Below are 54,068 nucleotides of genomic sequence, written 5' to 3'. Positions count from 1 at the left end.
CCGATGGGCGATGACGGGCCGGCGCTCGCTCTGACGGTCGAGGATGACGGCGTCGGGATGCCCGCCGAGATCGAGGCCAAGGGCCTCGGCCAGACCGTTCTCGCCAGCCTGCTGCGCAGCATGCAGGCGACGATGGCCGCCGCGCCGCTCGCGCCCGGCGCCGCACGGCCCGGCACCCGCATCGCCCTGCATTTCCCCAAGCGCGACTGAGTCCGGGCGCAAAAAAAGGCCCGGCGCACAGGCCGGGCCTTCGTCGTCCTTGGGAAGGTCGGACGGGTCGGCCGTCAGAGCCCTTCGAACAGCGCGCTTGAGATGTAGCGCTCGGCGAAGGAGGGGATGATCACCACGATCGTCTTGCCGGCATTCTCCGGCCGCGCGCCGACTTCGAGCGCCGCCGCGATGGCGGCACCCGACGAGATGCCGCCGGGAATGCCCTCGCTCCTGGCCAGCGCCCGCGAGGTCTCGAAGGAGGTCTGGTTGCCGACGGTCACGACCTCGTCGATCACCGAGCGGTCGAGGATGCCAGGCACGAAGCCGGCGCCGATGCCCTGGATCTTGTGCGGACCGGGCGCGCCGCCCGACAGCACGGGCGAATCCTCCGGCTCGACGGCGACGATCTTCACGCCCGGGTTCTTGGCCTTCAGCACCTGGCCGACGCCGGTGATGGTGCCGCCCGTGCCGACGCCGGAGACGAAGATGTCGACCTTGCCCTGCGTGTCGTTCCAGATCTCCTCGGCCGTCGTCCTGCGGTGGATCTCCGGGTTGTGCGGGTTCTCGAACTGCTGCGGGATGATCGAGCCCGGGATCTCGGCCTTGAGCTCCTCTGCTCGCGCCACCGCGCCGCGCATGCCGCCGGGCCCCGGCGTCAGCACGAGCTCGGCGCCGAGCAGCGCCAGCATCTTGCGCCGCTCCAGCGACATCGTCTCCGGCATCACCAGGATCAGGCGATAGCCGCGCGCCGCGGCGACGAAGGCGAGCGCGATGCCGGTGTTGCCCGATGTCGGCTCGATCAGCGTGCCGCCCGGCTTCAGCGTGCCGGACGCCTCCAGAGCATCGATCATATTGACGCCGATGCGGTCCTTGACGCTCGAGATCGGGTTGAAGAATTCGAGCTTGGCCAGGATCGTCGCCTTGACCCCGCGCTCGGCCGGCAACCGGTTGAGCTTGACCAGCGGCGTGTCGCCGATCGTGTCGGTGATGGAGTTGTAGATGCGGCCGCGCCCGGGCGCCTTGCCCTGGGCGGAATTCTGTACGCGCGCTGCCTCGGTCATCGGATGCTCCTGCTGCGCCGGCTTGCAGGCCGGCGGGTTGTCGCGAGACTAGGAGATTTCACACTCGATGTCGATAAAATGGATGAATAACAAAATCAGATCGTGAAATCAGCCCTTGCTTCGGCGGTGGGCAGACTGCCCGCGACCAGCGCGCGGTGGCAGAGTTCCTCGATGGTGACGTCGTCGAGAACCGCGAGGAAGGCCTGCGAGGCCCGCTGCACCTCGGGGCCGATGACATCGTCCACCAGCCGCGAATGAGGCGCCGGTCCAAGGCCGTCATCGCCGGTCTCCTGCATCGCGGCGCGCGCGATGTCGCCGGCCGTGATCCGTCGCCGCTCGCGGGCCAGTTCGTAGCCGCCGCGCGGGCCGCGCACGCCCTTGAGGATGCCGGCACGCACGAGGGCTTGCAGCAGCGTCTCCAGATGGCGCGGCGGCAGATCGTGGCGCGCGGCCAGGAGCTTCGCCGCCACCGGGGAGGGGCGGGCATGCAGGGCTATGTCAACGACGGCGGCGATGGCGAGCTGGCTGCGCCGGGAAAGAAGCATCATGCCGGATGATCCGCTGGGGGGGAGGCGGGAAGGGGGTGGGAGCGGGAGACGCCGGTGGAGCCGAAGCCACCCGCGCCGCGTTCGGTGTCGGGCAGAACGGCCGCCTCGCGCGCGACGACCTGCGAGACCGGCGCAACGACGAGCTGCGCGATACGGTCGCCCCGCCGGATCGGGAAGGGCTCTTGTCCGTGATTGATCAGGATGACCTTGATCTCGCCGCGATAGTCGCTGTCGACCGTGCCCGGCGCGTTCAGAACCGTGACGCCATGGCGGGCGGCGAGCCCGGAGCGGGGTCGCACCTGCGCCTCGTAGCCCGCGGGAAGAAGCAGGCAGAAGCCGGTGGGGACCAGCGTGCGCGCGCCCGGCGCCAGCGTCAGGACCTCGCCCTCGGCAAGCGCCGCCGGCAGATCCATGCCCGCCGCACCGGCGCTTTCATAGGCCGGCAGCGGCAGTCCCGTCGCATGCGCCAGTCGCTGGAAGGCGACCTCGACCGGTCCGCTCATGCGCTGGGCCGGGCCGCGGCCAGCCGCGCGAGATGGCCGACGAGCCTCGTGGCGACCTCGGATTTGGCCAGCGTCGGCCAGCTCTCGATGCCGTCCCGAGTCACCAGATGCACGGTGTTGGCGTCGCCGCCCATCACGCCGGTGCCGCCGACATCGTTGGCGACGATCAGGTCGCAGCCCTTCCTGGCGAGCTTGGCCTGGGCATGGGCGACGACGTTCTCCGTCTCGGCGGCGAAGCCGACGACCAGCGCCGGCCGCCCTTCGGGTCGGTGCGCGATCGTGGCGAGAATGTCGGGGTTCTCGATCAGTGCGAGCGGCGGCAGCGCGCCGCCATCCTTCTTCATCTTCTCTGGTGCTTCCGCCGCGACCCGCCAGTCGGCGACGGCGGCCGCGAAGACCGCGATCTGCGCCGGCAGTGCGGCCTCGACCGCGGCGAGCATCTCGCGGGCCGATTCGACATGCACCGTCTCGACCCCTTCGGGATCGGGCAGGGTGACCGGTCCCGAGACGAGGGTGACGCGCGCGCCCGCTGCTGCCGCCGCCGCCGCGATGGCGTGGCCCTGCTTGCCCGAGGAACGGTTGGCGATATAGCGCACGGGGTCGATCGCCTCATGCGTCGGGCCCGATGTCACCAGCACATGCTGCCCTGCCAGCGGCCCCGGGCCCGTCGGCGGCACCGGGGAGGCGGCCGAGAAAGCCGATGGCGCGCTGGGGCTTCGCCGCATCGCCGGCCAAAGCGAGCTCGATGGCAGTGATGATTTCGGCGGGCTCCGCCATCCGGCCGACGCCGCTTTCGCCGCGCTCGGCCATGGCGCCGGAATTGGGGCCGACGACGAGCACGCCGTCCTTTTCGAGCTGCGCCATGTTCCGGCGCGTTGCCGGGTGCTGCCACATGCGCGGGTTCATGGCCGGCGCGATCAGCACGCGCTTGTCGGTCGCCAGCAGCGCCGTGGAGGCGAGGTCGTTGGCGAGCCCGTTCGCCATCTTGGCGATCAGGTCTGCGGTGGCGGGCGCAACCACCAGCAGGTCGGTCGAGCGCGACAGCGCGATATGGCCGATATCGGCCTCGTCCGTCAGGGAGAACAGATCGGTGAAGCAGCGCTCGCCGGCGAGCGAGGACACTGCCAGCGGCGTGACGAACTGCTCACCGGCCTTGGTCAGGATGCAGCGCGTGGCGATGCCGCGATCCTTGAGCCGCCGGATCAGCTCCAGGCATTTGTAGGCGGCGATGCCGCCGCCGATGATCAGCAGGATGGAGCGGGAGGCGGGCAAAGCGAGCGTTCCTGAACCGGGGCCGTCGTGTCCTAGCACCGTGCGGGGCGGGCTGTCATGCCGCGACGTCACGGTGCGAGGCGGAGAACATGCGCGCATGGAGAAAAATCTTCTCCGTTGCCGGGGCTCCGCAACACGCGGCTCTCGCCCGGCTCGTTTCTTTAAAAGAACGATAGAGTTGACAAACAGGACGTCGCGTCGCATTTTGGGGTCGTCATCGGCTTTGCCGGTGGTCGCGGGGATTTGAGCGAGCAGCTTGCGCCGCGTCACCAAACGCTAAAGCGCCACGACGCGGTCGTGGGCTCCATCGATAGGAGACGAACATGACCGAAGCGACCCTGCGTCCCGCCAGCCCCCGCACCGAATCCTGTCGCTGTCGACTCTGACCGTCGAGACGCTCGCAAGGCGAGCTTTCCGAAAGCCCAGATGTCCAGCAGCGCCGCGGATGCGGCGGGAGTCCCGTCATGAATGCCAGTCTTTACGGCGCCGGCCGGCCCGAGCAGGGCCTGCCGCCGCGCAGCCAGCAGGCCTATGTCATCGAGATCGGCGAGACCCAGGCCGGTCTCGTCAGCCGGCGTGGCGAAGAGCGCTTCTTCACCTTCATATCGGCCGCCTCCGCCTTCGACGCGCTGGAGGGCCATCGCTTTGCCACGCCCGGCGCTGCCGAGCGCGCTGCGAGGCAGCTCGCCGGCAGCCGCCGCGGGCGCGGCTGGGCCATGGCGTCCTGACACAGCCGATGAACCCGCACGAACACGCGCCCGCCCTGGTCGGGCTCTCTCCGAGGTCATGATGAACGCCCCCATCAAGCCCGACGCCTTCCGCGTCGCTTCACCGCCCGCACCGGACCCGGCCCCGCCGATCATCCGCTTCGCGCAGATCGGCAAGACCTATCCCTCTCGGGACGGGCAGGGCGCCGTCGCGGCGCTCTCCGGCATCGATCTCGACGTGCCCAAGGGCGCGGTCGTCGGCGTGATCGGCCGCTCGGGCGCCGGCAAGTCGACGCTGATCCGGCTCGTCAACGGGTTGGAGCGGGCGACCTCTGGCCGCCTGCTGATCGAGGGCGAGGACGTTACCGGCCTCACCGAGGCCGGCTGGCGCAGCCGTCGTCGCGCGACGGGCATGATCTTCCAGCACTTCAACCTGCTCTCCTCGCGCACGGTCTTCGACAATGTCGCCCTGCCGCTGGAGATCGCCGGCACGCCGAAGCCGCAGATCGAGGACAAGGTCGCGCGGCTGCTCGATCTCGTCGGCCTCGCCGACAAGCGCGGGCGCTATCCCGCCGAGCTCTCGGGCGGCCAAAAGCAGCGCGTCGGCATCGCCCGTGCGCTGGCAACGGACCCGCGGGTGCTGCTCTGCGACGAGGCCACCTCGGCCCTCGACCCCGAGACGACGAAGTCGATCCTGGCGCTGTTGCGACAGGTTAACCGCGAGCTTGGCATCACCATCCTGCTGATCACCCACGAAATCCCGGTCATCAAGGAGATCTGCGACCGGGTGGCGGTGATCGAGGACGGCTGCATCGTCGAGGAGGGCGACGTCTTCTCGGTGCTGACGCGTCCGCAGCACGAGACCACGGCCCGTTTCGTCGAGGCGGTCACCGGCGTCGAGCTGCCGGCCTATCTGGAGGGGCGCATCCGCAAGGAAGCCCAGCCGGGCGACCAGACCGTGCTGCGCATCACCTTCACGGGTGAGAACGCCACCGCGCCGGTCATCAGCCGGCTCAGTTCCACCATCGGTGTCGACGTCAACATCCTCGCCGGCCGCATCGACGCCATCGCCGGCAAGCCCTTCGGCAGCCTGCTGGTCTCGGTGCCGACCCGCGAGCCGGAGCTCGCCGCCGTGCTCGGCGCGCTCAACAGCCTCGAACTCAAGGCGGAGGTCATCGGCCATGTTTCCTGAGATCATCTCGCCCCAGATCCTGGCCCTGATCGGGCAGGCGACACTCGACACGCTGCAGATGGTGGCGATCGCGGCGGGTCTCGGCACGGTGCTCGGCCTGCCGCTCGGCGTCTTCCTCGCCACTAGCAAGCGTGGCGAACTCTTCGCTGCCCCAGTCGTCAACACGCTGCTCGGCACGCTCGTCAACGCCACGCGCTCGACGCCCTTCATCATCCTCGTCGTTGCGATCATCCCCTTCACCCGGCTGATCGCCGGCACCTCGATCGGCACCAACGCCGCGATCGTGCCGCTGACCGTGGCCGCGACGCCCTTCATCGCCCGCCTGATCGAGGGCGCGATCCGCGAGGTCGATCAGGGCCTCGTCGAGGCCGCCCGCGCCATGGGCGCGACGCCGCTGCAGATCGTCCGCAAGGTGCTGGTGCCCGAGGCACTGCCGGCCATCGCGCTCGGCCTGACGCTGGCCATCGTCAGCCTGATCGGCTTCTCGGCCATGGTCGGCGCGGTCGGTGGCGGCGGGCTGGGGGACCTCGGCATCCGCTATGGCTACCAGCGTTTTATGCCCGAGGTCATGGCCGCCGTCGTCGCCGTTCTCATCGTGCTCGTCCAGACCGTCCAGACCATCGGCGACCGTCTCGCCCGCCGGCTCAACAAGCGCCTGCGCCACGCCTGAACAGGCCTGAAGTCGTGCGCCGTCGTCCCGGGCGACCGAAGGGAGACCCGGGACCCATTCCTGACCCTGACCGACGAACGCTCCGGAATGGATCCCGGGTCTGCGCTTCGCTTCGCCCGGGATGACCCGTCATTTGAACTCGAAATCACCTTGTCGAAGAAGGAACTGACCGCATGACCGCCATCACCCGCCGCAACGCCCTGGCCGCGACCGCTCTCGCCGCGCTTACCCTCGCCGTCCCGGCCCTCGCCCAGGCCCCGCAGGTCGTCCGCATCGGCGTCTCGCCCGGCCCCCACGCCGAAATCCTGGAGAAGGTGAAGCCCCTGCTCGCGCCCAAGGGCATCGACCTCAAGATCATCGAGTTCTCCGACTATGTCGTGCCGAACCAGGCGCTCGACGCCGGCGAGCTGGAAGCCAACTCCTTCCAGAACCAGCCCTATCTCGACAATCAGGTGAAGGACCGCGGCTTCAAGCTGGTCAGCGTCGGCCTGACCGTGAACTTCCCGCTCGGCATCTACTCGTCCAAGTACAAGAGCTGGGCCGATGTGCCGGACGGATCCTCGATCGCGATCCAGAACGACCCGACCAATGGCGGCCGCTCGCTGCTGCTGCTGCAGGACAAGGGCGTGATCAAGCTGAGGGACGGTGTCGGCTTCAAGCCGGGTCCGATCGACATCGTGGCCAACCCCAAGAAGCTGAAGATCATCGAGGTCGAGGCGGCGCAGACCCCGCGCACGTTGGCCGATGTCGCCGCCGCCGCGATCAACACCAACTATGCCGTCGATGCCAAGATCGAGCCGACTTCGGCGATCCTGCGCGAGGACCCCAAGGGGCCCTATGTGAACGTCATCGCCGTGCGCTCCGCCGACAAGGACAAGCCCTGGGTCAAGACGCTGGTCGAGACCTATCAGTCGCCGGAGATCAAGGCCTTCGTCGCCGAGCGCTTCAAGGGCAACGTGCTCGCCGGCTGGTAATCCCTTCCTCCCCACCTGGCTCTGATCTTGCCAGGCGCCTGCCCCGGATGCGACGAGCATCCGGGGCTTTTTCGTAAGAGGCGACCCGGCTCAGGCGGGCGCGCCGTGCCGGACCGACCGCCCGAGACCGACGGTCTCGGCCATGGTCAGGGCGAGGACGGCACCGGCCTGGGCGAGCACGAAGGCGATGCCGAGCCCGGTCGGCGCGAACCATCCGCCCGCCAGCAGCAGCAGGCTGTCGGCAATCCACATCAGGTTGACGCCGATCACGGCGAGAACCGCCAGACGGGGCAGCTCCGGCCGGCGGGAGAGCCAGGCCAGCAGCGCCGCACAGGGCAGCAGCAGCAGGCCTGCGCCTCGCAGGAGGGGCTCGGGCAGGCCGAGCAACGGCGAGAGCGGCGCGGCTGCGAGGCTGAGCAGCCCGCCCATGCCGGCGCAGGCGGCGGCATCGAGCGCGAGCGCGCCGCGCAGCAGCGGTGAGGCTTGGATCATGGTCATCGGGGTCTCCCTGGTGAGAGGCGTCGCGGGTACGCCTCGGCTTGGATGGAGACAGGGTGACCGGCTCAGGACGGGCGGTCGATTAAGCGCGAGGTAATTGGAACCGCGCCGGAGGCTGGGTAGCGTGCCCCCATGAACAGCCACCGCAGTGCAGCCATCGGCCCCCTCATTCGCGACTGGCGTCAGCAGCGCCGTCTCAGCCAGCTCGACCTCGCGCTCGAGGCGGAGATCTCGCAGAAGCATCTCTCCTTCGTGGAGAGCGGGCGCTCGCAGCCCAGCCGCGACATGGTCCTGCTGCTGGCGGAGCATCTCGGCGTGCCACTGCGCGAGCGCAACACGCTGCTGCTCGCGGCGGGCTATGCACCGGTCTATCTGGAGCGGGCGCTGGAGGATCCGGCGCTGCAGGCCGCGAAATCCGCCGTCGATCTCATTCTGGCAGGGCATGATCCCTGCCCCGCCCTGGCGGTGGACCGGCACTGGACGCTGCTCTCGGCCAATGCCGCGGTCGGCCCGCTGCTGGCACTGGTCGTGGACGCCGAGCTGCTGCGTCCGCCGGTCAATGTGCTGCGGCTCGCGCTGCATCCGGGCGGGCTCGCCGGGGCGGTTCTCAACTGGGCCGAATGGCGCGGCCATCTGGTGGCGAGGCTGCGGCAGCAGGTGCGCGTCGGAGCCGATCCCGTCCTGGTCGAGCTGCTGGCGGAACTGCTGGGTTACCCGGCGCCGCCCACCGCGCAGCCCGATGCGGGGCCGCCGGCCGATGAGGCGGCCATCGCCGTGCCGCTGCGGCTGCGCGTCGGGGAGGAGGTGCTCTCCTTCACTTCGACCACCACCGTCTTCGGCACGCCGGTCGATATCACCCTGTCCGAGCTCGCGCTGGAAACCTTCTTCCCGGCCGACGACGCCACCGCTGCGGCCTTGCGGGCGATGGCCGAACTGCGGCGAGCGAGCGCACCCTGAAGGCTTGCGATTTTCCTCCGGAACCTTCCGCAGGGTCGCCGGTTGTTGAAACGACGCCGCGGGGGCGGCACGAATTTCAACAGAAGGATCAAGACGATGGGTAGCACCATGGACAAGGTCAAGGGCATGGCCAACGAGGCCGCCGGGAACGTCAAGCAGGCCGCCGGCAAGGCGATGGACAAGCCCGAGCTCGAGGCCGAGGGCTTCGCTCAGGAGCGCAAGGGCGAGGCCCAGCAGGCGCTCGGCAAGGGCAAGGATGCCGTCAAGAAAGTGGTCGACAAGGCCTGATTTCGATCAGAGCCTGACCAAGAACGGGCCGCCGAAAGGCGGCCCGTTTTGCTGTGCGTTCAAGCCGGCGGTACTTGCCGCCGTGATGCGACTCAAGCCGTTCCGCCGATGCCGCCGAGGAAGTCCTTGACGCGGCCGAAGAAGCCCGCCGCCTCGGGATGCGTCGCGCCCGAACTCTCGCGCTCGAACTCCTGCAGCAGTTCGCGCTGGCGCGCGGTCAGCTTCTGAGGCGTCTCGACCACGACCTGGATGTAGAGGTCGCCGACCTCGCGCGAGCGCAGCACGCTCATGCCCTTGCCCTTGAGGCGGAACTGCTTGCCGGTCTGCGTGCCCTCGGGGATCTTCACCCGGGCCTGTTCGCCGGTCAGCGTCGGCACCTCTATCTCGCCGCCCAGCGCCGCCTGCACCAGGCCGATCGGAACACGGCAGAACAGGTCGGCCCCGTCGCGCTGGAAGATCGCGTGCGGCTGGATCGACAGGAAGATGTAGAGGTCGCCAGCCGGTCCGCCGCGAAGGCCGGCCTCGCCTTCGCCGGCGAGGCGGATGCGCGTGCCGTCCTCGACACCGGCCGGAATGTTGACCGAGAGCGTGCGCTCGCGCGTGACGCGGCCGGCGCCATGGCAATTCTTGCAGGGGTCGTCGATGATCTCGCCGCGGCCCGAGCAGGTCGGGCAGGTCCGCTCGACCGAGAAGAAGCCCTGGTTGGCCCGCACCTTGCCGTGGCCGCCGCAGGTCGGGCACTGGCGCGATTTCGAGCCCGGCTTGGCGCCGCTGCCCGAGCAGACCTCGCAGGCGATCGATGTCGGCACGCGGATCGAGGCGTTCTTGCCGGCGAAGGCGTCTTCCAGGCCGATCTCGAGGTTGTAGCGCAGGTCCGCACCGCGCTCGCGTCCATTGGCGCTGCGCGGCCCGCCGCGGCGGGCATCGCCGAAGAAGGAATCGAAGATGTCCGACATGAAGTCGGAGAAGTCGGGATTGCCGCCGCCCCCGCCGCCCTGCTCGAAGGCCTGGTGGCCATAGCGATCATAGGCGCCGCGCTTCTGGCTGTCGGACAGGACCTGATAAGCCTCGTTCAGCTCCTTGAACTTGGCCTCGGCCGCCGTGTCGCCGGGGTGCCTGTCGGGGTGGCAGCCCATCGCCAGCTTGCGGAAGGCGCTCTTCAGCTCCGCTTCGCTGGCGGTCTTGGAGACGCCGAGGATTTCGTAATAGTCGCGCTTGGACATCAAACAGCGGCCCCTTCGCCCTCGCCAGCAGTGCCGCCGGCTCCTGGCCGGTGGCGCTGCGAACACGGACGAGATTGTTGCGTCACGACGCCATCCCGTAACGCGATGGCCGGGTCAAGCCCGGCCATGACGTCGTCGTCGAGGAGGAAGAGCGCTCAGGCGCTCTTCTTCTTGTCACCCTTGTCGTCGCTGACGTCCTTGAAGTCGGCGTCGATGACGTCGTCTTCCTTCTTGGCGTCGGCAGCGGCAGGCTCGCCTTCGGCCGCGCCTTCAGCCTGGCTGGCGGCGTACATCGCCTCGCCGAGCTTCATCGAGGCCTGCATGACGTCCGTGGTCCGCGCCGTGATGGTCTCGGCGTTGTCCTCGGTAAGAGCCGCCTTCAGAGCGTCGAGCGCGGTCTCGATCGCCGTCTTGTCGGCGGCGGAGACCTTGTCGCCATAGTCCTTCAGCGACTTCTCGGTCGAATGCACGAGGCTTTCGCCCTGGTTCTTCGCCTCGACGAGCTCGCGGCGCTTCTTGTCCTCGCTCGCATTCGCCTCGGCATCCTTGACCATCTTCTGGATGTCGGCCTCGGAGAGCCCGCCGGACGCCTGGATCCGGATCTGCTGCTCCTTGTTGGTGGCCTTGTCCTTAGCGGTCACCGAGACGATGCCGTTGGCGTCGATGTCGAAGGTCACCTCGATCTGCGGCATGCCGCGCGGGGAGGGCGGGATGCCCATCAGGTCGAACTGGCCGAGCATCTTGTTGTCGGCCGCCATCTCGCGCTCGCCCTGGAAGACCCGGATCGTCACCGCCTGCTGGTTGTCCTCGGCAGTGGAGAAGACCTGGCTCTTCTTGGTCGGGATCGTGGTGTTGCGGTCGATCAGGCGCGTGAACACGCCGCCCAGCGTCTCGATGCCCAGCGACAGCGGGGTCACGTCGAGCAGCAGCACGTCCTTGACGTCACCCTGCAGCACGCCGGCCTGGATCGCGGCGCCGATGGCGACGACCTCGTCCGGGTTGACGCCCTTGTGCGGCTCCTTGCCGAAGAACTGCTTCACGACCTCCTGCACCTTCGGCATGCGGGTCATGCCGCCGACGAGGACGACCTCGTCGATCTGACCAGCCGAAAGCCCGGCATCCTTGAGCGCCTTCTTGCAGGGCTCGATCGTGCGCTGGACGAGATCGTCGACCAGGCTCTCGAACTTGGCGCGCGAGAGCTTGATGGCGAGGTGCTTGGGACCCGAGGCATCGGCCGTGATGTAGGGCAGGTTGATCTCGGTCTGGGCCGTGGTCGAAAGCTCGATCTTGGCCTTCTCCGCAGCTTCCTTCAGGCGCTGGAGCGCGAGCTTGTCCTTCTTCAGGTCGATGCCCTGCTCGCGCTTGAACTCGTCCGCCAAGTACTCGACCAGGCGCATGTCGAAGTCTTCGCCGCCGAGGAAGGTGTCGCCATTGGTCGACTTCACCTCGAAGACGCCGTCGCCGATCTCGAGGATCGACACGTCGAAGGTGCCGCCGCCGAGGTCATAGACCGCGATCGTGCCGGCCTGCTTCTTGTCGAGGCCATAGGCCAGCGCGGCCGCTGTCGGCTCGTTGATGATGCGCAGCACCTCGAGGCCGGCGATGCGGCCGGCATCCTTCGTCGCCTGGCGCTGGGCGTCGTTGAAATAGGCGGGAACGGTGATGACGGCCTGGGTGACGGACGAGCCGAGATAGGCCTCCGCCGTCTCCTTCATCTTGGTTAGGGTGAAGGCCGAAATCTGGGACGGCGAATAGTCGGTGCCGTCGGCCTCGACCCAGGCGTCGCCCGAGGAGGCCTTCTTGATCTTGTAGGGAACGAGCTTCAGGTCCTTCTGCGTCATCGGGTCTTCGAAGGTACGCCCGATGAGGCGCTTGATGGCGAAGAAGGTGCGTTCCGGATTGGTGACGGCCTGGCGCTTGGCCGGCTGGCCGACGAGGCGCTCGCCATCATCCGTGATCGCGACGATCGACGGCGTGGTGCGCGCACCTTCCGAGTTCTCGATGACCTTAGGCGTCGTGCCTTCCATGACCGCGACGCAGGAATTGGTCGTGCCGAGGTCGATACCGATGACTTTACCCATGGAGGGGATCCCTTTTGAACTGAGCAGATCGCCGGCCTGCGACGATGATCGCCCCAGCCCGGCCCATGGACCGGCCCGCCCCCACCTGTCGCGGCGAACGAACCGGCATTCCACGTTCGACGGTCGTGAAACCGCCCCTTGGCGGCGTATATAGGGAGGGGGTTCCCGCCCTTGCAAGACAGGCGAGCCGATTAAGAATCGCCCCGGCGGCCGTTTTCGGCGACAGGGTTGACGGCGTTCATTGCAGCCGAGTGTTGCGCATGTGCTCTTGCGCGCGCTGACCGGGCATTTCATGCAAAATGGGCCATTCCCGTTCTCAGCCGGTTTTCCGTGATCCGATCGTTCCATCCCGTCCTGCGTGTCGCGATTCTGGCCTGGGCCGGTTGGGTCCCGGGAGCGCTCGCGCAACCGATGCAGTTGCCTGGGGCGCAGCCCTTCAATGCGCCGGGCACGCAACAGGCGGCGCCGCCCGGAAGCGGCGCGCCTGCCGCGCCGCGCCCGCCCTCGATGCCCGCCATCAAGGTGGCCGGCGAGGACGCCATCCTCGGCCGCGTGCTGCGCCACAATGGCGGACCCGGCGAAGCCGTGTTCGAGAAGACGGCGGCCGGTTATGGCCTCAAGCTGACGGCGGACGGCTTCCAGTCCAGCAATCTGGTCGAGCCCTGCGCGGTGTCCTTCGGCGAGACGCCCGTCCCGGTCACGGCGCTCGGCCGGCCCGCGGGCGTGCCGCGCTACCGGCTCGAGGCGCCGATCTGCCCGATCGTCTTCGACGTGCTGGACGGGGCCTTCCTCGTCGTCGAGCCGGCCCAGCCCTGCGTCGTCGAGGCCGCTGCCTGTCGCATCGACCCGCGCGGCCTCTGGGGGGCCGATGCCCGAACCCTCGCTGCCCGCGCCAAGGAGATCGAGGCGGCCCGCAGCACGGCCGAGCGCGCCGTGCGCGAGGGCTACCGCGTGCTCACCGCCCGGGCCGATGCGCTCGAGCAGCGCGCGATCACGCGCGAGCAGGCGAGCTTCTCCGCCGAGCGGGAGCTGGTCTGCCGCTCCTATCAGCGCGAGGGGCAATACGGCTTCTGCGGTGCGCGGCTGACCGAGGCCCGTGCCGCCTCCATCCGCGCGCGCCTGGGTCTCACGAACGAACCCGCGAAGGCCGCGCCACGTCCGGCCCGGCCGCGCCCGGCGCCACCCGCCGGCGGGTCCGGCCCGCTGCCGCTGACCCCGCAATAGGGGCTCGCGCCGGTTTGTCCCGGCCCGGGCCACGAATGGGCCGCGATCCGGCCATCGCCCGGGCGGGGATCACCCTCACTGCCTTGTCATTGGCGTTGAGGGCCGCGATCCGTCACTGATCGCGGCCAGTCGAGAGGATGATGACGCGGATCATGGCCTACCCCCTCACCCGACAGCTCTGGCGCCCGGTGGTGCTGGCCCTCGCTGTGCTGGCACCCGGGCTCGCGCAGGCAGCGGAATCATCGGCCGTGACGAGCCCGCGGGTGACCGCGACGCTGCTCTCCAGCCGCGACGCCGTGGCGCCGGGTGAGCGTTTCCAGGTCGCGCTCGTCCAGAAGATTGCGCCCGGCTGGCACACCTACTGGGCCAATCCCGGCGATTCCGGCGAGCCGACGCGGATTGCTTGGACATTGTCGCAGGGCGCGACCGCGAGCGAGATCCAGTGGCCCGCGCCGAAGGCGATCCCCGTCGAGCCGCTGGTCAATTTCGGCTTCGAGGGCACGGTCCTGCTGCCCGTGGAGATCACGGTCCCGGCCGAGGCGAAGATCGGCGAGCGCCTGACGCTGCAGGCGGCGGCGACCTGGCTCGTCTGCGAGAAGATCTGCATCCCCGAGGAAGGCACGCTGACGCTCGACCTGCCGGTTGCGTCGGCGGCGGTCGCCGATGCTGCGGCCGAGAGCCGCATCGAGGGAACGCGGGCGCGACTTCCCGCACCAGCCGGCTTCCGCGGGCGGCTCGCCGCCGAGGGTGAAGCGCTTGCCTTGATGCTGCCGGGCCTGCCGGCGGCCGCGACGGACCTGCGGTTCTTTCCGCTGTCGGACACGCTGATCGATCATGCCGCCGCGCAGGATATGCGCCGCGCGGGCGATGCCGCCGCGTTGCGGCTGGCGCGCTCCAGCGCCTTCAAGATCGCGGGCGGCGAGATCGCCGGCGTGCTGACCTATCGCGAGAGCGGCCTCTCGCGCGCGCTCAGCGTCACGGCCGATGTCGACCCTGTCCTTGTCGGGGCCGCCGCGGCCCCGGCCACGCCGCCGGCCACGGTCAGCATTCCCCTGCCGGCCGAGGGTGCCGACCTGACGCTGTGGGCGGCCCTGCTCTTCGCCTTCGCCGGCGGGCTGATCCTCAACCTGATGCCCTGCGTGCTGCCGGTGCTCTTCATCAAGGCGCTGGGCTTCGCCCAACTCGCCCAGGCCAGCCGCTCGCAGGTCCGCGAACAGGGACTGCTCTTCCTCGCGGGCGTGCTGGTGACCTTCATGGCGCTGGCGACGCTGGTGATCGCGCTCGGCGCGCTCGGCACCAGTGTCGGCTGGGGCTTCCAGCTGCAATCGCCGCCGCTGGTGATCGCGCTCGCCGTGGTGATGACGCTGATCGGCCTCAACCTGCTTGGGGCCTTCGAGATCGGCGCCTCGGCGGCCGGCGTCGGCCATGGCCTCGCCAGCCGGGGCGGGCGGCTCGGGGCCTTCATGACCGGCGCTCTGGCGGTGGTCGTCGCGACGCCCTGCACGGCGCCCTTCATGGGCGCGGCGATCGGCTATGCGGTCACGCAGCCGCCGCTGCTCGGCCTGTCCGTCTTCCTGTCGCTGGCGCTGGGTTTCGCCCTGCCGGTCGTGGCGTTGTCCTTCGCGCCGGGCCTGCTGCGCCTGCTGCCGAAGCCCGGCCGCTGGATGCTCGTGCTGAAGCAGGCCTTCGCCTTCCCGATGTTCGCCACTGCGATCTGGCTGATCTGGGTCGCCTCGGTGCAGGCCGGGCCGGGTGGCGTGCTGGCGGCACTCGTCGCCGTGCTGGCCGCGGGCTTCGTCGTCTGGCTGGTCGGTGTCACGCGCGGGAGCGGCTTCGGTCGGCTGGCCTCGTCGCTCGCAGCGGTGCTGGTGGCGTGCGGCGCCGGCTGGTTCGTGGTGCAGAGCGCCGTTCCGGAGGCGACGCAGGCGCGCGCGGGCGACACCCAGGTCTGGACGCCCGAGCGGGTCGTGGCGCTACAGGCGGAAGGGCGGCCGGTCTTCGTCAACTTCACCGCGGCCTGGTGCATCACCTGCCTGGCGAATGAGCGCGTCGCGCTCTCGCGGCAGGAGGTCAAGGACGCCTTCGCTGAGCTGAAGGTGGTGTATCTCAAGGCCGACTGGACCAACCGCAACAGCCAGATCGCCATGGCTCTGGCCGAGCAGGGCCGGGCCGGCGTTCCGCTCTATCTGTTCTATCCCGGCAGCAAGGGCGCCCAGCCCGAGATCCTGCCGCAGCTCCTGACGCCCGACATGGTCGTGACCGCCGCGCGCCGCGCCGCCGGCAAAGAAGTCAGGACCGCCGCCCGCTGACGCCGTTCATCCCACGCAGACGAAAAGGAGACAGACGTGAAGGCCCACCTGACCCGCCAGACCCTTATCGCCGGCCTCGCCCTCGCCGGGTTCTCTCTCGCGGCAGCGCCCGCTCTGGCCCAGTCCGCCGCCAAGATCGGTGCGCCGGCCCCGGCTTTCGAGGCGGTCGATTCCGACGGCAAGACCCGCAAGCTGTCGGAATTCGCCGGCAAGACGGTGATCCTCGAATGGACCAACCATGACTGCCCCTATGTCCGGAAGCACTACACCAGCGCCACCATGCAGACGCTGCAGAAGGACATGGCGAAGGAGGGCGTCGTCTGGCTCTCGGTCATCTCCTCGCCGGTCGGCGAGCAGGGCCATGTCGATGGCGCCAAGGCCAATGAGCTGACCAAGAGCCGCAACGCGGCGCCGGCCGCCGTCCTGCTCGACCCCAACAGCAAGGTCGCCCGCGCCTATGGCGCGACCACCACGCCGCACATGTACATCATCGATCCCAAGGGCACGCTCGCCTATATGGGCGCGATCGACGACAAGCCCTCCGCCGGCGCCGCCAGCCTCGAGGGCGCCAAGAGCTATGTCCGCCAGGCGGTGGCCGAGCTTAAGGCCGGCAAGCCGGTCTCGGAGGCCAGCACCAAGGCCTATGGCTGCGCGGTGAAATACGCGCCGGTCAGCTGAGGGCCGGTTCACGCGTCATGCTCGGGCTTGACCCGAGCATCTCGTCAACCAGTCCTGTCCTGAAAGAGATTCTCGGGTCTGCGCTTCGCTCAGCCCGAGAATGAGGCTTCGTCAGACCCGCCCCAGCCGCCCGCCGGTCGTGCTGTCGAAGACATGGACGCGGTCGGGGTCGACCGTGATCCAGATGCGGCCGGCCACCGCCGCCACGACGTCGGTCGCGGCCTGCATCACGAAGGGCAGGCCGGCGAGCTGGCCGTGGAAGAGCTGGGTGGCGCCCAGTTCCTCGATGAACTCGACATCGAAGGGCAGCGAGCCCGCCTGGCCTTCGGAGGCGATCTCGACATCCTCCGGCCGCAGGCCGACCTCGACAGCCGTCTGGGCCGGCAGATCCTGGCGCAGGTCGCGCGCCTCCAGGATCGCATCGCCCAGCGCCACGATGCCGGGGCCGTCGATCGTGCCGGGCAGGATGTTCATCGGCGGCGAACCGATGAAGGTTGCTACGAACTTGCTCGCGGGCTTCTTGTAGACGTCCGCCGGCAGGCCGATCTGCTCGACCTGGCCGCCATTCATCACGACCAGCTTGTCGGAGAGCGTCATCGCTTCGACCTGGTCGTGCGTGACGTAGATCGAGGTGACGCCGAGCGCGCGCTGCAGCTTCTTGATCTCGACGCGCATCTGCACGCGCAGCTTGGCGTCGAGGTTGGACAAAGGCTCGTCGAACAGGAAGACCTGCGGCTTGCGCACGATGGCGCGGCCCATCGCGACGCGCTGGCGCTGGCCGCCCGACAGCTGCTTCGGCCGGCGCTCCAGCAGCCCCTCGATGGCGAGAATGCGCGCCGCTTCCTTCACCCGCCGGTCGATCTCGTCCTTGGGCGTGCCGCGGTTGCGCAGGCCATAGGCCATGTTGTCGTAGACGCTCATATGCGGGTAGAGCGCGTAATTCTGGAACACCATCGCGATGTCGCGATCGGCCGGCCCGATCTCGTTGACGACGCGATCCCCGATCGAGACCTCGCCGGCGGAGATCGTCTCCAGCCCCGCGACCATGCGCAGCAATGTGGACTTGCCGCAGCCGGACGGGCCGACGAGAACGCAGAAGCCGCCATCGGGAATGTCGAAGGACACGCCCTTCACCGCCTCGACGCCGCCGGCGTAGATCTTCTTGACGTTGGTGAGTGTAACCTGGGCCATCGGCGACTTATTTCTCGGTTTCGACCAGGCCCTTCACGAAGAGCCTCTGCATCAGGACGACGACGAGCACCGGCGGCAGCATCGCCAGCATGGCGGTGGCCATGGCGAGTTGCCATTCGGTGAGCGCGTCGGAGGTGACGATCATCTTCTTGATGGCGATGACGATGGTCTGCATCGAGTCCTTCGTCGTCACCAGCAGCGGCCAGAGATACTGGTTCCAGCCATAGATGAACTGGATCACGAACAGCGCCGCGATCGTGGTGATCGAGAGCGGGACGACCGTGTCCTTGAAGAACTTGAATGGCCCGGCCCCGTCGATCCGCGACGCCTCGAGCAGCTCGTCGGGGATCGTCATGAAGAACTGCCGGAACAGCAGCGTGCCCGTCGCCGAGGCGATCAGCGGCACGGCCAGACCCTGATAGGTGTCCAGCATGTTGAGGTCTGAGACGACCTTGAAGGTCGGGAAAATGCGCACCTCGACGGGCAGCATCAGCGTGACGAAGATGATCCAGAACGCCGTCATCCGGAACGGGAAGCGGTAATAGACGATCGCATAGGCCGAGAGAACGGAGATGAAGATCTTCCCGATCGCGATGGCCATGGCCATGATGAAGGAGTTCAGCATCATGCCCAGCACCGGCTCGCGCGTCGTGCCAGAGGTGCCGACGAACAGGATGCGATAGTAGTTCTCGAACAGCTTGGGGCCGGGATAGAGCGGCAGCTGCCCGTTGATGATCGTCGCCGCGTCCCAGGTCGAGGCGACGAAGGTCAGCCAGACCGGGAAGGCGACGATCAGCACGCCGATCGACAGGATGATGTAGGCGATCAGGTCGCCCAGGCGGCGGTCCTCGACCATCAGTAGCTGACCCTGCGCTCGATGAACTTGAACTGCACCGCCGTCATCGCGATGACCATAACCAGCAGCACGACCGACTGCGCCGCCGAGCCGCCGAGATTGGAGCCGCCCTTGCCGTCGGAGAAGACCTTGTAGACCAGCGTCTCGGTGGCGCCCGAAGGCCCGCCTCCGGTGATCGTGTCGATGATGCCGAAGGTGTCGAAGAAGACGTAGACGATGTTGACGACGAGCAGGAAGAAGGTCGTCGGCGAGAGCAGCGGGAAGACGATGGTCCAGAAGCGCCGCATCGGCCGCGCGCCGTCGATCACGGCCGCCTCGATCACGCTCTTGGGGATCGATTGCAGCCCCGCCAGGAAGAACAGGAAATTGTAGCTGATCTGCTTCCAGGTCGCGGCCAGGATGACCAGCAGCATCGCGTCATTGCCGTTGAGGCGCGGATTCCAGGCGATGCCGAGCCGCTGCAGCCCGCGTGCCAGCATGCCGAGGGAGGGATCGAACATGAACAGCCAGAGCACGCCCGCCACCGCCGGTGCGACCGCATAGGGCCAGATCAGCAGCGTCTTGTAGATCTCGGCGCCGCGGATCGCCCGGTCGGCCATTACCGCGAAGAGCAGCGCGACCGACAGCGAGAGCACGCAGACGAAGCTGGAGAAGATCAGCGTGTTGATGAAGGCCTTGAGATAGCCCGGGTCCGAGAAGAGCGCCTGGTAGTTCTCGAACCAGACGAATTCCGTCGAGGTGCCGAAGGCGTCCTCGAGCAGGAAGGACTGCCAGAGCGCCTGGCTCGCCGGCCAGTAGAAGAACACGACCGTGATCGCCAGCTGCGGCAGCAGCAGCATCAGCGGGATCGTCAATCCATTGAAATAGGCGTTCTTCTGCATGGCTCATCCGAAAGACGCCGCCGCCCCGGTCGCCCGGGACGGCGGCGAGAGGATCATGGGACCGATCAGCGCGCGGCGGTGCGCTCGAACTGGCGCAGCATCTGGTTGCCGCGCTCCACAGCCGCGTCGAGCGCCGCCTTCGGCGTCTTCTGGCCGTTCAGCGCCGCCTCCAGCTCCTCCGACCAGATGTCGCGGATCTGGACGAGGCTGCCGAAACGCAGGCCGCGCGAATTCTCCGTCGGCTCCTTGTTGTTCAGCGAGAGGATCGGGGTCTCGAGATAGGGCTTGTCCTTGTAGAAGCCCGAAGCCTTGACCTTCTCATAGGCCGCCTTAGTGATCGGCAGATAGCCCGATTCCGTGTGCAGCTTCACCTGGCGGTCGACGTCCGACAGGAAGGTGAAGAACTTCGCGACGCCCTTGTATTCGTCCGCCTTCTTGCCGCCCATCACCCACAGCGAGGCGCCGCCGATGATCGAGTTCTGCGGCGCGCCCTGGATGTCGGGGTAGTACGGCATCGGCGCGTTGCCCCAGTCGAACTTGGCGTTCGCCTTGACGTTGCCGAAGAAGCCCGACGAGGTCAGGAAGATCGGGCATTCGCCCGAGGTGAAGCGGCCTTCGCCGTTATTGGTGCGGCCGGAATAGTCGTAGACGCCCTGCTTCTGCAGATCGACCAGGTTGGTCCAGTGCTTCAGGAAGGCGGGGCTGTTGAAGTTGAGCACCGCGTCGAAGCCGTCGAGGCCATTCGTCTTGGTCGAGAGCGAGACATTGTGCCAGGCGCCGAACTGCTCGATGTTCGCCCAGGTCGCCCAGGCGTTGGAGAAGCCGCACTTCTCGAAGCCGGAAGCCTTCAGCTTCTTGGCCGCCTCGAACACCTCGGGCCAGGTCTTCGGCGGAGCCTCGGGGTTCAGGCCGGCCTTCTTGAAGGCGTCCTTGTTGTACCACATCACCATCGAGGAGGAGTTGAACGGCATCGAGAGCATGTCGCCCTTGGCCGTCGAATAGTAGCCGGTGATGGCGGGCAGATAGGCCTTCGGATCAAAAGCCTCGCCGGCGTCCTTCATCAGCTCGTGCACGGGCTTGATCGCGCCCTTGGCCGACATCATCGTGCCGGTGCCGACCTCGAAGACCTGCAGGATGTGCGGTGCCGTCCCGGCGCGGAAGGCGGCGATGCCGGCATTCAGCGTGTCGGGATAGGACCCCTTATAGGCCGGGACGATCTTGTAGTCCTTCTGCGAGGCATTGAATTCCTCGGACAGCCTGACCACGACGTCGTTGTTCGCGCCGGTCAGCGCATGCCACCACTGGATCTCGGTCTGCGCCAGCGCAGGCGCGGCGCCACCCAGCACGAAGGCCGCGACAGACATCAGAATGCGTGATTTCACGGTCATCTCTTTCTCCCTTCCGCCCTCGGTTGGCCAAGGCGGCTGTTCTTGTTGGTGCGCAAGCTAGCATGAAGGCCGGGCGACGGTTCAATGACAAAATGATGACGGATGCAAGCGCGGGCCGCTCCCGCCGCTTTGGCGGAAGGCCTTGCGCAATGCTGCGGAAGGCGCTGTTCTCCCCAACCCTGCCAGCCCTCCACGGATGCCACCCATGCCCCGCCTGTCCCTGACGCCCGAACGGACCCTTCCCGCAGATGCGCAGGCCGCGGCCCTGCTGGGGCGCATCTGGCGCCCGGATGTCGGGGGCCCGGCGGTGGTCACGCTGCGCGACGGGATCGTGATCGACGTTACCCGCGCCTTCCCGACCAGTCGCGACCTCTGCGAGGCGGCAGACCCTGCCGCCGCGCTTCGCGCGGCCCCGGGAGAGGCCGTCGCGCCGATCGCCGAGATCCTGGCGAACACGCCGCCGGATAGCCGCGACACGTCGCGGCCCTGGCTGCTCTCCCCGCTCGACCTGCAGGTGGTGAAGGCCGCCGGCGTCACCTTCGCGGTCTCGATGCTGGAACGCGTCATCGAGGAGAAGGCCCGCGGCAACCCGGCGGCTGCCGCCACGATCCGCGAGGAGATCGGCAAGCTCATCGGCGACGATCTCTCGAAGCTGAAGCCCGGCTCGCCCGAGGCGATGCACCTCAAGGACGTGCTGATCAAGCAGGGCGCCTGGAGCCAGTATCTCGAGGTCGGCATCGGGCCAGACGCCGAGATCTTCACCAAGGCGCCGCCGATGTCCTCGGTCGGCACCGGTTTCGACGCCGGGCTGCACCCGTCCTCGACCTGGAACAACCCCGAGCCGGAGATCGTGCTCGTCGTCGCCTCGGATGGCCGTATCGTCGGCGCCACGCTCGGCAATGACGTCAATCTGCGCGATGTCGAGGGCCGCTCGGCGCTGCTGCTTGGCAAGGCGAAGGACAACAACGCCGCTGCCGCGGTCGGCCCCTTCATCCGCCTCTTCGATGCAGGCTTCACGCTCGACCATGTCCGCAACACGACCGTCACCTTGACCGTCGAGGGCGAGGATGGCTTTACGCTCGAAGGCTCGTCCTCGATCGCGAAGATCAGCCGCGATCCCGCCGACCTCGCGAGCCAGATGATCGGCCCGCATCACCAGTATCCGGACGGGGCGGCGCTTTATCTCGGCACCATGTTCGCGCCGATCAAGGATCGCGATACGCCGGGCGGCGGCTTCACCCACAAATACGGCGACATCGTCACCATCGCCGCGCCCGAGCTCGGCGCGCTGGTCAACCGCATGAAGCGCACCGACGCATGCGAGCCCTGGACCTTCGGCACCTCGCATCTGATGCGCAGCCTGGCGAAGCGCGGGCTGCTGTGAGCCCAGGCGGCATCCTCGTTGTCGGCGAGGCGATCGGCGACTTCATCCCGCGCGATGCCGAGGGACATCGCTACGAAGCGGTGCTGGGCGGCTCCGGTTTCAACGCCGCGCTGGCGCTCGCCCGCTTCGGGGCGCGGCCCGCTTATGCCGCTGTGCTCTCGACCGACGCGCTCGGCCGGCGCTTTCGCGCGGCGCTGGTGGCGGAGGGGATCGACACGGCGCTGATCCGCGACAGTGCGCGACCGACCGCGGTTGCCATCGTCTCGCCGCTGGGGCCGGACGGGGTGCCGGAATTCGCGCTCCACCTCCAGGGCACCGCCCATGACGAAGCACAGGGGACACCGCGCGCGCTGCCGCCCGGTGTGACCCATCTGCATGCGGCCTCCTTCGGCGCGACCATCGGGCCCTCCGGAGACGCGACGGGCGATCTGGCGGCGAGCGCCCGCGCCGCCGGTGCCACGATCAGCTACGACATCAACATTCGCGCCGCCGTTCTGCCGGAGCGCGACCAAGCCCGTGCGCTGATCGAGGCCCGCATCGCACAGTCCGACATCGTCAAGGCGAGCCTGGACGATCTCGCCTGGCTCGATCCCGGTGCGCCGGCCGAGGCGGTCGCACTGCGCTGGCGGGAGCTTGGCGCGCGCCTCGTTCTCATCACCCGCGGGGGCGACGGCGCAATCGGGTTCGGCGCGGGCGAAACGCTCGCGGCGACCGCCCCGCCGGTGGCCGTAGCCGATACGGTGGGCGCGGGCGACTGCTTCATCGGCGGCTTTCTTGCCGTGCTGGCCGCCCGCGGGCGGCTCGGCCAGGGCTTCCATGAGGCCAGCCGGGACGATCTCACCGCGGCACTCGCCTTCGCCTGTGCGGTCGCCGCTGACAGCTGCACCCGCCCGGGTTGCGACCCGCCGCGCCGCCTCGCGACCTGACCGGAGCCGTCGATGCATCTCGCCTATCTCGACTACCACACCTGCGGCGAGCCGGTCCGGATCGTCACCGGCGGCTACCCCATGCTGAAGGGGGCGACGGTCCTCGAGAAGCGTCGCGATGCGCGCGAGAACCATGATCATCTGCGCCGGGCGATGATGCTGGAGCCGCGCGGCCATGCCGGGATGTATGGCGTGATCCCCGTCGCCGCCGCGTATCCCGAGGCTGCCTTCGGCGTGCTCTTCACCCATAACGAGGGCTATTCGACCATGTGCGGCCACGCGACCATCGCGCTTGGCCGCTATGCCATCGAGCACGGGCTGGTGCCGGCGGTCGAACCGGTGACCCGCTTCTCGATCGAGGCGCCCTGCGGCCTGCTGCGGCTCGAATGTACCGTGCGCGACGGCCGGGTGGAGAGCGTCGTCTTCGAGAGCGTGCCCGCCTTCGTCTTCGCGCGGGACCTCGCCGTCACCCTGCCGGGCTATGGCGAGGTCGTCACCGACATCGCCTATGGCGGCGCCTTCTACTGCATCCTGCCGGCCTCGCGCTTCGGGCTCGATCTGTTCGAGACGCCCGTCACCACGCTGACCGACGCGGCGGCCGCCCTGACCGATCATCTGCGCGCGAGTCTGCCGGTGACGCATCCGACCGAGCCCGATCTCGGCTTTCTGTACGGCACGATCATCACCGACGAGGCACGGGCCGACGATGAGAGCTTCAACCTCTGCATCTTCGCCGAGCGCCAGATCGACCGTTCCCCGACCGGCTCCGGGGTCACGGCGCGCATGGCGCTGGACCATGCCAAAGGAGTGATCCAGACAGGGCGGACGCGCCGCTTCCGCAGCATCACCGGCGGCACCTTCACCGGCAGAGTGGTCGGCCCCGTTGCGGATTTCGCGGACGGGGCGGTCACGGTCGCGGTCGGCGGCACCGGCCATTTCGCCGGGCGGGGCAGCTTCACCATCGAGCCGGACGACCCGCTCGGCCATGGCTTTGCGCTCCCCGCGAGCTTTGCCGAGATCACGCGCGGTTAACCCAGACGGGAAACCAGTTTGAGCGATTCCGCTCGACCTGCGAGGCGATTCCCGGCTGTTTCGGCCATCGCGGCAGTCTCCGGGTAAGGTTTCTTCGGCAGGCTGCCCGCTGCAGAGCTCGGAGGCGGCATGTCGATCGGAAATCTCGGGGCACCATCGGCCACGACGACCCTCGGCGACCGGGCGGCGCGGCTCGCTGCTACGCCGGGCCTGTGGATCGCTGCCTTCGCGCTGGCGGCGGTCGCGGCACTGAGCCTGAAACTGCGCCTGCCGCTCGGCCCCAACGCCTGGGACACGGCGGTCTATCTCGATGCGGTCCAGCGCATCCATATGGGGCAGGTGCCGAGCCTCGATTTTTTCGCGCCTGTCGGGCCGCTCGGCTATTATGGCGCCGCCCTGCTCGATGCGCTGTTTCCGCAGGCGCAGCCGATGCTGCTGGTGAACTGGGCGCTGCTGCCGGTCCTGCTGCCGCTCGCCGCGATCCTGGCCGCGTCCGTCTCGGCCCGCTCTCGCCCGCTCGCTCTGGCGCTGATCCTGCCGCTGCTGCTCTTCGGCGCGCTGCCGGTCAATCTCCACGGCCTCTATCCGATGCCGGGCTTCGACGGCTACGGCCATTACAACCGCCATGTCGCCCTGCTGCTCTACATGCTGGTCGCGACGCTGCTCTTCGTGCCGCGCGGGCGCCTCGCGACCGGGCTGGTCGCGGCGCTGATGCTGACGCTGTTCCTTGTGAAGATCACCGGGGCCGTCACTGGTGCCCTGCTGGTGGGTTACGCGATCCTGGCCGGCCGCCTGCGTCTGCGCGACGCCGTGCTGGCGGCGGGGCTCGTCCTGGCCGCGCTCGGCCTGCTCGATCTCTCGACCGGGATCATACGCGCTTATCTCGCCGACATCCTCGCCCTGCTCGCGCTCAACACCGGTGCGCTGCTGCCGCGCTTTCTCACCGTGGCCTCGGTCAAGTTCAACGTCGTCGGTCCCTGCCTGCTGCTCATGGGCGCGCTCGCGCTGGCCGCCTGGCGGGACGGTCTGTCGCTCTCGCTCGACGGTGTGCGTCGGCTCGCCGCCTCAAATCTCGGCTGGCTTACGGCAGCCTTCCTGGCGCTGACCTTCTTCGAGACGCAGAACACAGGCTCGCTGGAGTATATCGGCCTCTGGCCGATCCTGCTGCTGATCCTCGTCGACTGGCGGCAGCGTGCGGACCGGCTGCGGCCGGTCGTGCTGGTGCTGGCGCTGGCTGTGGCGCTGCCGAGCGCGGTGATCGTGGTCGAGCGCAGTGCGCGGGCGATGCTCGGCGCGGCCGGCCATGTCGCGCTCGACGTGCCCGAGCTCGGCCCGCTCGGCCGTGTCAGCCTCAAGCCCGAGACGGCGCAGCGCGCGGCGGTCATGCTCGACCACTATGCCAAACACCCGGAGCCTTATCGGGACCTCGCGGCCAGGGGGCTCGGCCCCTCGGCGATCCTCTATTCCGAGATTGACTACCAGGCGACCTGGCTGCTGGAGGTCCGGCAGGGGCTCGTCGCGCTGCGCGCCTGGGAGGCCGCCAATGGACGGCGGCTCAACGGCATCCTGACGCTCGACTTCGTCGACCCCTTCAACCGGCTGCTGGACAGGGAGCCGCCGCGCCATGTCGCGATCGGCATGGATCCCGGCCGCAGCACGCCCGCGCTGGAGCCGCGGACGCTGGCCGAACTGGCCCGTACCGAGGCGATCCTGGCGCCGAAATGTCCCGCGACGGGAGCCCGCGACGCCATTCGTGCGCATTTTGCCGAAGCACTTCGCGGGCGCCGGATGGTCGCACTGTCGCCCTGCTGGGACCTCTATCTGAAGAGCTGAGCCGGAGCGTTCAGACGGCCGTCTGCCCGGCTTCCCAGCCGAGGATGGCGCGCTTGCGCGTCAGCCCCCAGTGATAGCCGGTCAGCGCACCGGATTTCCCGATCACGCGGTGGCAGGGCACGACGAAGGAGATGGGGTTCTTGCCCACCGCCATCCCGACGGCGCGCGAGGCGCTCGGCTTGCCGATATGGCAGGCGACGTCGCCATAGGTCGTGGCGCGGCCGACCGGGATCCGCAGCAGCGTTTGCCAGACCCGGACCTCGAAATCGGTCCCGATCAGCACGACGCGCAGCGGCATCTCCGCCGACCACGCCTTCGGATCGAAGATGCGACTGGCATAGGGCGCTGTCGCTTGCGGGTCGAAGCGGTATTCCGCATGGGGCCAGCGCCGCATCATGTCGGCCAGCGCCTCCGCCCGTCCGCCGACCACCTTGCCGCCGTCGAGCCCGTCCGAGACCCAGCCCAACCCGGCGAGGCCCCGCGGCGTCGCGACGATCAGCGCTTCGCCGAAGGGGGAGGGATGGAAGCCATAGGCGAGGGCGAGCCCGCCGCCGCCGGCCTTCCATTCGCCGGGCGACATCGCCTCATGCGTCACGAAGAGATCGTGCAACCGCCCCGGCCCCGACAGCCCGACCTCGAGCGCCGTATCGAGCACGCTGGCAGACCCGCCGAGCAGCCCCTTGGCATGGTCGAGCGTGATCGCCTGCAGGAAGGCCTTGGGGGTGAGCCCGCACCAGCGCCGGAACAGGTGGTGGATGTCGGTCGGTGTCGCGCCGGCGGCCTCCGCGATTGCCTCGATCGACGGTTGGGCGCGCCAGTTCTCGGTGATGTAGGCCAGCACGCGCCGCACCGTGTCGTAGTCCGAGCCCGGCGCGGGCGAGGGGAACTCGGCCGCCGCCGGCATCGCCTCGGCTGCGCGCGCCAGAACCGCGTCGGAAAACCGGGTCGGCTTCATGGCGCCGAGCTTCTGCAGGGGAGCGTTCATCGCCGTCACCTTCGCATCTTCGATCATGCGGCGACACTAGGAGCGTATGGGGGGGGGCCTCCACCCGAAAGCTGGAAAGAGCAGGGTTGCACTTGAGGCCGGCGGAGTTTTAACGATGGCCATGATCTCCCCGGCTAACGCCGTCATCGATATCTACCAGCGCCATGCCGCGACCTATGACGGCCTGCGCGGCCAACTGCTGATGGAAGGGACGTGGCTCGCGCGCTTCCGCGCCCAACTCGGGCCAGACGCATCGATCCTCGACATCGGCTGCGGCACCGGCCAGCCGATCGCGCGCTATCTCATAGAGCAGGGGCACACCGTCAGCGGGATCGATTCTGCTCCGGCGATGATAGCGCTGTGCCGTGCGCGCTTCCCCGAAGGCGACTGGGAGGTTGCCGACATGCGAAAACTCGCGCTCGGCCGCCGCTTCGGCGGGCTGATTGCCTGGGATTCCTTCTTTCACCTGACCCCAGAAGACCAGCGCGGCATGTTCAAGGTGTTCGCGAACCATGCCGCGCCCGCCGCCGCGCTGCTTTTCACCACCGGCCCGGCGTATGGCGAGGCGATCGGCAGTTTCGAGGGCGAGGCGCTCTATCACGGCAGCCTCGATGCCCGGGAGTACCGGACCTTGCTGGCGGAGAACGGGTTCTCGGTGATCGACCATGTTGTCGAGGACCCGCACTGCGGCGGGCATACGATCTGGCTCGCCAAAGCGGCTCAAATCGCGCCGTAATCCGGCCCCCGCCGCGCCGTCGCGAGCGCGGATCCGAGCGCATCGGCGAAGCCTTCGCGCTCGCCTGGCGACAGGGCCGAGGCGACAGCGACGCGCCGGCCGCGCGAGACGAGGTCGAGCCCGAGCAGCCCGTAATCCTCGTCGGTCTGGCGCTCCAGCTTTGTCCAGGCCGGGTTGGAGCGCCAGATGGCTTCCTGCCCGTGATGCGAGACCTTTCGCAGGCGCACCTCGATCGGGGTCACGACGATGCGCTCGAAGGCGCGTGCATGCCGGAAGTTGACCTGGAAGGCGATGAAGAGCGCGACGACGTCCAGCCCCATGAAGCCAGCCACCGGCCAGGCGCCAAGCACCATGAAGGGGATCGAGGAGGCGACGGCGGCGAGGCACACCAGCGTCATCACGATGCGGAAGGCGTTGCGGTCCAGCGAGCGATGCGGCGTGATCGTGGCGTCGAAGACCGGTCGCTCGGCCCGCGCCGAGGCGTCCTCATCTCCTGCGGTCGCATGGCGCTTGCCGAGGTCCATGGCGCGACTATAACGCCCGCATGACGCAGGAGAACAGGGCCAAGCGCCGCGCCCCCGCCGCGCCGCGGATCACGAAGCCGCGCGCCCGGAGCGCGGCGGGCGTGCGCGAGATCTTCGCGCGCTTCGAGGCCGCCAATCCCGAACCCAAGGGCGAGCTCGACTACGTCAATCCCTTCACCCTGCTGGTGGCCGTCGTGCTCTCGGCGCAGGCAACCGATGTCGGCGTCAACAAGGCGACGCGCAAGCTGTTCGAGATCGCCGACACCCCGCAGAAGATGCTGGCGCTGGGCGAGGACGTGGTGCGCGAGCATGTCCGCACGATCGGGCTGTTCCGCACCAAGGCGAAGAACGTCATCGCGCTATGCCAGAAGCTGATCGCGGAGTTCGGTGGCGAGGTGCCGACGACACGTGAGGCGCTGGAGAGCCTGCCGGGCGTCGGCCGCAAGACGGCCAATGTCGTGCTCAACATCGCCTTCGGGCAGATCACCCACGCCGTCGACACCCATGTCTTCCGGGTCGCCAACCGGCTGCGCATCGCGCCTGGAAAGAACGTCCTGCAGGTCGAGATCGGGCTGGAGAAGGCGGTGCCGGCCGCCTTCGGCCGGCATGCGCATCACTGGCTGATCCTGCACGGCCGCTACACCTGCAAGGCGCTGCGGCCCGAATGCGGGCGCTGCATCCAGTTCGATCTCTGCGACTCGGCCGACAAGCGCATCGGCTGAGCAGCCGCCTCACTGGCTGGTCGTGGTGCAGCTGCCGTTGACGCAGGTGGTCGTCACCGTCTTGCAGACGCCGTTCACGCATTCGCGCCGCGACTGGGTGGAGGTCCGGCCCTGCGGCTGGGTCGACTGCGTCGGGATCGACAGGGACGGGGGCGGCCGTGACGGCGTCTGCTGGAAGGTCGTGTTGGGGATCCGCACCGTCGGCGTCATCGGCAGCGGCGAGGGGCGCGGCGGGCCTGGCGGGTTGACGTTGCCGCGGATCGCGGCGGCCATCGCCGCATCGGCGCGGCGCTGGTCGGCCCTGTCGCGGGCATCGGCCTGGAGATCGGCATCGGGCCACGGGCTGGCCCAGTCGCGCCAAGGCCTCGGCGGCCTGCAGGCTGCCTCAGCGCGCGCCCTGCGTGTAATAGAACAGGTAGAGGTTCTCTTCCTTCGGGAAGCCGGCGATCCCGAGTTCGTGGCAGCGCCCGGTGGCGAACAGGTTCGAGCCGGAGTTGGGGGCCAGTGACTTCGCGGCCGCGCACCATTCCGGCGAATAGGCCGGTGCCGAGGACAGCGTCAGCTGCGGTGTGGCCTGGCAGGCGCCGAGCAGCGCGGTGGCGAACAGGGCGGCGGAGAGGCGGAAGCGGGGACGGGTCGGCACGGGTTCGGTCGCTCGCGAAGGATTTCGCCTTAATGTCTAGCCGAGGAAGGGCGCCGGGCAAGGCCCAAAATCTGCACCTTTCCCCGTCCAAAGCGCCAAACGCCGCCCCATGACGGGCGGCGTGACAGACTGGGCTGATCCCTGGCGCGATCTCCGCGCCGGATCGTCCTCACTTCGCGTCGAGGAGCTCCTTCACCGAGAGCAGGACGAGCTCGTTGTCGTCGGCCTTCTTCGGGTCGCGCGAGGAGGAGAAGGGCAGGTTGTTATCGTTGCCGACGACGATGATGCCGTTGGCGCGGTCGACCACATCGACGTTCTCGATGGTGAAGAAGGGGAAAGGCAGCACGCCGTCGATGGCGCCCTGCTTGGCCTTCCTGTCGGGATCGGCGATCTTCATCAGATCGATGAAGCCGACCTTGCGCACGGCCTTGCCGACATTGGCGTCGGTCATCTCGATCTTCACGATCCGCTTGAACTTGGCGAGGTCGTGGAAGCAGTCCGGGCCGCGCTGTCCGGTGGCGCAGGCCTTGTCGCCGGTGCCCTCGCCGTTATCCCTTTCGATGATGAGCGCTGTCGTGCTGTCGATCATGTTGAAGTCGCCGATCGCGAGGCCCTTCTGCTCCAGCGGGAAGAACCAGGAGCGGCCGGTCCACTTCTCGGCGGCGACGTCGAATTCGAGGATGCGCAGCACTTCCTTGCCGTCGATCTCCTCATTGCCCTTGGTCTCAGGCGACCAGAGCGGGCCTTCGAGCAGCGGATACAGGAAGCGCCCGTCAGGGGACTGCGCCATGCCCTCATAGCCCTTCGAGCGGCGGACATTGAACTCGACCGGCAGGTTGGGCGCCGCCGGCGTGGTCACAGCGAAATGGTCGGGCGAGCGGGCGGGCTTGCCGTCGACCATCGTCTCGAACACGGCCTCGACCTTGCCGCTGGCGTCGACGCGGATCAGATAGGGGCCGAACTCCTCGCCGATCCAGAACTTGCCGCCGATCGGCTGGATCGATTCAGGGTCGAAATCCGCGCCGGTGAGGTAACGCTTCTCGGTGCCCTCATTGGCGATGCGGAACGGCACCTTCTTGTCGGGGTCGTGCAGGAAGGTCGTGGCGAGACGCTCGATCTGGCCGGTGGCGAAATCGGCCTTGAGCCGGTGGAAGAACAGCATCGCGTCGGGCGAATTCGCCTTGGACCCGAAGCCGTTGTCGGTGAGGACCAGGAACTCGCCATTGCCGAGCGAGCGGATGCCCGAGAAGCCCTGCACCGGCTGGCCCTGGAACGGCGTCGAGAGCCCGGTCGGGCGCCCGCCCGAGGTGCCCATGACGGTGCCCACCGCCTCGACCCGCTTGCCGGGTGTCACGAACTTGCCGGAGACCCTGAGGTCCGCCGGTGCGTCGGCGGGAGGAGCGACCATGGTGTTGGCCGGCAGCAAAGCATGGCCGACCAGCCTGGCCGGAAACTCCTTCGGTGCGTCCTGCGCACCGGCGAGGATGGTCGAGGAGAGCAGCAGGGCCGCGATCAGGGAAAGGCGCATGGAACGCTCCGGGAGAGGGAAGGGCGGGACCCGCTCCGATTGGCGCCGACGGATTTCAGCGCGACGACGAATGCGTGACGACGCCGTGACGGTGGCCGCGAGCCGCCATGATCGTGCCCGCATCGGCTGACAGAACCCCCGCTCGGCGCGGCGGCCTGCGGGTTGTCCGCGTGTCAGCAAGGGATGGTCAGACATGACGACGGCGATGGATGTTCTCGGCCCCGGCCATTTGGCAGTCGTCACGGGCGCCGCCTCCGGCATCGGCCTCGCGGCCGCGCGTGCCTTCGTCCGCCGCGGCATGAACGTTGTCCTGGCCGATCGCGACGAGACCGCGCTTGCCCTATCGCTGGCGGAATTTGCGGGCTCGGAGGCGCAGGTGCTCGCCCGGCCGCTCGACGTCGCCGACCGCGCCGCGCTGGAGACGCTGCGGGACGAGGTCATGGGCCGTTTCGGGGCCGTCCATGTGCTGATGAACAATGCCGGCATCCAGCCCGGCAGCGCCCTGTTCTCGCCGGCCGCGGACTGGCAGCGCATCCTTGCCGTCAATCTCTGGGGCATCATTCACGGCACCCAGGTCTTCGTGCCGGCCATGCTGGAAAGCGGCCAGCCCGGCATCGTCGTCAACACCGGCTCCAAGCAGGGCATCACCACCCCGCCGGGAGACCCCGCCTACAATGTCTCGAAGGCAGCCGTGAAAGCCTTCACCGAGGCTCTGCAGCATGATCTGCGCGGTCGCGCCGGGTGCCGGATCAGCGCCCATCTGCTGATCCCCGGCTTCGTCTTCACGCGGCTGACGGCGAGGGGCCGGCTCGACCAGCCCGAGGGCGCCTGGACGCCGGACGAAACCGTCGCCTTCATGCTGGAGCGGCTGGAGGAGGGCGACTTCTACATCCTCTGCCCGGACAACGAGACGCCGCGCGCGCTCGACGAGAAGCGCATGGCCTGGGCCATGGGCGACATCATCGAGAACCGCCCGCCGCTGTCGCGCTGGCACCCCGACCATGCCGAGGCGTTCAAGACCTTCCTCAAGAAGGCGCCCGCGGCTCAGTAGCCCCGGGCGGGATCGACGACGTGCTCCAGCGGCTCGCCGGCCTCGAGCCGGCGGATCTGCGCGGAGATCAGCGTCGCCACCGCTTCCGGCTCCGACATCGCCGCATTGTGGGGCGTCACGGTGACGGCCGGATGCGACCAGAGCGGCGACTCCGCCGGCAGCGGCTCGGTCTCGAAGACGTCGAGCGTCGCGCCCTTCAGCGTGCCGGCCTCCAGCGCGGCCAGAATGTCGGCCTCGACCTGAAGTCCGCCGCGGCCGGCATTGATCAGGAACGGACCGCCCAGGCGCCCGCCCTGGGCCAGCCCGGCGAGCAGCTTGGCATCGATCAGGCCGCGCGTGTCAGGCGTCAGCGGCAGCAGGCTGACGAGGATGTCGGTACGCGCCAGGAAATCGACCATGCCGTCGCTGCCGGCGAAGGTCGCGAGGCCCTCGACCGTTTTCGGAGAGCGGCTCCAGCCAGCGACGTCGAAACCCATCACCTGGAGCTTGCGGGCGGCGTCCTGCCCGAGTTCGCCGAGCCCCATGATGCCGACGCGCACCGAGCGCGCGGCCGGCTGGTGGCGATCGTCGTCCCAGACCGTCTCGCGCTGCTGCCGGTCATAGCGCGGCTGCTGGCGCAGATAGCGCAGGCAGTGCAGCACGATGTATTCACTCATCCGCGTCGTCAGGTCGGGATCGACGACGCGCGCGATCGGCACCTCCGGCAGGCGCGTATCCGCGAAGAGATGGTCGACGCCGGCCCCGAGCGAGAACACCGCGGCGAGGTTCGGCAGGCCCGACAGGCTGCCCTCGGGATGTTTCCAGCTCGCGACGTAATGCACCGAGCGCCGGTCAAAGGGTTCGCCCAGGATCACCACGGGCATGTCAGGCAAAAGCGCCGCGAAGCGTGCCCGCCAATCCTCGACATGCCATCCCGTCATCGCCAGCAGCAGGCTCATGCGTTCGTACTCTCCGTGATCCGTTCGGCGATCAGCGCCCCTCGTTGCGGGTCACCGTCTCCCAGTCGATAGGCCTCGCGCAAGCGCTTCTCGGCCATGGCATGGCCGGCCTCGTCACGTGCATGAACGATGCCGAGCGGCCGGTCGGGGCCGACCGCCTCGCCGAGGCCTGCGAGATCGACGATGCCGACGGCATGGTCGATAGCGTCCTGCGGCCGGGTCCGCCCGCCGCCGAGCGCCACCACCGCCAGCCCGACGCCGCGCGTGTCGATCGCCTGGACGATGCCGCGAGCCGCCGGAAAGACGGGCCGCACGATCGGCGCCCGGGCGAGATAGCGCTCCGGCTTCTCCAGCAGGTCGGCTGGCCCACCCAGCGCCGCGACCATGCGGGCGAAGCGCTCGGCGGCCGCACCGCTGGCGAAGGCCGCCTCGATCTTCGCTGTCGCGTCGTCGATGTCGGTGGCGAGCCGCCCGAGCAGCAGCATCTCGGCGCCGAGCGCGACAGTGACGGCGTGGAAGCGCGGCTCGCGCCGCTTTCCGGTCAGATGGTCGAGCGCGTAAGTGACTTCGAGCGCATTGCCCGCCGCGCTCGCCAGCGGCTCGTCCATGTCGGTCAGGAGCGCCGTCGTCGGCAACCCGGCGCCGTTGGCGACGCTAACCAGCGCATCGGCCAGCGCGCGCGCCTTGGCAGGGTCGGGCAGGAAGGCGCCGGAGCCGAATTTCACGTCCATCGCCAGCCCGTGCAGTCCCGCCGCGAGCTTCTTGGAGAGGATCGAGGCGGTGATCAGCGGGATCGCCTCGACCGTCGCAGTGACGTCGCGGATGGCGTAGAGCCGCTTGTCGGCGGGGGCGAGATCGGCCGTTTGGCCGATGATGGCGCAGCCCACGCTTCGCACCACCTTGCGGAAGAGATCGTTGTCCGGCTGCGTGACATAGCCCGGCACCGCATCAAGCTTGTCGAGCGTGCCGCCGGTATGGCCGAGGCCCCGTCCCGAGATCATCGGCACATAGCCTCCACAGGCCGCCACCGCCGCCGCCAGCGGCAGGCTGACCGTGTCGCCGACGCCGCCGGTCGAGTGCTTGTCGAGCGCGGGGCCTGGCAGATCGTCCCAGTTCAGCACCGTGCCGGAATCCCGCATCGCGAGCGTCAGCGCGACGCGTTCCCTGGCGCTCATGTCGCGGAAGAACACCGCCATGGCGAAGGCGGCGGCCTGCCCCTCGCTGACGCCGCCGTCGCTGATGCCGGCGATGATCTGGCGGATGTCGGCCTCGGGCAGCTCGGCGCCGTCGCGCTTGGCCGCGATGATTTCCTGCGTCAGCTTCATCTCAGTAGGACCCGCTTGCCGTGCCCGACGCCTCGCCCGCGATCGCGTCGACCAGCACCTGGTGCAGCCCGCTCGCGCCGAAGCGGAAGGTTTCGGCCGTCGCCCAGCCCGACCCCATGATGGCGTCGGCCAGTTCCAGATAGCCCGCGGCATCCGCGAGCGTGCGGATCCCACCCGAGGGCTTGAGGCCCACCGGCCGGCCGTTCGCCGCGATCACCTCCAGCATTGTCCGGGCCGCCGGCAGGCTGGCCGAATGCGCGGTCTTGCCGGTCGAAGTCTTGATGAAATCGGCCCCCGCCGCGATGGCGAGTTCAGAGGCGGCGCGGACCCGGTCGAGATCGGGGTACTCCCCGGTTTCGAGAATGACCTTCAGCGTCTGGCCGCCACAGGCCTCCCTGACGGCGCGGACCATGGCCTCGGCGCCCGCCGCATCGCCGGCCAGGAAGGCGCGCCAGGGCAGGACGAGGTCGATCTCGTCGGCTCCCGCCGCGACCGCGCTCTGCGTCTCCGCCAGCACCTCGGCGCCCGTCGACTCGCCTTGCGGGAAGTTCACCACCGTCGCGATCCGGACCGGCGCCCGGCCCAGCATCGTGCGCGCCTGCGCCACGAAGCGCGGCCAGATGCAGATCGCCGCGACCGGACCCGGTGCTCCGACGGCGCGCGCGCAGAGCGCAGCCAGCCCCGCCTCGTCGGCATTGTCGGAGAGATCGGTGAGGTCGAGCAGGGACAAAGCCCGCCGCGCGGTCGCGATGCTGGATGCGGGCATCACAGGCTCCTCAGGAAAGCGCGCAGCAGGCGGGCTAGGTCGGCCGCCGCCCGGCCGGCGACGTCCTTGGTCTCGTCGTGATGGGGCGCCCCGCCATGCAGGCCGGCGCCCATATTAGTGACGATCGACAGCCCCGCGACGCGCAAGCCATGCCGCCGCGCCAGGATGACCTCGGGCACGGTCGACATGCCCACCAGATCGGCGCCCATCACCTGTGCCATCCGGATCTCGGCCGGCGTCTCGAAGCTCGGGCCGGAGAACCACATATAGACGCCCTCGCCCAGCGACAGCCCTTCGGCCGTCGCTGCGCGCGCCAGGCCCGCCCGAAGCGCCGGGTCATAGGCGTCGACCATCGGCACGAAGCGCCCGTCGCCGGCATCGCCGACGAGCGGGTTCGGCCCGTTCAGATTGATGTGGTCGGTGATCAGCGCGAGGCTGCCCGGCGGCATCTGCGGCTTCAGCGAGCCTGCGGCATTGGTCAGGATCAGCGGCGGCGCCCCTAGCTCGCAGAGCATGCCGAGCGGCACCCGCATCACCGCCGGGTCGCCGCCCTCGTAGTAATGCGCCCGGCCCTGATAGATCAGCACCGTCCTGCCCTCGAGCCGGCCGATGTAGAGCTGCCGCGCATGGCCGGAGACGCCGCCCGCGGGAAAGCCGGGGACCGCGGCATAGGGAATGCGGATCGCGTCCTCGATATGGTCGGCCAGTCCGCCGAGCCCGGTGCCGAGCACGATGGCGCAGTCGATCGGGGCTGCGACACCATGGGCGCGGACGGCTTCGGCGGCTTCAGTGAAGGCGGTGTCGGTGCTCATTCCGTTACAATCCAGTTCAGCCCTCATCCTGAGGAGCCGCGTAGCGGCGTCTCGAAGGATGGTCCAGTGTGCTCTGGAGCATCCTTCGAGACGCGGACTGTCGTCCGCTCCTCAGGACGAGGGCTGCAGAAGCACGCCGGTTAAAGACAAAGGCGGTCGGCCACACGACAAAGAACAGCGTCACCGGCGCAGATTGTCCGGTCCGAAGGAGGCGGGCAACAGCTCCGCCAGCGAGAACATCTGCCGGATGCCGCCGGGACCCGCGATCGCGACGGGCGTCTCCGGCGCGGCGAATTCGCGGATGCGCTGGCGGCAGGCGCCGCAGGGCGTCACCAGCTCGTCCCCGTCGCCGACGACGAGGATCGCGCGGATGCGCTCGCTCCCGCCGGCGATCATCGCCGAGATCGCGCCCTGCTCGGCACAGCTGCCGGAGGGGTAGGCGGCGTTCTCGACATTGCAGCCGGGATAGACGACCCCATCCTCGCCGAGGATCGCTGCACCGACGCGAAAGCGCGAATAGGGAGCGTAGGCGAAGGTCTGCACCCGCGCGGCAGCGGCAAACAGCGCCTCGAAATCGATCGCTTCCGGGCTTGTCCCCATGGCTCAGCGCTCCTTTACGTAGGGCAGGCCGGCGGCCTTGGGCGGCGTCGACTTGCCGATGAAGCCGGCGAGCAGGATCACCGTCATCAGATAGGGCAGGGCCTGGATCGCCTGCACCGGCACCTGCCCGATGCCCGGCAGAGCGACGCCCTGCAGCCGGATCGCCACCGCGTCGAGCCCGCCGAAGAGCAGGCAGGCCCAGAGTGCCGGCCAGGGTCGCCAATTGGCGAAGATCACGGCAGCGAGCGCGATGAAGCCCTTGCCGGCGGTCATATGCGGCAGGAAGCCGGCCGATTGCGACACCGCGAGATAGGTCCCGCCCAGCCCGCACAGCACCCCGCAGATGATCACCGCGCCATAGCGCAGCCCGGCGACCGAAATGCCGGCGGTGTCGACCGCCGCCGGGTTCTCGCCGACCGCGCGCAGCCGCAGGCCGAAGCGGGTGCGCTTCAGGACGACGGCCGTCAGCACCACGGCCAGCAGCGCGAGATAGGCCGGCGCGGCATGGCCCGAGATCACCTCGTCATAGATCAGGCCAAGCTCCGGCACCTCCGTGCGCAGCGTCTGCGCGAAGGGCAGCGTCACGTCGCCGAAGCGCGCCGCGCCTTCGAGCGTGGGCGTGCGCCCGCCCTGGCCGAACCAGGCATTGCCGAGGATCACGGTCAGCCCCGCCGCCAGCATGTTGATGGCGACGCCGGAGACGATCTGGTTGCCGCGCCAGGTGATCGCCGCGAAGCCATGGACCAGCGACAGCATCACCGAGGCGAGGATGCCGGCGCCGAGCCCCGCCCAGGCCGAGCCGCTCTGCGCGGCGATGACGGCCGAGGCGAAGGCGGCCATCAGCATCTTGCCCTCGAGCCCGATATCGACGACGCCGGCCCGCTCCGACCAGAGGCCCGCCATGGCGGCGCAGAGCAGCGGCACCGAGAGGCGGATCGCGGAGTCGAGCACGACGGCGAAGGTGGCGATCGCGTCCATGGTCAGGCTGCCCGCCCTGGCCGCAGCAGCACCGCCACCGCCCGCCGGAACAACCCGTCCAGCGCGCCGGCGAACAGGATGATCACGCCGCCGATCACCACCACCATGTCGCGGGTGATGGCAGGCTTGTCGAAGGAGAGTTCCGCCCCGCCCTGGTAGAGCACGCCGAAGAGCAGCGCCGCGAGCGCCACGCCAACCGGGTGCCCGCGCCCCATCAGCGCCACCGCGATGCCGACGAAACCGTAGCCGGCGGTGAAATCGAGCAGCAGCCGGTGCTGCACGCCCATCACCTCGTTGACGGCAAGCCCGCCGGCGAGCGCCCCCGAGATCGCCATGGCGACCATCGTGATGCGCGCGGGCGAGATGCCGGCATAGGCTGCAGCCCTCGGATTGGCGCCGACGGTGCGGATCGCATAGCCCAGCCGCGAGCGGAAGATCAGCGCCCAGACGGCGACGAGCGCGGCGAGCGCCAGCAGGAAGGCGCTGTTCAGCGGCGTCGCGGGCAGGGTGATGCCAAGCGGCGCCAGCAGCTTGTGCATCGGGGTCAGGACCGCATGGGCGGCGAATTCCGGCGTCTCCGGCTGCATCGAGCCGGGTTTCCCGATCACTTCCACCAGCAGATAGACGGTCAGCGTCGCCGCCAGGAAGTTGAACATGATCGTGGTAATCACGACATGGCTGCCGCGCGTCGCCTGGAGCCAGCCGGGGATGAAGCCATAGAGCGCGCCGCCCGCCGCCGCCGCCAGCACCGCCAGCGGCACCAGCAGCAGGCCGGGCAGCGGGGCGAGCCAGAGGCAGGCCAGGGCGGCGAAGATGCCGGCGATCGTCGCCTGGCCCTCGCCGCCGATGTTGAATAGCCCGGCATGGAAGGCGACCGCGACGGCCAGCCCCGTGAAGATGAAATTCGTCGTGTAGTAGAGCGTGAAGCCGATGCCCTCGGCCGAGCCGAGCGCGCCGCGCAGCAGGAGCGCGGTCGCCTCCAGCGGGCTCTCGCCGATGCCGATCACGACGAGCCCGGAGACGGCGAGCGCGGCCGCGACCGAGACCAGTGGAACCAGCGCCGTATCCGCCCAGCGCGGCAGTTCGATGGGGGCTGCGCTCATGGGCAGCTCGCCGTCATTCTCGGGCGAAGCGAAGCGCAGACCCGGGAATCTCGTGACCAGATCGCTGGATTTCGAGATGCCCGGGTCGAGCCCGAACATGACGTCGGTTGCGTAAGCCGCACCATCACGCCGCCTGCTCCGTCACGCCCGCCATCAGCAGGCCGAGGTCACGCTCGTCGGCCTCGCCGGCCATCCGTTCGCCGGTGATGCGCCCGCCGCACATGGCGAGGATCCGGTCCGACAGCGCCATCACCTCCTCCAGTTCGACCGAGACGAGCAGGATCGCGACGCCGGAATCGCGCAGGGCGATCAGCCGGCGGTGGATGGCCTCGATCGCGCCGATATCGACCCCGCGCGTCGGCTGGCCGACGAGCAGCACCTTCGGCGCCCGCTCGATCTCGCGGGCGAGCACGATCTTCTGCTGGTTGCCGCCGGAGAATTTCGCCGTCTTCAGGCCCGGGTCCGGCGGGCGAACATCATAGGCCGCGAAGGTCTCCCGCGCCCGCGCCTCGATCGTCGCCGGCGACAGGAAGGGGCCGGGCCCCAGCACCGGATCGTCCTGATAGCCGAGGATCGCGTTCTCCGCGGCGGGAAAGGCGGTGACGAGCCCGGTCCGCAGCCGGTCTTCGGGCACATGCATCAGGCCGAGCTTGCGCAGGCGCGCCGGATTGCGGTCGGCCGAGGTCAGGACCTGCCCGTTCAGCCTGACGACGCCGCGCGAGGGCTGCGCCAGGCCGGCCAGCACCTCGAGCAGTTCGCTCTGGCCGTTGCCGGCGACGCCGGCGATGCCGACGATCTCGCCTTCATGCAGCGTCAGGTCGACCCCCGAGAGCAGCGCGACGCCGCGCGCATCGACCATGTCGAGCCCGATCGCCTCCAGCACCTTCGCCCCGCGCGGCCGCGCCTCCTTCTCGACTCGCAGCAGCACGCGCCGGCCGACCATCGCCTGGGCGATCTCCGGCGGTGAGGTTTCCGCGGTCGCCAGATGCGCGACCATCTCGCCGCGCCGCATCACCGAGACACGGTCCGTGATCGCCATGATCTCGCGCAGCTTGTGGGTGATCAGGATGACCGTCTTGCCCTGTTCCCTCAGCGCCCGCAGCAGCGCAAAGAGCTGGTCGGCCTCCGGCGGCGTCAGCACCGCTGTGGGCTCGTCGAGGATCAGGATCTGCGCGCCGCGATAGAGCGCCTTGAGGATCTCGACACGCTGCTGCAGCCCGACCGAGAGATCGCCCACGATCGCGTCCGGGTCGATCGCCAGCCCGTATTCGTCGGAAAGGCGCGAAAGCTCCGCCCGCGCCCGCTTCACGCCGCCGCTGAGCCAGGCGCCGCCCTCGGCGCCGAGCACCACGTTCTCGACGACGCTCAACGTCTCCACCAGCATGAAGTGCTGGTGGACCATGCCGATGCCGAGCGCGATCGCGTCCGCCGGCGTGTGGATGACGCAGGGCCGGCCCGCCACAGCGATCTCGCCCGCATCGGCCTCGTAGAAGCCGTAGAGGATCGACATCAGCGTCGACTTGCCAGCGCCGTTCTCGCCGACGATGCCGTGGATCGAGCCGGTTGAAACCGAGAGCGACACGTCGCGATTGGCCTGCACCGGGCCGAATCGCTTCGAGATGCCGGTGAGGGCGATGGCGGGGATAGGTGCCGTCATGACGCGGAAGCGTGAGCCCAGAGCGTCATGCTCGGGCCTGACCCGAGCATCTCTTGCCGGAGATTCTCGGGTCTGCGCTTCGCTGCGCCCGAGAATGACGTCCGGATGTCGAGCGACGCCAGAGGCCTCACACCGCGCACTTCGAATCCGACATGTAGTCGTGGACCTTCACGGCGCCGCTGATGATGTCGGCGCGCGCCTTGTCGGCGGCGGCCTTCATCTCCGGCGTGATCAGCGCCTTGTTGGCGTCGTCCAGCGCCCAGCCGACGCCATCCTCCTTCAGGCCGAGCACCGAGATGCCCGGCTTCCAGCTGCCGTCGCGGGCCGCCTTGAAGGAGGCATAGGCGGCGACGTCGACGCGCTTGAGCATCGAGGTCAGCACCTTGCCGGGCTGCAGGGCGTTCTGGTTGGAATCGACGCCGATGCCGAGCTTGCCGGCGTCGGCCGCGGCGCGCAGCACGCCGATCCCGGTCCCGCCGGCGGCGTGGTAGATCACGTCGGCGCCACGGTCGATCTGCGACTTGGCGAGCTCGCCGCCCTTGACCGGGTCGTTCCAGGCGGCGGGCGTCGATCCCGTCATGTTCTGGAAGATCTCGGCGTCCTTCTTGGCCGCCTTGACGCCCTGGACATAGCCGCAGGCGAATTTCCGGATCAGCGGGATGTCCATGCCGCCGACGAAGCCGACCTTGTTGGACTTCGAGGCCATCCCGGCGAGCAGCCCGACGAGATAGGAGCCCTCATGCTCCTTGAAGACGACCGACTGCACGTTGGGCAGGTCGACGACCATGTCGATGATGGTGAATTTCAGCGCCGGGAACTCGGCCGCGACCTTCTGCAGCGCGGTCGCCTGCGAGAAGCCGACCGCGATGATCGGCGAATGGCCGTCGCGGGCGAAGCGGCGCAGCGCCTGCTCGATCTGCGCGTCGTTGGTCGGCTCGAAGTCGCGCAACTCGACCCCGGTCTCGGTCTTGAACTTCTCGGCGCCGGCGAAGACGCCCTCGTTGAAGGATTTGTCGAACTTGCCGCCCTTGTCATAGACGATTGCGGGCTTGATCGGTGCCTGCGCCATCGCGACGACGGCCGAAAGGGCGACGCCGGCCAGCGCCAGCGCGAGCGATTTGAGCTGCATGCGGATTCCCCTGTCGATGTCTGGAAGCGTTGCCCGCCCCGTCTGGCGACACGATGGCATGGCTTTCCGGCGCGGCCAAGACGGTGGCGGGCACGGGACCGCCCGAGGTGCCGCAATGCCGCAGCCGGGGTCAGGCCCTGCCGCGGGAGCGATTGCCCCGCAGGCGCGATCGGCCTAACGCTTCCGCCCATGAGCCTGAACGACGACGAGGTCGAGCGCTATGCGCGCCATCTGGTACTGCCGGAGATCGGCGGGCCGGGCCAGCAGAAGCTCAAGCGCGCGCGGGTCCTGGTCGTCGGCGCCGGCGGTCTCGGAGCACCGCTGATCCAGTATCTCGCCGCCGCGGGCGTCGGCCATATCGGCATCGTCGACGACGACATCGTCTCGCTGTCCAACCTGCAGCGCCAGACGATCTACGGCACGGACGATATCGGCGCCCACAAGGCGGTTGCGGCGGCGGCCTTCGTCAAGCGGCTGAATCCCCATGTCGTGGTCGAGGAGCATGTCACCCGGCTCGACCCGCACAACGCCCGCGCCTTGATCGCCTTCTATGACGTCGTCGCCGAAGGCTCGGACAATTTCGCGACGCGCTACGCGGTCTCCGATGCCTGCTTCCATGAGCGCAAGCCCGTCGTGATGGCGGCGCTCGGGCGCTTCGACGGCTCGCTGACGACGATCCGGGCGCATGAAACGAATGCCGATGGCCGGCCGAATCCGACCTGGCGCTGCCTGTTTCCGGACGTGCCGCCGCCGGGCTCGGTGCCGACCTGCGCCGAGGCCGGAATCCTCGGCGCGCTGCCCGGCGTGATGGGCTCGCTGATGGCGCTGGAGGTCATCCGCGCCGTCACCAGTTTCGGCGAGCCGCTGGTCGGCAAGCTGCTGCTGGTCGATGCGCTGACCATGCGCTTCGAGACCATGCGCTATGGCTGGGACGAGACCAACAGCCTCAACGGCACCGGCGCCGGCTAGCGCCCTCAGCGGAGTCTTAACCTGTCGCCGCTATCGCCGGTTGCAGGAGAGAGGCAGGCGAGGTTGCCGATGCAGGCCGAGGAACCCGTGGGCGGCGCGCATGTAACAGCGGCTTTCAGAGCGAGCCGGCGCGTTCCATTCGTGCCCCTGATCCTGCTCGCCGCCGCGCTTGTCCTCTGCGTCTGGCTGCTGACGCGCCCGCTCGTCCTGCCGCTCGGCGCGATGTACTGGGACCTCGTCCTCTATGTCGACGCCGCCCGCCGCATCGCCGAGGGGCAGGTCCCGCTGATCGACTTCCTCGCCCCGGTCGGCCCGCTGGGCTACTGGCTCTACGCTTGGCTCGGTGGATTTTTCCCGCAGGCGCATCCGCTTCTGCTGGCGCAATGGTCGCTGTTCCCCATCACGGCGCTGCCCATGGCGCTGGTGCTGCGCGAGGCGGACCGGCGCTCGCGCCGCCTCGCGCTCGGCCTGCTGCTGCCCTATCTCGCCTTTCAGATCCTGCCGCTCAATGTCGAGCAGCATTCGCTGTTCCCCGGGCTGGACGGCTTCGGCATCTACAACCGCCAGGCCAGCATCGTAGTGTATGTCCTCGTCTCGGCGCTCTTCGTGCTGCCGGGCCGGGCGCTGCGCACCGGCGTGCTGCTGTGGTGCATGCTGGCGCTGCTGCTGATCAAGATCACCGGCTTCCTCGCCGGCGGGCTGGTGCTGGCCTATGCACTGCTGGCAGGCCGGATCGACCTGCGCCTCGGCCTGCTCGCGGCCGTCGGCGCTCTCTTCGTTCTCGCCGGGCTCGAATTCTCCAGCGGTCTCGTCAGCGCCTATGCGGGCAGCATTCTCGCGTTGCTGCGCATCAATGCGGGCGGCATCCTGCCGCGCTTCCTGCAGGCCGGCGCCCTGCATCTCGACATCGTCGCCGCCGGCAGCGTGCTGATCCTGGCCCTGGCCTGGACCGGGCGGGACGCGATGCTGGAAGGCCTGCGCCGCTGCGCCAGCGAGCGCTCGCTGGCCTCGCTCCATGCGCTGCTCGACCGTGACGGCGCCTGGCTCGCCGTGACCATGGCGGCGGGGCTCTTCCTCGAGACGCAGAACACTGGCGGGCTCGCCTTCGTCTTCGCCTGGCCGGTGCTGCTGCGGATCCTGCTGCGCGAAACGGGCGTCGAAAGGCGGGGGCGTTTCCTCGTGTTGGCGCTGCTGGCGGCGACGGCACTCCCGCCGGCGATGACCGTGCTCCAGCGCGCGGGTCGCACCCTGCTCGCCCAGAACAACTACATCGCCCTGCCCAACGACCATCTCGGCGCGCTCGGCCGCGTCTCGCAGCATCCCGAGGTGGTCGGCCGTGCCGATAAGATGCAGGCGATCTACGCGTCCTCGACCGACACGCTGGAAACCATCGCCGCGCAGCAGATCCTGCCGAGCCAGACGCTCTATTCCGAGCTCGATTTCCAGCTCGGCTGGCTGATGGCGATCGATGCCGGCATCGCCGCGATCCTCGCCCATGAGGCGCTGACCGGCACGCGCTTCGGCACCATCATGAGCCTGAACTTCGTCAACCCGTTCCCGGCGTTGATGGGCCGCTCCAGCGTGCGCCATATCGCGATCGGGGCCGATCCCTTCCGCGCCGTGCCGGAGCCGGACGCGAGAGCGCTCGCGGCGGTGGCTGCGGCCGATCTCATCCTGCTGCCGCTCTGCCCGGTGACCGTCGCCAACCAGGCGCTGCACAACGTCTACCGGCCGGCGATGACCGGCCGCCGCGAGATCGCGCTTGGCCCTTGCTGGAAGGGTTTCGTCAAGGGCTGAAGCGGCTCGCCCGCGGCGGGGCCGTCAGCTGCGATGGGCGACCTTGCTCTCGATCACGTCGAAGAGCTGCGCCGCCAGATCGGGCCCGCCGAGCTTCTTGATCGCCCGCACACCGGTCGGGGCGGTGACGTTGATCTCGGTCAGCTTGCCATGGATCACGTCGATGCCGACGAGCAGCAGGCCGCGCTCGCGCAGCGAAGGGCCGATCGCCTCGCAGATCTCGAGCTCCTTGGCCGAGAGGTCGGTCGGCCGCGCCGCGCCGCCGCGCACCATGTTGGCGCGCAGGTCGCCGACCGCCGGCACGCGGTTCACAGCGCCCGCCGCCTCGCCATTGATCAGGATGATGCGCTTGTCGCCCTCCGAGATCTCCTTGATGTAGGCCTGCACCACCCAGGGCTCGCGGAAGAGATTGGCGAAGAGATCGTAGAGCGAGCCGAAATTCGGGTCGTCCTTGCTGGTCTTGAACACCGTCGCGCCGCCATGGCCGTAGAGCGGCTTCATCACGATCTCGCCGAACTCGTCGCGGAAGGCCTCGATCTCGGCCTTGTCGCGGGTGATCAGAGTCGGCGGCATCAGCTCGGGGAAATGCGTGACGAAGATCTTCTCGGGCGCATTGCGGACATGGAAGGGGTCGTTGACCACCAGCGTCTTCGGGTGGATGCGCTCGAGCATATGCGTGGTCGAGACATAGGCCATGTCGAAGGGCGGGTCCTGCCGCAGCAGCACGACGTCCAGCGTCGAGAGATCGGTGCGGACCTCGGCGCCGGCCGTGAAATGGTCACCCTCGACGTCGCGCACGGTGACGGGGCGGATCGGCGCCGTGACCTTGCCGTCGCGCATCGACAGCTTGTCGGGCGTGTAGGTGAACAGCGTGTGCCCGCGCGCCTGCGCCTCGAGCATCAGCGCGAAGCCGGTGTCGCCGGCGACCCGCAGGCGCTCGATCGGGTCCATCTGGATGGCGACGCTGAGGGTCATGATGTGCGCTCCGGTTCTGGAGCGACCTTATGTGGCGCCAGGGGGTCGTCCCGCAAGTGCGTGGCGTGCGGGGGCGCGCCGCGGCAGGCGGCTAGCGGCGGCAGATTCCGGTCCGGATGACCTGCGGCGCGAGATGCGCGGCGAAGGCGGCGTGGCCCTCGGCGCTGAAATGCTGCCCGTCCGCGAGGCGATAGGCTCCCGCGAGGCGGCCGAGCCCGTCGAGCGTGATCATGGTGATCCCGCGCGTGCCGAGCTGGCGCTCGATTTCCGCGACATTGCTGGCTGTATCTCCGCCTTCCCCGCGCCGGCCGTCATTGCCGCCGGGCTGGAGGATGACGACGCGGGTGTCCTTGCCGACCGCCCGCGGCAGCCGGGCCAGCATGCCACGGGTCGTGTCGCCGGCCACCCCCGCATTGGCGACGCTGACCGCGCAACCCTGCGACCGCAGCAATGCCTGGAGTTGAGCCGGGTAGGCCTGCCCGGGCGGAACGCCATCGGGCGTGCTGCCACGACCGCGGCCGATGGTGTTGCTGGCACCCAGCGCCACGACCTGTGCGGCCTGTACCGGGCCGGCCAGCGCGGCGATGGCGATGACGAGGAACCAGGCACGCGACGACGGTCTCATGGCGACCTCATACGGAGCGAGTAGCGAGGGTATCTCCGCAGAACGACGGCTGTAAACGCCGCGCCCACGGCTCACAGCCCCAGTTCGACCACCGCCGGCACATGGCGCGGCCAGCGCCAGGGGGCGAGAAAGACTGCATCGGCGCGCAGATGATGCGCCATCGCCCAGGGGTTCTGCGCCAGCCACTGCCGGATCCGCAGCTCGACCAGCCGGTGCTTCTCGGGCGTGATCGCAGTCAGCGCCTCGTCCATCGCCCCGCGCGCCTTGACCTCGACGAAGGCGATGCTGCGGCCGCGCTTCACGATCAGGTCGATCTCGCCGCCCTTGCCGCCGAAGCGCCGCGCCAGCGGGCGATAGCCCTTCAGGCCGAGCCAGATGATCGCGAGCCACTCTGCGCGCCGCCCGGTGGTGCCGGAGCGGCGGGCCCTGCGGCTGCGGGCCTCACCTGTCACGGCTCCTCGCGCGTCAGCTCCAGCGCGCGGGCATAGACCTTGCGCCTGGGCTGGCCAGTCTCGGCCGCGACCTGTGCGACGGCCTCCTTCAGCGAGAGGTCGGCAAGCGCGATCCTCAGCCGCTCGCCGATTGCGTCGCCGGCAGCCGCTTCTGTCTCGGCGCCGGGCGGGCCGATCACGACGACGATCTCGCCGCGCGCCTCTTCCTCGCCCTCGTAATGCGCCGCCAGCGTCGACAGGGGCCCGCGCCGCACGGTCTCGTAGAACTTGGTCAGCTCGCGCGCGACGGCGCCCGGGCGCTCGCCGAGGACGGCCGCCGCGTCCGACAGCATCTCGGCCAGCCGCCGCGGCGATTCGAAGAAGACGAGCGTGCCCGGAATGGCGGCGAGTTCGGTCAGCCGTCGGCGTCGCGCCGCCGCCTTGGGCGGCAGGAAGCCCTCGAAGAAGAAGCGGTCGGTCGGCAGGCCCGCCAGCACCAGCGCCGCCAGCACGGCGGAGGGGCCGGGAATGCCCGTCACCGGTAACCCCTCCGCGACGACCTCCGCCACCAGCTTGTAGCCGGGGTCGGAGACGAGCGGCGTGCCGGCATCGGAGATCAGGGCGAGCTTGCCGCCCTCGCGCAGCTTGCCGAGGATCTTCGGCCGCATCTGCTCGGCATTGTGCTCGTGATAGGGGTAGAGCGGCGTCGAGATGCCGTAATGCGCCAGCAGCGTCTTCGAGGTCCGCGTGTCCTCCGCGAGGACGGCGTCCGCCGCCGCCAGCGTCGCCAGCGCGCGAAACGAGATGTCGCGCAGATTGCCGATCGGCGTCGCGACGATGTGCAGGCCGGGCGCCAGCGCTTCCGCCTCCGCCCTGATCCCGAAGGCGGTGTAGCTGGGTGCGCGCGGCGCGGCGGGGGCAGGGGCATGGGTCGGCGTCGACATGGCGGCGAACCTGCCACAGCCGTCGCCGGTGCGCCATCCGCGTGGGCGACGGGCTCCGTCGCCCGCGGCTGCAACTCAGAGTTAACAACTTGAAAATACCCTGCCGCACTGGCAGGAGATTCCCCACGGTCGGGGGACTGTAACGCCGGACGGGCCTGCACCGATCCGGCACGAGATCTGGAGATCGCCCGTGTCGCGTCATCCGCTCAGGGAACCGGTCAGCCGCCGCAGCCTGTCATCGCTGGCGGCGCTCGCCTGCCTGTCTCTGGCGGCCTGCAGTGGCGGGCCGAGCGGGCTGCCGGGCTTCGACACCGCCACGCCGCAGGCGCAGCCGGCGCAGAACACGGGCCAGACGATCGGGCACGGGCAAGGTCAAGGTCGGGCTGATCCTGCCGCTGACCGCGGAAGGCCAGGGCGCCGTCGTCGGCAATTCGCTGAAGAATGCCGCCGAAATGGCGCTCTCTGAATTCCCCAACGCCGATCTGACGCTGCTGGTGAAGGATGACCGCGGCACGCCCGAGGGCGCCCAGGCTGCGGCCCAGGAGGCGATCGCCGAGGGTGCCGAGCTCATCATCGGGCCGCTGTTTGCGCCGTCGGTCCAGGCGGCAGGCCAGGTCGCCCGCGCCGCCAACCGCCCGGTCATCGCCTTCTCCAGCGACACCAACGTCGCTGGCCGCGGGGTCTACCTGCTCTCCTTCCCACCCGAGAACGACGTCAACCGCGTCATCGGCTACGCTTCCCAGCAGGGGCGCAAATCCTTCGCCGCCCTTGTGCCGGACACCGCCTATGGCAAGGTCGTCGAGGCCGCCTTCCAGCAGGCAGTGGCGGGGCGCGGCGGCCGCGTCGTCGTGATCGAGCGCTTCTCGCCTGACTCGAATTCCATGGCCGCCGCGGCGAAGCGCCTGGTTCCGGCCCTGCAGCAGGCCGATGCGCTCTTCGTGCCCGCCGCCGCCGACACCATGCCGGCGCTGGGCCTCGCTTTGCAGCAGGCGGGCTACGACCCCGCCAAGGTGAAGCCGCTCGGCACCGGCGTCTGGAACGACGCCAATGTCGCGCGCGTCCCGGCGATCCAGGGCGGCTGGTTCGCCTCGCCCGACACGGCCGGCTTCAACGCCTTCGCCGGTCGCTACCAGACGCGTTTCAACAGCGCGCCGACGCGCACGGCGACGCTCGCCTATGACGCGGTCTCGCTGGCGGCGGCGCTGGCGCGCACGCAGGGGTCGCAGCGCTTCTCGGAATCGGTGCTGACCAACGCCTCGGGCTTCGCGGGCGCGGACGGCGTTTTCCGCTTCCGCCCGGACGGCCAGAACGACCGCGGGCTGGCCGTGCTCGAACTGCGCAACGGCCAGATCGTCACCGTCAACGCTGCCCCGCGCGATCTCGGACCGCGCACGCAGTAGCCTACGCACGTCATGCTCGGGCTCGACCCGAGCATCTCTTGTCTCCAGATTCTCGGGTCTGCGCTTCGCTCCGCCCGAGAATGACGGGTGTTACGCCGCCAGATCCGCCACCACCGCGTCCAGCACCAGCGCGCCCTCGGGCGTGCAGGCGAGCTTGCCGCCGGGCTTGCGGACGAGCAGCCGGTCGAGCACGAGGCTGGTCACGCGCCGCTCGTTCAGCGCGCGGCCCGACAGCGCCTTGAACACGGCGGGGTCGATGCCCTCGACCAGCCGCAGCCCCATCAGCAGATATTCGTCGCCCTGCGCCTCGGCATTGAGCCGCTCGTTCTCGACCAGCGCCTGGCCGTCCGCTTCGACGCGCTCCAGCCAGGCCTCGGGCCGCTTCTCGGTCGAATGCGCCATCCGCCCCTCATCGGTGACCAGCCGCCCATGGGCGCCGGGGCCGATGCCGGCATATTCGCCATAGCGCCAGTAGACGAGGTTGTGGCGGCATTCCGCGCCGGGGCGGGCGTGGTTGGAGATCTCATAGACCGGCAAGCCATGCTTGGCCGTGATCTCCTGCGTGATCTCGTAGAGCGCAGCCCCCGCCTCATGGTCCGGCACGGCGAGCTTGCCGGCCTTGAACAGCCGCTCGAACATCGTGTCGGGCTCGATGGTGAGTTGGTAGAGCGAAAGATGCTCGGCGGCATGGCTGATCGCCAGTTCCAGCTCCGCCCGCCACAAAGCCGGCGTCTGGTGCGGCGAGCGGGCATAGATCAGGTCGAAGGAGTAGCGCTCGAAGTACTTCCGCGCGATCGCGACCGCATCGAGCGCCTCGCGCGTCGAATGCATCCGCCCGAGCGCCTTCAGGTCGGCATCGTTCAGCGCCTGCACGCCGAGCGACACCCGGGTGACGCCCGCGGCGCGGAAATCGGCGAAGCGCCCGGCCTCGACGCTGGTCGGGTTGGCCTCGAGCGAGACCTCGCAATGCGGGTCGATCGCCCAGGCTTCTCCGATCGCGTCGAGGATCGCGCCGACCGTGCGGCCCTCCATCAGCGAGGGCGTGCCGCCCCCGAAGAAGATCGAGGTGACGGTCCGACCCGGAGCCAGCGCGGCCCGATGGGCGATCTCGCGCCGGAAGGCCGCGACATAGCGGGCCTGGTCGGGCGGCTGCAGCCGGACATGCGAATTGAAGTCGCAATAGGGGCATTTGGCCAGGCAGAAAGGCCAGTGCACATAGACGGCGAAGCCCGCATCCGCGGTCGGATGCAGGATCGGGGATGTCGGCGCGCGGGCGGCCGCGCCGCTCACGCCGGAGCCCGGAGGCAGGCGGCCGCCAACTGCTTGAAGGCGCGCGCCCGGTGGGAGAGCGCGTCGTCGGCGCCGCTCTTCACGGTGCTCGTCATCTCCGCGAAGGTCATGTCGTAGCCGTCGGGCTGGAAGATCGGGTTGTAGCCGAAGCCGCCGCTGCCGCGCGGGGCCTCGACGATGCGGCCATGAACGCGGCCCTCGAACAGCTCCTCATGGCCGTCCGGCCAGGCGATCACCAGCGCCGAGACGAAATGTGCCTTGCGCTGCTCCGGCGCCGTCGCACCGCGCTTGGCCATCTCGGCGAGCACGCGCGCCATCGCCGGCTTGAAATCCTTGCCCGGCCCGGCCCAGTTGGCCGAGAACAGCCCCGGCGCGCCGTCCAGCGCATCGACACAGAGGCCGGAATCGTCCGACAGCGCCGGCAGGCCCGAGACTTTCGCGGCCGCATGCGCCTTGATCGCGGCGTTCTCCGAGAACATGTAGCCGGTCTCGTCGGGCTCCGGCAGGCCGAGCTCGCCGGCCGAGACCAGCTCGATCCCGAAGGGCGCCATCAGCTCGCGCATCTCGACGAGCTTGCCCTTGTTGTGGGTCGCGATCACGACCTTGCCGGTGAGGATGCGGTGTTCAAGCATCTTTCGTTGTCCTCCGGACCCTCGCTGTCATCCCGGATCTCCGCTTCGCTGCGTCCGGGATGACGACAGGTTCACGCGGCAAACGACAGGGCCGTTCAGGCCACGGCCGCCTTCTGCAGCGCCACAAGCTTGCTCACCCCGCCCTTGGCGAGCCGCATCAGCGCCATCAGCTCCTCCTCGGAGAAGGGCGCGCCCTCGGCCGTGCCCTGCACCTCGACGAGGCCGCCCGAGCCGGTGATGACGAAATTGGCGTCGGTCTGCGCGCCGGAATCCTCGACATAATCGAGGTCGAGCACCGGATTGCCGGCGACGATGCCGCAGGAAATCGCCGCGACATGGTCCTTCAGCGGGTTGGCGCCCTTCAGCATGGAGCGCGCCTCCATCCATTTCAGCGCATCGTGCAGCGCCACCCAGGCGCCGGTGATCGAGGCCGTGCGCGTGCCGCCATCGGCCTGCAGCACGTCGCAGTCGACGACGATCTGCCGCTCGCCGATCGCGGTCAGGTCGACCACGGCGCGAAGCGAGCGCCCGACCAGACGCTGGATCTCCTGCGTGCGGCCGGACGGCTTGCCGGAGGTCACCTCGCGGCGATTGCGCTCATGCGTGGCGCGCGGCAGCATCGCATATTCGGCGGTGACCCAGCCCTTGCCGGTGCCGCGCAGCCATGGCGGGCCCTTTTCCTCGACGGTGGCGGCGCAGAGCACCCGGGTTTCGCCGAACGAGACCATGCAGGAGCCTTCCGCATAGCGCACGACGCCGCGTTCGAGCGTGACCTTGCGCATTTCGTCTGCGGCGCGTTTCGAGGGTCGCATGGCGATATCCTGATTGTTCGGGGTTGGCGGCTTGTAGGCGGTCGCCGCGGGTGCGGCAAGGCGGACAGGGGTCGCACGCGTTTTCGCTTGATCGGGCGCCGGTCCGGATCAACAATAAGCCCATGTCGAGAAAGTCGTTTCGCACGCGATGAGCGCCCATACGCCGCGTCCCGACACAGCCAGCGGGTTGATCGAGACCGATCAGCGCTCGCGCGAGATCTTCCGCCAGATCGTCGATGGCTTCCTGACCACGGGCGAGCCTGTCGGCTCGCGCAACATCGCCCGGCTGCTGCCGATGGCGCTGTCGCCGGCGACGGTGCGCAACGTCATGACCGACCTCGAGTTGGCCGGCCTGATCTACGCGCCGCACACCTCGGCCGGGCGACTGCCAACCGAGCGTGGCCTGCGCTTCTTCGTCGATGCGATGATGGAGGTCGGCAATCTGACCTCGGACGAGCGCACCCGCATCGAGGCGCAGATGAAGGCCGCCGCTACCGGCCGCACGCTCGACGGCACGCTGACCGAGGCCTCGGCCCTGCTTTCGGGCCTGTCGCGCGGAGCGGGCGTCGTCGTCACGACCAAGGCCAATGCCCGGCTGAAGCATATCGAGTTCGTCCGGCTCGACCCGACACGCGCGCTCGTCGTGCTGGTCGCCGATGACGGCACGGTCGAGAACCGTCTCCTCAGCCTGCCGGCCGGGCTCCCGGCCTCCGCGCTGACGGAGGCCGCCAACTTTCTCAACGCCCGCATCCTCGGCAAGACGCTGGGCGAATTGCGCGCCGAGATCGCCCAGCACCGCGAGCAGATGGAGCGCGAGCTCGACTCGCTGACTGCGAGGCTGGTCGAGAGCGGCATCGCCACCTCCTCGGGTCCGAGTTCCGACCGCCACCTCATCGTGCGCGGCCAGGCCAATCTGCTGGAAGATCTCAAGGCGCAGGAGGATCTCGAGCGCATTCGCCTGCTCTTCGGCGATCTTGAAACCCAGACCGACGTGATCGATCTCCTTAGCCGGGCCGAGGCCGGCGACGGCGTGCGCATTTTCATCGGCTCCGAGAACAAGCTGTTCTCGATGTCCGGCTCCTCGATGGTCGTCGCCCCCTTCCGCGATTCCGAGCAGCGCATCGTCGGCGTTGTCGGTATCATCGGCCCGACGCGGCTGAACTATGCCCGCATCGTGCCGATGGTGGACTACACCGCCAAGGTGGTCGGCCGCCTGCTGGATGGGGCGCGGTGAGGCCTTTCCGCTCTTGGTGCGGGTTCGCCCTGGGGATGATGATGACGTGCAGTCCTGCGCTGGCCGCTGGCGCCGCCCTGATCGAGGCTGCCGCCGCCGGGCGCATCGACGAGGTCGCGCGCCTGATCCAATCCGGCGCTCCGCTTGACGCACAGGATGCGCAGGGCCGCTCCGCCTTGCTGCGCGCGGTCGCCGGCGATCACGTATCCGTCGCGAAGGTTCTGCTCGAGGCCGGCGCGAGCCCCAACACCCAGGCCGCCAATCGCGACACGCCCTGGCTGCTCGCAGGAGCCCTGGGCCGGGCCGAGATCATCGCCGCGATGCTGCCGCGCAAGCCCGACCTGTCGATCCGCAACCGCTATGGCGGCAACGCGCTGATCCCCGCCTGCGAGCGCGCCCATGTCGAGGCGGTCAAGCTGTTGCTGACCAGCGGCATCGACCTCGATCACGTCAACGATCTCGGCTGGACCTGCCTGCTGGAGATCGTGATCCTTGGGCGATGGCGGCCCTCGCCACCAGCAGGTCGCGCGGCTGGTTCTCGACGCCGGGGCCAATCCCAGCCTCGCCGACAAGGACGGCGTGACGCCCCTCGCCCATGCCCGCCAGCGGGGCTAGCAGGCGATCGCGCGCCTGATCGAACAGGCCGGCGGTCGCTGAAACCGCGATTTGGCATCGCCGCCGGATCGCGCTACCTGTGCGCCAACGCGGCCTGGCCGCCATCCGACACGCGATTCCCGAGGCTTCCGCAATGACCGACACGCTGCCCGACCGCCTCTCCTCCAATCCCAACAGCCCGTTCTACAACGAGGAACTGCTGTCGCGGGATATCGGCGTCCGCTTCAAGGGCGTCGAGAAGACCAATGTCGAGGAATACTGCGTCAGCGAAGGCTGGGTGCGCCTCACCGCCGGCAACGCCAAGGACCGCTTCGGCAACCCGATGACGGTGAAGCTCAAGGGCGAGGTCGAGCCCTATTTCCGCCAGCCCGCCGAGGGCTGAGCCGCCTCAGCGCAGGCTCTTGTAGAAGAAGGTCGAGCCGCAGTCGCGGCCATCGGGCATCAGCGCGTAGCGCGGGATCGTGCCGAGTTCGGTCCAGCCGAGTTTGCTGTAGAGCTGGCGCGCCCCGCCGTATTCGTCGGTGTCGAGCACCAGCAGGTCGCGCTTGGCCTGTCGCGCCGCTGTTTCCGCCGCCTGCATCAGGGCTGCGCCGAGGCCGCGCCGCCGCGCGCGCGAATGCACCAGCACCTTGGCGATCTCGGCGCGATGCGGCTGGTTCGGCTTGCCGACGAGCTGCAATTGCGCCGTGCCGAGCATCTCCGCGCCTTGGCGCGCAGCGAAAAGGATCGTGCGTCCCGCCTCCACCTCGGTCACCACACCCGTCCAGAACGCGCGGTAGTCGGACGGCCCGTTCCAGTGCATGAAGCCGACCGAGGCCCCGCTTTCGACGGCGTCGGCGAGAATGTCAGCCAGAGCCGGGATCGCGGCTCGCGCGGCCTCCGCATCGAGCGGCTCGACCGTCATCGCATCGTTCTGGGTCATGTCCTGCATCCGTCTCAGAGGTCGGCGGCGGTCAGCACC

At 69.1% G+C, this 54,068-nt stretch carries 56 protein-coding genes and 1 pseudogene (2 of these 57 running past the window's edge); 23 read left to right on the top strand and 34 right to left on the bottom strand.

The features are described 5' to 3' along the window. Positions 1-210 carry the 3' end of a sensor histidine kinase gene (locus ABIE41_RS03550; RefSeq protein ID WP_192643436.1) on the top strand. Its footprint begins 1,095 nt before the window's first position, so the window shows 210 of its 1,305 coding nt (coding positions 1,096-1,305); its start codon lies beyond the left edge, outside the window; the stop codon is at positions 208-210. A 74-nt stretch (positions 211-284) separates the two neighbouring features. Here the strand turns inward: ABIE41_RS03550 and cysK are convergent, their stop codons facing one another. The 4 genes and pseudogenes from cysK to ABIE41_RS03530 form a co-directional block, all read right to left on the bottom strand. Further along, positions 285-1,271, bottom strand: a complete 987-nt coding sequence (cysK, locus tag ABIE41_RS03545; protein ID WP_192643435.1) for a cysteine synthase A — start codon at positions 1,269-1,271, stop codon at positions 285-287. A gap of 95 nt (positions 1,272-1,366) precedes the next feature. Further along, positions 1,367-1,819: an RrF2 family transcriptional regulator gene (locus ABIE41_RS03540; RefSeq protein ID WP_192643434.1), complete on the bottom strand. Its 453-nt coding sequence runs from the start codon at positions 1,817-1,819 to the stop codon at positions 1,367-1,369. Continuing rightward, the gene (dut, locus tag ABIE41_RS03535; RefSeq protein WP_192643433.1) at positions 1,816-2,322 is read right to left on the bottom strand and encodes a dUTP diphosphatase; all 507 of its coding nucleotides are present in this window, start codon (positions 2,320-2,322) and stop codon (positions 1,816-1,818) included. Before dut ends, ABIE41_RS03540 begins: the two co-directional genes overlap by 4 nt. Next, positions 2,319-3,594: pseudogene (locus tag ABIE41_RS03530) on the bottom strand (phosphopantothenoylcysteine decarboxylase domain-containing protein). The gene dut and the pseudogene ABIE41_RS03530 overlap by 4 nt, the downstream one beginning before the upstream one ends. Before the next feature lie 464 nt (positions 3,595-4,058). Here ABIE41_RS03530 and ABIE41_RS03525 point away from each other — a divergent pair. From ABIE41_RS03525 to ABIE41_RS03510, 4 genes are all read left to right on the top strand, one after another. After that, a complete protein-coding gene (locus ABIE41_RS03525) occupies positions 4,059-4,322 on the top strand; it encodes a hypothetical protein (RefSeq protein ID WP_354191749.1) in 264 nt (87 codons plus the stop codon). A 61-nt stretch (positions 4,323-4,383) separates the two neighbouring features. Continuing rightward, positions 4,384-5,493 (top strand): methionine ABC transporter ATP-binding protein, encoded by a 1,110-nt coding sequence (locus tag ABIE41_RS03520; protein ID WP_192643431.1) that lies wholly within the window; start codon positions 4,384-4,386, stop codon positions 5,491-5,493. Next, the gene (locus ABIE41_RS03515; RefSeq protein WP_210320962.1) at positions 5,483-6,163 is read left to right on the top strand and encodes a methionine ABC transporter permease; all 681 of its coding nucleotides are present in this window, start codon (positions 5,483-5,485) and stop codon (positions 6,161-6,163) included. The genes ABIE41_RS03520 and ABIE41_RS03515 overlap by 11 nt, the downstream gene beginning before the upstream one ends. Before the next feature lie 173 nt (positions 6,164-6,336). Then, positions 6,337-7,137: a MetQ/NlpA family ABC transporter substrate-binding protein gene (locus ABIE41_RS03510; RefSeq protein WP_192643430.1), complete on the top strand. Its 801-nt coding sequence runs from the start codon at positions 6,337-6,339 to the stop codon at positions 7,135-7,137. 90 nt (positions 7,138-7,227) lie between these two features. Here the strand turns inward: ABIE41_RS03510 and ABIE41_RS03505 are convergent, their stop codons facing one another. Next, the gene (locus ABIE41_RS03505) at positions 7,228-7,635 is read right to left on the bottom strand and encodes a hypothetical protein (protein WP_192643429.1); all 408 of its coding nucleotides are present in this window, start codon (positions 7,633-7,635) and stop codon (positions 7,228-7,230) included. 132 nt (positions 7,636-7,767) lie between these two features. Between ABIE41_RS03505 and ABIE41_RS03500 the strand changes: the two genes are divergently transcribed. Then, positions 7,768-8,592: a helix-turn-helix domain-containing protein gene (locus ABIE41_RS03500; RefSeq protein WP_192643428.1), complete on the top strand. Its 825-nt coding sequence runs from the start codon at positions 7,768-7,770 to the stop codon at positions 8,590-8,592. 96 nt (positions 8,593-8,688) lie between these two features. Beyond that, positions 8,689-8,880 carry a CsbD family protein gene (locus tag ABIE41_RS03495; RefSeq protein WP_192643427.1) on the top strand — a complete coding sequence of 64 codons (192 nt, stop codon included), beginning with the start codon at positions 8,689-8,691 and terminating at the stop codon, positions 8,878-8,880. A gap of 92 nt (positions 8,881-8,972) precedes the next feature. On the opposite strand, the gene dnaJ is transcribed toward ABIE41_RS03495, so the two are convergent. Together dnaJ and dnaK are read right to left on the bottom strand one after the other, a co-directional pair. Then, complete coding sequence (dnaJ, locus tag ABIE41_RS03490; protein ID WP_192643426.1) at positions 8,973-10,103, bottom strand: molecular chaperone DnaJ; 1,131 nt, start codon at positions 10,101-10,103, stop codon at positions 8,973-8,975. 155 nt (positions 10,104-10,258) lie between these two features. Further along, positions 10,259-12,184, bottom strand: coding sequence for a molecular chaperone DnaK (gene dnaK / locus ABIE41_RS03485; protein WP_192643425.1), 1,926 nt, complete (start codon positions 12,182-12,184; stop codon positions 10,259-10,261). 411 nt (positions 12,185-12,595) lie between these two features. On the opposite strand from dnaK, the gene ABIE41_RS03480 reads away from it, so the two are divergent. From ABIE41_RS03480 to ABIE41_RS03470, 3 genes are all read left to right on the top strand, one after another. Beyond that, positions 12,596-13,408, top strand: a complete 813-nt coding sequence (locus ABIE41_RS03480) for a hypothetical protein (protein ID WP_192643424.1) — start codon at positions 12,596-12,598, stop codon at positions 13,406-13,408. Between the two features lie 152 nt (positions 13,409-13,560). Then, entirely contained in the window at positions 13,561-15,717 is a 2,157-nt protein-coding gene (locus tag ABIE41_RS03475; protein WP_192643423.1) for a protein-disulfide reductase DsbD family protein, read from the top strand. Positions 15,718-15,753: 36 nt separating this feature from the next. After that, entirely contained in the window at positions 15,754-16,395 is a 642-nt protein-coding gene (locus ABIE41_RS03470; RefSeq protein ID WP_192643422.1) for a thioredoxin family protein, read from the top strand. A 111-nt stretch (positions 16,396-16,506) separates the two neighbouring features. Here ABIE41_RS03470 and ABIE41_RS03465 read toward each other — a convergent pair whose 3' ends face one another. The 4 genes from ABIE41_RS03465 to ugpB all read right to left on the bottom strand — a co-directional run bounded on the left by ABIE41_RS03465 (position 16,507) and on the right by ugpB (position 20,687). Beyond that, positions 16,507-17,586 (bottom strand): sn-glycerol-3-phosphate import ATP-binding protein UgpC, encoded by a 1,080-nt coding sequence (locus ABIE41_RS03465; RefSeq protein ID WP_192643421.1) that lies wholly within the window; start codon positions 17,584-17,586, stop codon positions 16,507-16,509. 7 nt (positions 17,587-17,593) lie between these two features. Then, a complete protein-coding gene (ugpE, locus tag ABIE41_RS03460; RefSeq protein ID WP_192643420.1) occupies positions 17,594-18,442 on the bottom strand; it encodes a sn-glycerol-3-phosphate ABC transporter permease UgpE in 849 nt (282 codons plus the stop codon). After that, entirely contained in the window at positions 18,442-19,323 is an 882-nt protein-coding gene (gene ugpA, locus ABIE41_RS03455; RefSeq protein WP_192643419.1) for a sn-glycerol-3-phosphate ABC transporter permease UgpA, read from the bottom strand. Before ugpA ends, ugpE begins: the two co-directional genes overlap by 1 nt. Before the next feature lie 65 nt (positions 19,324-19,388). Beyond that, complete coding sequence (gene ugpB, locus ABIE41_RS03450; RefSeq protein ID WP_354193365.1) at positions 19,389-20,687, bottom strand: sn-glycerol-3-phosphate ABC transporter substrate-binding protein UgpB; 1,299 nt, start codon at positions 20,685-20,687, stop codon at positions 19,389-19,391. A gap of 229 nt (positions 20,688-20,916) precedes the next feature. Between ugpB and ABIE41_RS03445 the strand changes: the two genes are divergently transcribed. The 4 genes from ABIE41_RS03445 to ABIE41_RS03430 all read left to right on the top strand — a co-directional run bounded on the left by ABIE41_RS03445 (position 20,917) and on the right by ABIE41_RS03430 (position 25,886). Then, positions 20,917-22,095, top strand: coding sequence for a fumarylacetoacetate hydrolase family protein (locus tag ABIE41_RS03445; protein WP_192643417.1), 1,179 nt, complete (start codon positions 20,917-20,919; stop codon positions 22,093-22,095). Beyond that, positions 22,092-23,021: a PfkB family carbohydrate kinase gene (locus ABIE41_RS03440; RefSeq protein WP_192643416.1), complete on the top strand. Its 930-nt coding sequence runs from the start codon at positions 22,092-22,094 to the stop codon at positions 23,019-23,021. The genes ABIE41_RS03445 and ABIE41_RS03440 overlap by 4 nt, the downstream gene beginning before the upstream one ends. A 12-nt stretch (positions 23,022-23,033) precedes the next feature. Beyond that, positions 23,034-24,053, top strand: coding sequence for a proline racemase family protein (locus tag ABIE41_RS03435; protein WP_192643415.1), 1,020 nt, complete (start codon positions 23,034-23,036; stop codon positions 24,051-24,053). A gap of 129 nt (positions 24,054-24,182) precedes the next feature. After that, on the top strand, positions 24,183-25,886 hold the full coding sequence (locus ABIE41_RS03430; RefSeq protein WP_192643414.1) for a hypothetical protein: 1,704 nt from the start codon (positions 24,183-24,185) through the stop codon (positions 25,884-25,886). 10 nt (positions 25,887-25,896) lie between these two features. On the opposite strand, the gene ABIE41_RS03425 is transcribed toward ABIE41_RS03430, so the two are convergent. Then, entirely contained in the window at positions 25,897-26,790 is an 894-nt protein-coding gene (locus ABIE41_RS03425; protein ID WP_192643749.1) for a methylated-DNA--[protein]-cysteine S-methyltransferase, read from the bottom strand. Between the two features lie 196 nt (positions 26,791-26,986). Here ABIE41_RS03425 and ABIE41_RS03420 point away from each other — a divergent pair, with 196 nt between their 5' ends. After that, positions 26,987-27,607 (top strand): methyltransferase domain-containing protein, encoded by a 621-nt coding sequence (locus ABIE41_RS03420; RefSeq protein WP_354191748.1) that lies wholly within the window; start codon positions 26,987-26,989, stop codon positions 27,605-27,607. Here the strand turns inward: ABIE41_RS03420 and ABIE41_RS03415 are convergent. Then, positions 27,592-28,131 carry a DUF2244 domain-containing protein gene (locus ABIE41_RS03415; RefSeq protein WP_192643413.1) on the bottom strand — a complete coding sequence of 180 codons (540 nt, stop codon included), beginning with the start codon at positions 28,129-28,131 and terminating at the stop codon, positions 27,592-27,594. The genes ABIE41_RS03420 and ABIE41_RS03415 overlap by 16 nt on opposite strands. A 20-nt stretch (positions 28,132-28,151) precedes the next feature. Here ABIE41_RS03415 and nth point away from each other — a divergent pair, with 20 nt between their 5' ends. Beyond that, the gene (nth, locus tag ABIE41_RS03410) at positions 28,152-28,853 is read left to right on the top strand and encodes an endonuclease III (RefSeq protein ID WP_192643412.1); all 702 of its coding nucleotides are present in this window, start codon (positions 28,152-28,154) and stop codon (positions 28,851-28,853) included. Positions 28,854-28,862: 9 nt separating this feature from the next. Here the strand turns inward: nth and ABIE41_RS03405 are convergent, their stop codons facing one another. The 3 genes from ABIE41_RS03405 to ABIE41_RS03395 all read right to left on the bottom strand — a co-directional run bounded on the left by ABIE41_RS03405 (position 28,863) and on the right by ABIE41_RS03395 (position 31,024). After that, positions 28,863-29,126 (bottom strand): hypothetical protein, encoded by a 264-nt coding sequence (locus ABIE41_RS03405; protein WP_192643411.1) that lies wholly within the window; start codon positions 29,124-29,126, stop codon positions 28,863-28,865. 112 nt (positions 29,127-29,238) lie between these two features. Next, entirely contained in the window at positions 29,239-29,496 is a 258-nt protein-coding gene (locus tag ABIE41_RS03400) for a hypothetical protein (RefSeq protein ID WP_192643410.1), read from the bottom strand. A gap of 169 nt (positions 29,497-29,665) precedes the next feature. Continuing rightward, positions 29,666-31,024 (bottom strand): esterase-like activity of phytase family protein, encoded by a 1,359-nt coding sequence (locus ABIE41_RS03395; protein ID WP_192643409.1) that lies wholly within the window; start codon positions 31,022-31,024, stop codon positions 29,666-29,668. A gap of 193 nt (positions 31,025-31,217) precedes the next feature. Here ABIE41_RS03395 and ABIE41_RS03390 point away from each other — a divergent pair, with 193 nt between their 5' ends. Next, positions 31,218-32,075, top strand: coding sequence for an SDR family NAD(P)-dependent oxidoreductase (locus tag ABIE41_RS03390; protein WP_192643408.1), 858 nt, complete (start codon positions 31,218-31,220; stop codon positions 32,073-32,075). Here ABIE41_RS03390 and ABIE41_RS03385 read toward each other — a convergent pair. The 9 genes from ABIE41_RS03385 to ABIE41_RS03345 form a co-directional block, all read right to left on the bottom strand. Next, complete coding sequence (locus tag ABIE41_RS03385) at positions 32,069-33,013, bottom strand: 2-hydroxyacid dehydrogenase (protein WP_192643407.1); 945 nt, start codon at positions 33,011-33,013, stop codon at positions 32,069-32,071. The genes ABIE41_RS03390 and ABIE41_RS03385 overlap by 7 nt on opposite strands. Further along, the gene (gene deoA / locus ABIE41_RS03380; RefSeq protein ID WP_192643406.1) at positions 33,010-34,338 is read right to left on the bottom strand and encodes a thymidine phosphorylase; all 1,329 of its coding nucleotides are present in this window, start codon (positions 34,336-34,338) and stop codon (positions 33,010-33,012) included. The genes ABIE41_RS03385 and deoA overlap by 4 nt, the downstream gene beginning before the upstream one ends. Before the next feature lies 1 nt (position 34,339). Then, on the bottom strand, positions 34,340-35,104 hold the full coding sequence (gene deoC / locus ABIE41_RS03375) for a deoxyribose-phosphate aldolase (RefSeq protein WP_192643405.1): 765 nt from the start codon (positions 35,102-35,104) through the stop codon (positions 34,340-34,342). After that, positions 35,104-35,916 carry a purine-nucleoside phosphorylase gene (locus ABIE41_RS03370; protein ID WP_192643404.1) on the bottom strand — a complete coding sequence of 271 codons (813 nt, stop codon included), beginning with the start codon at positions 35,914-35,916 and terminating at the stop codon, positions 35,104-35,106. The genes deoC and ABIE41_RS03370 overlap by 1 nt, the downstream gene beginning before the upstream one ends. A 180-nt stretch (positions 35,917-36,096) precedes the next feature. Next, positions 36,097-36,516 carry a cytidine deaminase gene (locus ABIE41_RS03365; protein ID WP_192643403.1) on the bottom strand — a complete coding sequence of 140 codons (420 nt, stop codon included), beginning with the start codon at positions 36,514-36,516 and terminating at the stop codon, positions 36,097-36,099. A 3-nt stretch (positions 36,517-36,519) separates the two neighbouring features. Continuing rightward, positions 36,520-37,494: an ABC transporter permease gene (locus tag ABIE41_RS03360; protein WP_192643402.1), complete on the bottom strand. Its 975-nt coding sequence runs from the start codon at positions 37,492-37,494 to the stop codon at positions 36,520-36,522. Between the two features lie 2 nt (positions 37,495-37,496). After that, positions 37,497-38,597, bottom strand: coding sequence for an ABC transporter permease (locus tag ABIE41_RS03355; protein WP_192643401.1), 1,101 nt, complete (start codon positions 38,595-38,597; stop codon positions 37,497-37,499). Positions 38,598-38,721: 124 nt separating this feature from the next. Continuing rightward, on the bottom strand, positions 38,722-40,254 hold the full coding sequence (locus tag ABIE41_RS03350; protein ID WP_192643400.1) for an ABC transporter ATP-binding protein: 1,533 nt from the start codon (positions 40,252-40,254) through the stop codon (positions 38,722-38,724). Positions 40,255-40,381: 127 nt separating this feature from the next. Beyond that, the gene (locus ABIE41_RS03345) at positions 40,382-41,383 is read right to left on the bottom strand and encodes a BMP family lipoprotein (protein WP_192643399.1); all 1,002 of its coding nucleotides are present in this window, start codon (positions 41,381-41,383) and stop codon (positions 40,382-40,384) included. A 189-nt stretch (positions 41,384-41,572) separates the two neighbouring features. On the opposite strand from ABIE41_RS03345, the gene ABIE41_RS03340 reads away from it, so the two are divergent. Both ABIE41_RS03340 and ABIE41_RS03335 read left to right on the top strand, forming a co-directional pair. Continuing rightward, positions 41,573-42,352 carry a HesA/MoeB/ThiF family protein gene (locus tag ABIE41_RS03340; protein WP_192643398.1) on the top strand — a complete coding sequence of 260 codons (780 nt, stop codon included), beginning with the start codon at positions 41,573-41,575 and terminating at the stop codon, positions 42,350-42,352. A 141-nt stretch (positions 42,353-42,493) separates the two neighbouring features. Continuing rightward, entirely contained in the window at positions 42,494-44,149 is a 1,656-nt protein-coding gene (locus ABIE41_RS03335; RefSeq protein WP_192643397.1) for a hypothetical protein, read from the top strand. Positions 44,150-44,173: 24 nt separating this feature from the next. Here ABIE41_RS03335 and gshB read toward each other — a convergent pair whose 3' ends face one another. From gshB to rsmI, 4 genes are all read right to left on the bottom strand, one after another. Beyond that, the gene (gene gshB, locus ABIE41_RS03330; RefSeq protein WP_192643396.1) at positions 44,174-45,124 is read right to left on the bottom strand and encodes a glutathione synthase; all 951 of its coding nucleotides are present in this window, start codon (positions 45,122-45,124) and stop codon (positions 44,174-44,176) included. A 91-nt stretch (positions 45,125-45,215) separates the two neighbouring features. Further along, on the bottom strand, positions 45,216-45,749 hold the full coding sequence (locus ABIE41_RS03325) for a GDSL-type esterase/lipase family protein (RefSeq protein WP_192643395.1): 534 nt from the start codon (positions 45,747-45,749) through the stop codon (positions 45,216-45,218). A gap of 71 nt (positions 45,750-45,820) precedes the next feature. Beyond that, positions 45,821-46,201: a YraN family protein gene (locus ABIE41_RS03320; protein ID WP_192643394.1), complete on the bottom strand. Its 381-nt coding sequence runs from the start codon at positions 46,199-46,201 to the stop codon at positions 45,821-45,823. Next, entirely contained in the window at positions 46,198-47,124 is a 927-nt protein-coding gene (gene rsmI, locus ABIE41_RS03315; protein ID WP_192643393.1) for a 16S rRNA (cytidine(1402)-2'-O)-methyltransferase, read from the bottom strand. The genes ABIE41_RS03320 and rsmI overlap by 4 nt, the downstream gene beginning before the upstream one ends. Positions 47,125-47,402: 278 nt before the next feature. Between rsmI and ABIE41_RS03310 the strand changes: the two genes are divergently transcribed. Further along, entirely contained in the window at positions 47,403-48,524 is a 1,122-nt protein-coding gene (locus ABIE41_RS03310; protein ID WP_354191747.1) for a penicillin-binding protein activator, read from the top strand. Positions 48,525-48,614: 90 nt separating this feature from the next. On the opposite strand, the gene hemW is transcribed toward ABIE41_RS03310, so the two are convergent. The 3 genes from hemW to rph form a co-directional block, all read right to left on the bottom strand. Further along, a complete protein-coding gene (gene hemW, locus ABIE41_RS03305) occupies positions 48,615-49,814 on the bottom strand; it encodes a radical SAM family heme chaperone HemW (RefSeq protein ID WP_354191746.1) in 1,200 nt (399 codons plus the stop codon). Beyond that, positions 49,811-50,446, bottom strand: a complete 636-nt coding sequence (gene rdgB / locus ABIE41_RS03300; protein ID WP_192643391.1) for an RdgB/HAM1 family non-canonical purine NTP pyrophosphatase — start codon at positions 50,444-50,446, stop codon at positions 49,811-49,813. Before rdgB ends, hemW begins: the two co-directional genes overlap by 4 nt. A gap of 95 nt (positions 50,447-50,541) precedes the next feature. Then, positions 50,542-51,258 (bottom strand): ribonuclease PH, encoded by a 717-nt coding sequence (gene rph, locus ABIE41_RS03295; protein ID WP_192643390.1) that lies wholly within the window; start codon positions 51,256-51,258, stop codon positions 50,542-50,544. Positions 51,259-51,406: 148 nt separating this feature from the next. Between rph and hrcA the strand changes: the two genes are divergently transcribed. The 3 genes from hrcA to ABIE41_RS03280 are packed head-to-tail and all read left to right on the top strand — an operon-like array spanning position 51,407 to position 53,489. Beyond that, a complete protein-coding gene (hrcA, locus tag ABIE41_RS03290) occupies positions 51,407-52,492 on the top strand; it encodes a heat-inducible transcriptional repressor HrcA (protein WP_192643389.1) in 1,086 nt (361 codons plus the stop codon). Positions 52,493-52,527: 35 nt separating this feature from the next. Next, the gene (locus tag ABIE41_RS03285) at positions 52,528-53,244 is read left to right on the top strand and encodes an ankyrin repeat domain-containing protein (RefSeq protein ID WP_354191745.1); all 717 of its coding nucleotides are present in this window, start codon (positions 52,528-52,530) and stop codon (positions 53,242-53,244) included. Beyond that, entirely contained in the window at positions 53,241-53,489 is a 249-nt protein-coding gene (locus ABIE41_RS03280) for a DUF3297 family protein (RefSeq protein WP_192643388.1), read from the top strand. Before ABIE41_RS03285 ends, ABIE41_RS03280 begins: the two co-directional genes overlap by 4 nt. 6 nt (positions 53,490-53,495) lie before the next feature. Here the strand turns inward: ABIE41_RS03280 and ABIE41_RS03275 are convergent, their stop codons facing one another. After that, the gene (locus ABIE41_RS03275) at positions 53,496-54,029 is read right to left on the bottom strand and encodes a GNAT family N-acetyltransferase (protein WP_354191744.1); all 534 of its coding nucleotides are present in this window, start codon (positions 54,027-54,029) and stop codon (positions 53,496-53,498) included. A gap of 14 nt (positions 54,030-54,043) precedes the next feature. Then, positions 54,044-54,068 carry the final stretch of a helix-turn-helix domain-containing protein gene (locus ABIE41_RS03270; protein ID WP_465247079.1) on the bottom strand. The gene runs 557 nt beyond the window's last position, so 25 of the gene's 582 nt are visible here — the last part of the coding sequence; its start codon lies beyond the right edge, outside the window; it ends in the stop codon at positions 54,044-54,046.

The organism is Bosea sp. OAE506 (assembly GCF_040546595.1).
GTDB lineage: Bacteria > Pseudomonadota > Alphaproteobacteria > Rhizobiales > Beijerinckiaceae > Allobosea.
The sequence above is the reverse complement of the archived record's forward strand: the minus strand, read 5'-3'. Positions and strand labels throughout refer to the sequence as shown.

Excerpts from the sequence above, each read along its gene's own strand:
- cysK (WP_192643435.1), bottom strand. The coding sequence starts at position 1,271 with ATGACCGAGGCAGCGCGCGTACAGAATTCCGCCCAGGGCAAGGCGCCC.
- ABIE41_RS03540 (WP_192643434.1), bottom strand. The coding sequence starts at position 1,819 with ATGATGCTTCTTTCCCGGCGCAGCCAGCTCGCCATCGCCGCCGTCGTT.
- dut (WP_192643433.1), bottom strand. The coding sequence starts at position 2,322 with ATGAGCGGACCGGTCGAGGTCGCCTTCCAGCGACTGGCGCATGCGACG.
- ABIE41_RS03525 (WP_354191749.1), top strand. The coding sequence starts at position 4,059 with ATGAATGCCAGTCTTTACGGCGCCGGCCGGCCCGAGCAGGGCCTGCCG.
- ABIE41_RS03520 (WP_192643431.1), top strand. The coding sequence starts at position 4,384 with ATGAACGCCCCCATCAAGCCCGACGCCTTCCGCGTCGCTTCACCGCCC.
- ABIE41_RS03515 (WP_210320962.1), top strand. The coding sequence starts at position 5,483 with ATGTTTCCTGAGATCATCTCGCCCCAGATCCTGGCCCTGATCGGGCAG.
- ABIE41_RS03510 (WP_192643430.1), top strand. The coding sequence starts at position 6,337 with ATGACCGCCATCACCCGCCGCAACGCCCTGGCCGCGACCGCTCTCGCC.
- ABIE41_RS03505 (WP_192643429.1), bottom strand. The coding sequence starts at position 7,635 with ATGACCATGATCCAAGCCTCACCGCTGCTGCGCGGCGCGCTCGCGCTC.
- ABIE41_RS03500 (WP_192643428.1), top strand. The coding sequence starts at position 7,768 with ATGAACAGCCACCGCAGTGCAGCCATCGGCCCCCTCATTCGCGACTGG.
- ABIE41_RS03495 (WP_192643427.1), top strand. The coding sequence starts at position 8,689 with ATGGGTAGCACCATGGACAAGGTCAAGGGCATGGCCAACGAGGCCGCC.
- dnaJ (WP_192643426.1), bottom strand. The coding sequence starts at position 10,103 with ATGTCCAAGCGCGACTATTACGAAATCCTCGGCGTCTCCAAGACCGCC.
- dnaK (WP_192643425.1), bottom strand. The coding sequence starts at position 12,184 with ATGGGTAAAGTCATCGGTATCGACCTCGGCACGACCAATTCCTGCGTC.
- ABIE41_RS03480 (WP_192643424.1), top strand. The coding sequence starts at position 12,596 with ATGCAGTTGCCTGGGGCGCAGCCCTTCAATGCGCCGGGCACGCAACAG.
- ABIE41_RS03475 (WP_192643423.1), top strand. The coding sequence starts at position 13,561 with ATGGCCTACCCCCTCACCCGACAGCTCTGGCGCCCGGTGGTGCTGGCC.
- ABIE41_RS03465 (WP_192643421.1), bottom strand. The coding sequence starts at position 17,586 with ATGGCCCAGGTTACACTCACCAACGTCAAGAAGATCTACGCCGGCGGC.
- ugpE (WP_192643420.1), bottom strand. The coding sequence starts at position 18,442 with ATGGTCGAGGACCGCCGCCTGGGCGACCTGATCGCCTACATCATCCTG.
- ugpA (WP_192643419.1), bottom strand. The coding sequence starts at position 19,323 with ATGCAGAAGAACGCCTATTTCAATGGATTGACGATCCCGCTGATGCTG.
- ugpB (WP_354193365.1), bottom strand. The coding sequence starts at position 20,687 with ATGTCTGTCGCGGCCTTCGTGCTGGGTGGCGCCGCGCCTGCGCTGGCG.
- ABIE41_RS03445 (WP_192643417.1), top strand. The coding sequence starts at position 20,917 with ATGCCCCGCCTGTCCCTGACGCCCGAACGGACCCTTCCCGCAGATGCG.
- ABIE41_RS03435 (WP_192643415.1), top strand. The coding sequence starts at position 23,034 with ATGCATCTCGCCTATCTCGACTACCACACCTGCGGCGAGCCGGTCCGG.
- ABIE41_RS03430 (WP_192643414.1), top strand. The coding sequence starts at position 24,183 with ATGTCGATCGGAAATCTCGGGGCACCATCGGCCACGACGACCCTCGGC.
- ABIE41_RS03425 (WP_192643749.1), bottom strand. The coding sequence starts at position 26,790 with ATGCCGGCGGCGGCCGAGTTCCCCTCGCCCGCGCCGGGCTCGGACTAC.
- ABIE41_RS03420 (WP_354191748.1), top strand. The coding sequence starts at position 26,987 with ATGGCCATGATCTCCCCGGCTAACGCCGTCATCGATATCTACCAGCGC.
- ABIE41_RS03415 (WP_192643413.1), bottom strand. The coding sequence starts at position 28,131 with ATGGACCTCGGCAAGCGCCATGCGACCGCAGGAGATGAGGACGCCTCG.
- nth (WP_192643412.1), top strand. The coding sequence starts at position 28,152 with ATGACGCAGGAGAACAGGGCCAAGCGCCGCGCCCCCGCCGCGCCGCGG.
- ABIE41_RS03405 (WP_192643411.1), bottom strand. The coding sequence starts at position 29,126 with ATGGCCGCCGCGATCCGCGGCAACGTCAACCCGCCAGGCCCGCCGCGC.
- ABIE41_RS03395 (WP_192643409.1), bottom strand. The coding sequence starts at position 31,024 with ATGCGCCTTTCCCTGATCGCGGCCCTGCTGCTCTCCTCGACCATCCTC.
- ABIE41_RS03390 (WP_192643408.1), top strand. The coding sequence starts at position 31,218 with ATGACGACGGCGATGGATGTTCTCGGCCCCGGCCATTTGGCAGTCGTC.
- ABIE41_RS03385 (WP_192643407.1), bottom strand. The coding sequence starts at position 33,013 with ATGAGCCTGCTGCTGGCGATGACGGGATGGCATGTCGAGGATTGGCGG.
- deoA (WP_192643406.1), bottom strand. The coding sequence starts at position 34,338 with ATGAAGCTGACGCAGGAAATCATCGCGGCCAAGCGCGACGGCGCCGAG.
- deoC (WP_192643405.1), bottom strand. The coding sequence starts at position 35,104 with ATGCCCGCATCCAGCATCGCGACCGCGCGGCGGGCTTTGTCCCTGCTC.
- ABIE41_RS03370 (WP_192643404.1), bottom strand. The coding sequence starts at position 35,916 with ATGAGCACCGACACCGCCTTCACTGAAGCCGCCGAAGCCGTCCGCGCC.
- ABIE41_RS03365 (WP_192643403.1), bottom strand. The coding sequence starts at position 36,516 with ATGGGGACAAGCCCGGAAGCGATCGATTTCGAGGCGCTGTTTGCCGCT.
- ABIE41_RS03360 (WP_192643402.1), bottom strand. The coding sequence starts at position 37,494 with ATGGACGCGATCGCCACCTTCGCCGTCGTGCTCGACTCCGCGATCCGC.
- ABIE41_RS03355 (WP_192643401.1), bottom strand. The coding sequence starts at position 38,597 with ATGAGCGCAGCCCCCATCGAACTGCCGCGCTGGGCGGATACGGCGCTG.
- ABIE41_RS03350 (WP_192643400.1), bottom strand. The coding sequence starts at position 40,254 with ATGACGGCACCTATCCCCGCCATCGCCCTCACCGGCATCTCGAAGCGA.
- ABIE41_RS03345 (WP_192643399.1), bottom strand. The coding sequence starts at position 41,383 with ATGCAGCTCAAATCGCTCGCGCTGGCGCTGGCCGGCGTCGCCCTTTCG.
- ABIE41_RS03340 (WP_192643398.1), top strand. The coding sequence starts at position 41,573 with ATGAGCCTGAACGACGACGAGGTCGAGCGCTATGCGCGCCATCTGGTA.
- gshB (WP_192643396.1), bottom strand. The coding sequence starts at position 45,124 with ATGACCCTCAGCGTCGCCATCCAGATGGACCCGATCGAGCGCCTGCGG.
- ABIE41_RS03325 (WP_192643395.1), bottom strand. The coding sequence starts at position 45,749 with ATGAGACCGTCGTCGCGTGCCTGGTTCCTCGTCATCGCCATCGCCGCG.
- rsmI (WP_192643393.1), bottom strand. The coding sequence starts at position 47,124 with ATGTCGACGCCGACCCATGCCCCTGCCCCCGCCGCGCCGCGCGCACCC.
- rdgB (WP_192643391.1), bottom strand. The coding sequence starts at position 50,446 with ATGCTTGAACACCGCATCCTCACCGGCAAGGTCGTGATCGCGACCCAC.
- rph (WP_192643390.1), bottom strand. The coding sequence starts at position 51,258 with ATGCGACCCTCGAAACGCGCCGCAGACGAAATGCGCAAGGTCACGCTC.
- hrcA (WP_192643389.1), top strand. The coding sequence starts at position 51,407 with ATGAGCGCCCATACGCCGCGTCCCGACACAGCCAGCGGGTTGATCGAG.
- ABIE41_RS03285 (WP_354191745.1), top strand. The coding sequence starts at position 52,528 with ATGATGATGACGTGCAGTCCTGCGCTGGCCGCTGGCGCCGCCCTGATC.
- ABIE41_RS03280 (WP_192643388.1), top strand. The coding sequence starts at position 53,241 with ATGACCGACACGCTGCCCGACCGCCTCTCCTCCAATCCCAACAGCCCG.
- ABIE41_RS03275 (WP_354191744.1), bottom strand. The coding sequence starts at position 54,029 with ATGACCCAGAACGATGCGATGACGGTCGAGCCGCTCGATGCGGAGGCC.